57 protein-coding genes, 1 pseudogene and 1 riboswitch are annotated in these 54,812 nt (G+C 63.3%); of the genes and pseudogenes, 21 read left to right on the top strand and 37 right to left on the bottom strand.

What is annotated here, in order from left to right; translation table 11 throughout:
• Positions 1–410: 410 nt before the first annotated feature.
• Positions 411–1,286 carry an alpha/beta hydrolase gene (locus AB7I51_RS07735; RefSeq protein ID WP_428403694.1) on the bottom strand — a complete coding sequence of 292 codons (876 nt, stop codon included), beginning with the start codon at positions 1,284–1,286 and terminating at the stop codon, positions 411–413.
• 71 nt (positions 1,287–1,357) lie between these two features.
• Between AB7I51_RS07735 and AB7I51_RS07730 the strand changes: the two genes are divergently transcribed.
• The 3 genes from AB7I51_RS07730 (at position 1,358) to AB7I51_RS07720 (ending at position 5,217) form a co-directional block, all read left to right on the top strand.
• Positions 1,358–2,581, top strand: a complete 1,224-nt coding sequence (locus AB7I51_RS07730; protein ID WP_428403695.1) for a glycosyltransferase family 4 protein — start codon at positions 1,358–1,360, stop codon at positions 2,579–2,581.
• An 85-nt stretch (positions 2,582–2,666) separates the two neighbouring features.
• Positions 2,667–3,098 carry a DUF2147 domain-containing protein gene (locus AB7I51_RS07725; RefSeq protein WP_428403696.1) on the top strand — a complete coding sequence of 144 codons (432 nt, stop codon included), beginning with the start codon at positions 2,667–2,669 and terminating at the stop codon, positions 3,096–3,098.
• Between the two features lie 262 nt (positions 3,099–3,360).
• Positions 3,361–5,217, top strand: a complete 1,857-nt coding sequence (locus tag AB7I51_RS07720; protein ID WP_428403697.1) for a cation:proton antiporter — start codon at positions 3,361–3,363, stop codon at positions 5,215–5,217.
• A 4-nt stretch (positions 5,218–5,221) separates the two neighbouring features.
• Here the strand turns inward: AB7I51_RS07720 and AB7I51_RS07715 are convergent, their stop codons facing one another.
• The 3 genes from AB7I51_RS07715 to AB7I51_RS07705 form a co-directional block, all read right to left on the bottom strand.
• Positions 5,222–6,604, bottom strand: coding sequence for an SLC13 family permease (locus tag AB7I51_RS07715; RefSeq protein ID WP_428403698.1), 1,383 nt, complete (start codon positions 6,602–6,604; stop codon positions 5,222–5,224).
• 212 nt (positions 6,605–6,816) lie between these two features.
• Positions 6,817–7,572: a hypothetical protein gene (locus tag AB7I51_RS07710; protein ID WP_428403699.1), complete on the bottom strand. Its 756-nt coding sequence runs from the start codon at positions 7,570–7,572 to the stop codon at positions 6,817–6,819.
• A gap of 567 nt (positions 7,573–8,139) precedes the next feature.
• Positions 8,140–9,087 carry an IS1595 family transposase gene (locus tag AB7I51_RS07705; protein WP_428403700.1) on the bottom strand — a complete coding sequence of 316 codons (948 nt, stop codon included), beginning with the start codon at positions 9,085–9,087 and terminating at the stop codon, positions 8,140–8,142.
• A 118-nt stretch (positions 9,088–9,205) separates the two neighbouring features.
• Here AB7I51_RS07705 and AB7I51_RS07700 point away from each other — a divergent pair, with 118 nt between their 5' ends.
• Complete coding sequence (locus AB7I51_RS07700) at positions 9,206–9,850, top strand: S24 family peptidase (RefSeq protein WP_428403701.1); 645 nt, start codon at positions 9,206–9,208, stop codon at positions 9,848–9,850.
• A 286-nt stretch (positions 9,851–10,136) separates the two neighbouring features.
• Positions 10,137–11,210: a cytochrome-c peroxidase gene (locus AB7I51_RS07695; RefSeq protein WP_428403702.1), complete on the top strand. Its 1,074-nt coding sequence runs from the start codon at positions 10,137–10,139 to the stop codon at positions 11,208–11,210.
• Positions 11,211–11,338: 128 nt separating this feature from the next.
• Here AB7I51_RS07695 and AB7I51_RS07690 read toward each other — a convergent pair whose 3' ends face one another.
• From AB7I51_RS07690 to AB7I51_RS07655, 8 genes are all read right to left on the bottom strand, one after another.
• A complete protein-coding gene (locus tag AB7I51_RS07690) occupies positions 11,339–11,686 on the bottom strand; it encodes a hypothetical protein (RefSeq protein WP_428406173.1) in 348 nt (115 codons plus the stop codon).
• Positions 11,687–11,829: 143 nt separating this feature from the next.
• Positions 11,830–13,374: an aminomethyl-transferring glycine dehydrogenase subunit GcvPB gene (gcvPB, locus tag AB7I51_RS07685; RefSeq protein WP_428403704.1), complete on the bottom strand. Its 1,545-nt coding sequence runs from the start codon at positions 13,372–13,374 to the stop codon at positions 11,830–11,832.
• Positions 13,374–14,714: an aminomethyl-transferring glycine dehydrogenase subunit GcvPA gene (gcvPA, locus tag AB7I51_RS07680; RefSeq protein WP_428403705.1), complete on the bottom strand. Its 1,341-nt coding sequence runs from the start codon at positions 14,712–14,714 to the stop codon at positions 13,374–13,376. Before gcvPA ends, gcvPB begins: the two co-directional genes overlap by 1 nt.
• Before the next feature lie 18 nt (positions 14,715–14,732).
• Entirely contained in the window at positions 14,733–15,107 is a 375-nt protein-coding gene (gene gcvH / locus AB7I51_RS07675; RefSeq protein ID WP_428403706.1) for a glycine cleavage system protein GcvH, read from the bottom strand.
• On the bottom strand, positions 15,104–16,264 hold the full coding sequence (gene gcvT / locus AB7I51_RS07670; protein ID WP_428403707.1) for a glycine cleavage system aminomethyltransferase GcvT: 1,161 nt from the start codon (positions 16,262–16,264) through the stop codon (positions 15,104–15,106). The genes gcvH and gcvT overlap by 4 nt, the downstream gene beginning before the upstream one ends.
• Positions 16,265–16,420: 156 nt before the next feature.
• A riboswitch (glycine riboswitch) is annotated at positions 16,421–16,510 on the bottom strand.
• 101 nt (positions 16,511–16,611) lie between these two features.
• A complete protein-coding gene (gene hspQ, locus AB7I51_RS07665; protein ID WP_409981439.1) occupies positions 16,612–16,944 on the bottom strand; it encodes a heat shock protein HspQ in 333 nt (110 codons plus the stop codon).
• 88 nt (positions 16,945–17,032) lie between these two features.
• Positions 17,033–18,076 (bottom strand): HpcH/HpaI aldolase/citrate lyase family protein, encoded by a 1,044-nt coding sequence (locus AB7I51_RS07660; protein ID WP_428403708.1) that lies wholly within the window; start codon positions 18,074–18,076, stop codon positions 17,033–17,035.
• 89 nt (positions 18,077–18,165) lie between these two features.
• Positions 18,166–19,437 carry an Nramp family divalent metal transporter gene (locus AB7I51_RS07655; RefSeq protein WP_428403749.1) on the bottom strand — a complete coding sequence of 424 codons (1,272 nt, stop codon included), beginning with the start codon at positions 19,435–19,437 and terminating at the stop codon, positions 18,166–18,168.
• Between the two features lie 297 nt (positions 19,438–19,734).
• Here AB7I51_RS07655 and AB7I51_RS07650 point away from each other — a divergent pair, with 297 nt between their 5' ends.
• Positions 19,735–20,841 carry a cupin domain-containing protein gene (locus AB7I51_RS07650; RefSeq protein WP_428403709.1) on the top strand — a complete coding sequence of 369 codons (1,107 nt, stop codon included), beginning with the start codon at positions 19,735–19,737 and terminating at the stop codon, positions 20,839–20,841.
• A gap of 195 nt (positions 20,842–21,036) precedes the next feature.
• Here the strand turns inward: AB7I51_RS07650 and AB7I51_RS07645 are convergent, their stop codons facing one another.
• The 4 genes from AB7I51_RS07645 to pdxH all read right to left on the bottom strand — a co-directional run bounded on the left by AB7I51_RS07645 (position 21,037) and on the right by pdxH (position 23,864).
• The gene (locus AB7I51_RS07645; RefSeq protein ID WP_428403710.1) at positions 21,037–22,131 is read right to left on the bottom strand and encodes a histidine phosphatase family protein; all 1,095 of its coding nucleotides are present in this window, start codon (positions 22,129–22,131) and stop codon (positions 21,037–21,039) included.
• Between the two features lie 211 nt (positions 22,132–22,342).
• Positions 22,343–22,597: a hypothetical protein gene (locus tag AB7I51_RS07640; protein ID WP_428403711.1), complete on the bottom strand. Its 255-nt coding sequence runs from the start codon at positions 22,595–22,597 to the stop codon at positions 22,343–22,345.
• A gap of 74 nt (positions 22,598–22,671) precedes the next feature.
• Entirely contained in the window at positions 22,672–23,253 is a 582-nt protein-coding gene (locus AB7I51_RS07635; RefSeq protein WP_428403712.1) for a TIGR02301 family protein, read from the bottom strand.
• A complete protein-coding gene (gene pdxH / locus AB7I51_RS07630; RefSeq protein WP_428403713.1) occupies positions 23,250–23,864 on the bottom strand; it encodes a pyridoxamine 5'-phosphate oxidase in 615 nt (204 codons plus the stop codon). The genes AB7I51_RS07635 and pdxH overlap by 4 nt, the downstream gene beginning before the upstream one ends.
• Before the next feature lie 101 nt (positions 23,865–23,965).
• Here pdxH and AB7I51_RS07625 point away from each other — a divergent pair, with 101 nt between their 5' ends.
• Together AB7I51_RS07625 and AB7I51_RS07620 are read left to right on the top strand one after the other, a co-directional pair.
• Entirely contained in the window at positions 23,966–24,412 is a 447-nt protein-coding gene (locus AB7I51_RS07625; RefSeq protein ID WP_428403714.1) for an RT0821/Lpp0805 family surface protein, read from the top strand.
• A gap of 1 nt (position 24,413) precedes the next feature.
• Complete coding sequence (locus AB7I51_RS07620; protein WP_428403715.1) at positions 24,414–24,698, top strand: hypothetical protein; 285 nt, start codon at positions 24,414–24,416, stop codon at positions 24,696–24,698.
• On the opposite strand, the gene AB7I51_RS07615 is transcribed toward AB7I51_RS07620, so the two are convergent.
• The 6 genes from AB7I51_RS07615 to mutM form a co-directional block, all read right to left on the bottom strand.
• Positions 24,695–26,119, bottom strand: a complete 1,425-nt coding sequence (locus AB7I51_RS07615; protein WP_428403716.1) for an FAD-binding oxidoreductase — start codon at positions 26,117–26,119, stop codon at positions 24,695–24,697. The two genes, AB7I51_RS07620 and AB7I51_RS07615, sit on opposite strands and share 4 nt — an antisense overlap.
• A 338-nt stretch (positions 26,120–26,457) precedes the next feature.
• The gene (locus tag AB7I51_RS07610; protein ID WP_428403717.1) at positions 26,458–27,726 is read right to left on the bottom strand and encodes a class I SAM-dependent RNA methyltransferase; all 1,269 of its coding nucleotides are present in this window, start codon (positions 27,724–27,726) and stop codon (positions 26,458–26,460) included.
• Positions 27,723–28,451 (bottom strand): TlyA family RNA methyltransferase, encoded by a 729-nt coding sequence (locus AB7I51_RS07605; protein ID WP_428403718.1) that lies wholly within the window; start codon positions 28,449–28,451, stop codon positions 27,723–27,725. The genes AB7I51_RS07610 and AB7I51_RS07605 overlap by 4 nt, the downstream gene beginning before the upstream one ends.
• Positions 28,452–28,453: 2 nt before the next feature.
• Positions 28,454–29,266 (bottom strand): ABC transporter permease, encoded by an 813-nt coding sequence (locus tag AB7I51_RS07600; RefSeq protein ID WP_428403719.1) that lies wholly within the window; start codon positions 29,264–29,266, stop codon positions 28,454–28,456.
• Positions 29,263–30,021 carry an ABC transporter ATP-binding protein gene (locus AB7I51_RS07595; protein WP_428403720.1) on the bottom strand — a complete coding sequence of 253 codons (759 nt, stop codon included), beginning with the start codon at positions 30,019–30,021 and terminating at the stop codon, positions 29,263–29,265. Before AB7I51_RS07595 ends, AB7I51_RS07600 begins: the two co-directional genes overlap by 4 nt.
• 88 nt (positions 30,022–30,109) lie before the next feature.
• On the bottom strand, positions 30,110–30,979 hold the full coding sequence (gene mutM, locus AB7I51_RS07590) for a bifunctional DNA-formamidopyrimidine glycosylase/DNA-(apurinic or apyrimidinic site) lyase (RefSeq protein WP_428403721.1): 870 nt from the start codon (positions 30,977–30,979) through the stop codon (positions 30,110–30,112).
• A gap of 113 nt (positions 30,980–31,092) precedes the next feature.
• Here mutM and ubiE point away from each other — a divergent pair, with 113 nt between their 5' ends.
• Both ubiE and ubiB read left to right on the top strand, forming a co-directional pair.
• Positions 31,093–31,860, top strand: a complete 768-nt coding sequence (gene ubiE, locus AB7I51_RS07585; protein WP_428403722.1) for a bifunctional demethylmenaquinone methyltransferase/2-methoxy-6-polyprenyl-1,4-benzoquinol methylase UbiE — start codon at positions 31,093–31,095, stop codon at positions 31,858–31,860.
• Between the two features lie 22 nt (positions 31,861–31,882).
• Entirely contained in the window at positions 31,883–33,442 is a 1,560-nt protein-coding gene (ubiB, locus tag AB7I51_RS07580) for a 2-polyprenylphenol 6-hydroxylase (RefSeq protein WP_428403723.1), read from the top strand.
• A 30-nt stretch (positions 33,443–33,472) separates the two neighbouring features.
• On the opposite strand, the gene AB7I51_RS07575 is transcribed toward ubiB, so the two are convergent.
• The 9 genes from AB7I51_RS07575 to AB7I51_RS07535 form a co-directional block, all read right to left on the bottom strand.
• Positions 33,473–35,245, bottom strand: a complete 1,773-nt coding sequence (locus AB7I51_RS07575) for a hypothetical protein (RefSeq protein ID WP_428403724.1) — start codon at positions 35,243–35,245, stop codon at positions 33,473–33,475.
• Positions 35,246–35,536: 291 nt separating this feature from the next.
• Entirely contained in the window at positions 35,537–35,974 is a 438-nt protein-coding gene (locus AB7I51_RS07570; protein WP_428403725.1) for an FKBP-type peptidyl-prolyl cis-trans isomerase, read from the bottom strand.
• A 59-nt stretch (positions 35,975–36,033) separates the two neighbouring features.
• Positions 36,034–37,035, bottom strand: coding sequence for an adenosine kinase (locus tag AB7I51_RS07565; protein WP_428403726.1), 1,002 nt, complete (start codon positions 37,033–37,035; stop codon positions 36,034–36,036).
• Between the two features lie 203 nt (positions 37,036–37,238).
• Entirely contained in the window at positions 37,239–37,769 is a 531-nt protein-coding gene (locus tag AB7I51_RS07560) for a hypothetical protein (protein WP_428403727.1), read from the bottom strand.
• Between the two features lie 180 nt (positions 37,770–37,949).
• On the bottom strand, positions 37,950–39,374 hold the full coding sequence (locus tag AB7I51_RS07555; protein ID WP_428403728.1) for a glycosyltransferase family 4 protein: 1,425 nt from the start codon (positions 39,372–39,374) through the stop codon (positions 37,950–37,952).
• 10 nt (positions 39,375–39,384) lie between these two features.
• On the bottom strand, positions 39,385–40,377 hold the full coding sequence (locus AB7I51_RS07550) for an NAD-dependent epimerase/dehydratase family protein (RefSeq protein WP_428403729.1): 993 nt from the start codon (positions 40,375–40,377) through the stop codon (positions 39,385–39,387).
• A gap of 18 nt (positions 40,378–40,395) precedes the next feature.
• Positions 40,396–41,379 carry a GDP-mannose 4,6-dehydratase gene (gene gmd, locus AB7I51_RS07545; protein WP_428406172.1) on the bottom strand — a complete coding sequence of 328 codons (984 nt, stop codon included), beginning with the start codon at positions 41,377–41,379 and terminating at the stop codon, positions 40,396–40,398.
• Between the two features lie 207 nt (positions 41,380–41,586).
• Positions 41,587–41,931, bottom strand: coding sequence for a YidB family protein (locus AB7I51_RS07540; protein ID WP_428403731.1), 345 nt, complete (start codon positions 41,929–41,931; stop codon positions 41,587–41,589).
• A 106-nt stretch (positions 41,932–42,037) separates the two neighbouring features.
• A complete protein-coding gene (locus tag AB7I51_RS07535) occupies positions 42,038–42,976 on the bottom strand; it encodes a TIGR00730 family Rossman fold protein (RefSeq protein WP_428403732.1) in 939 nt (312 codons plus the stop codon).
• 116 nt (positions 42,977–43,092) lie between these two features.
• On the opposite strand from AB7I51_RS07535, the gene AB7I51_RS07530 reads away from it, so the two are divergent.
• The 6 genes from AB7I51_RS07530 to AB7I51_RS07505 all read left to right on the top strand — a co-directional run bounded on the left by AB7I51_RS07530 (position 43,093) and on the right by AB7I51_RS07505 (position 47,395).
• Positions 43,093–43,839, top strand: a complete 747-nt coding sequence (locus tag AB7I51_RS07530) for a YebC/PmpR family DNA-binding transcriptional regulator (RefSeq protein WP_428403733.1) — start codon at positions 43,093–43,095, stop codon at positions 43,837–43,839.
• A gap of 46 nt (positions 43,840–43,885) precedes the next feature.
• Positions 43,886–44,506: a TetR/AcrR family transcriptional regulator gene (locus AB7I51_RS07525; RefSeq protein WP_428403734.1), complete on the top strand. Its 621-nt coding sequence runs from the start codon at positions 43,886–43,888 to the stop codon at positions 44,504–44,506.
• An 88-nt stretch (positions 44,507–44,594) separates the two neighbouring features.
• Positions 44,595–45,401 carry a septum site-determining protein MinC gene (gene minC / locus AB7I51_RS07520; protein ID WP_428403735.1) on the top strand — a complete coding sequence of 269 codons (807 nt, stop codon included), beginning with the start codon at positions 44,595–44,597 and terminating at the stop codon, positions 45,399–45,401.
• A gap of 14 nt (positions 45,402–45,415) precedes the next feature.
• Positions 45,416–46,231, top strand: coding sequence for a septum site-determining protein MinD (minD, locus tag AB7I51_RS07515; RefSeq protein ID WP_428403736.1), 816 nt, complete (start codon positions 45,416–45,418; stop codon positions 46,229–46,231).
• Positions 46,228–46,548: a cell division topological specificity factor MinE gene (minE, locus tag AB7I51_RS07510; protein ID WP_428403737.1), complete on the top strand. Its 321-nt coding sequence runs from the start codon at positions 46,228–46,230 to the stop codon at positions 46,546–46,548. The genes minD and minE overlap by 4 nt, the downstream gene beginning before the upstream one ends.
• Before the next feature lie 436 nt (positions 46,549–46,984).
• Entirely contained in the window at positions 46,985–47,395 is a 411-nt protein-coding gene (locus AB7I51_RS07505; protein ID WP_428403738.1) for a DUF2852 domain-containing protein, read from the top strand.
• A gap of 169 nt (positions 47,396–47,564) precedes the next feature.
• Here the strand turns inward: AB7I51_RS07505 and AB7I51_RS07500 are convergent, their stop codons facing one another.
• Complete coding sequence (locus AB7I51_RS07500; RefSeq protein WP_428403739.1) at positions 47,565–48,050, bottom strand: SH3 domain-containing protein; 486 nt, start codon at positions 48,048–48,050, stop codon at positions 47,565–47,567.
• 560 nt (positions 48,051–48,610) lie between these two features.
• Between AB7I51_RS07500 and AB7I51_RS07495 the strand changes: the two genes are divergently transcribed.
• From AB7I51_RS07495 to AB7I51_RS07485, 3 genes are all read left to right on the top strand, one after another.
• Positions 48,611–49,060, top strand: a complete 450-nt coding sequence (locus AB7I51_RS07495; protein ID WP_428403740.1) for an SRPBCC family protein — start codon at positions 48,611–48,613, stop codon at positions 49,058–49,060.
• Between the two features lie 83 nt (positions 49,061–49,143).
• A complete protein-coding gene (locus AB7I51_RS07490) occupies positions 49,144–49,794 on the top strand; it encodes a hypothetical protein (protein ID WP_428403741.1) in 651 nt (216 codons plus the stop codon).
• Positions 49,795–49,990: 196 nt separating this feature from the next.
• Positions 49,991–50,935 (top strand): extensin family protein, encoded by a 945-nt coding sequence (locus AB7I51_RS07485; RefSeq protein WP_428403742.1) that lies wholly within the window; start codon positions 49,991–49,993, stop codon positions 50,933–50,935.
• Here AB7I51_RS07485 and AB7I51_RS07480 read toward each other — a convergent pair.
• Genes AB7I51_RS07480 through AB7I51_RS07465 form a run of 4 tightly spaced genes read right to left on the bottom strand, consistent with a single transcriptional unit; the run spans position 50,930 to position 52,244 of the window.
• Positions 50,930–51,142, bottom strand: a complete 213-nt coding sequence (locus tag AB7I51_RS07480; protein ID WP_428403743.1) for a type II toxin-antitoxin system HicA family toxin — start codon at positions 51,140–51,142, stop codon at positions 50,930–50,932. The two genes, AB7I51_RS07485 and AB7I51_RS07480, sit on opposite strands and share 6 nt — an antisense overlap.
• Positions 51,139–51,345 carry a type II toxin-antitoxin system HicB family antitoxin gene (locus tag AB7I51_RS07475; RefSeq protein ID WP_428403744.1) on the bottom strand — a complete coding sequence of 69 codons (207 nt, stop codon included), beginning with the start codon at positions 51,343–51,345 and terminating at the stop codon, positions 51,139–51,141. Before AB7I51_RS07475 ends, AB7I51_RS07480 begins: the two co-directional genes overlap by 4 nt.
• 7 nt (positions 51,346–51,352) lie before the next feature.
• Positions 51,353–51,760 (bottom strand): DUF6460 domain-containing protein, encoded by a 408-nt coding sequence (locus tag AB7I51_RS07470; RefSeq protein ID WP_428403745.1) that lies wholly within the window; start codon positions 51,758–51,760, stop codon positions 51,353–51,355.
• A 37-nt stretch (positions 51,761–51,797) separates the two neighbouring features.
• Positions 51,798–52,244: a hypothetical protein gene (locus tag AB7I51_RS07465; protein WP_428403746.1), complete on the bottom strand. Its 447-nt coding sequence runs from the start codon at positions 52,242–52,244 to the stop codon at positions 51,798–51,800.
• Positions 52,245–52,418: 174 nt separating this feature from the next.
• Here AB7I51_RS07465 and AB7I51_RS07460 point away from each other — a divergent pair, with 174 nt between their 5' ends.
• Positions 52,419–52,844: an Hsp20 family protein gene (locus AB7I51_RS07460; RefSeq protein ID WP_428403747.1), complete on the top strand. Its 426-nt coding sequence runs from the start codon at positions 52,419–52,421 to the stop codon at positions 52,842–52,844.
• Positions 52,845–52,977: 133 nt separating this feature from the next.
• Complete coding sequence (locus AB7I51_RS07455; protein WP_428403748.1) at positions 52,978–54,267, top strand: hemolysin family protein; 1,290 nt, start codon at positions 52,978–52,980, stop codon at positions 54,265–54,267.
• A 429-nt stretch (positions 54,268–54,696) separates the two neighbouring features.
• On the opposite strand, the pseudogene AB7I51_RS07450 reads toward AB7I51_RS07455, so the two are convergent.
• Positions 54,697–54,812, bottom strand: a pseudogene (locus AB7I51_RS07450) (IS5/IS1182 family transposase); the annotation flags it as partial.

The following is a 54,812-nucleotide window of genomic DNA, read 5'->3' as shown; positions in this document are numbered from 1 at the left end:
CCGCGAAAAGCATCAGGGCCAGCAGCCAAGAACGGCTGCGCACAAAGGCCGGACATATGGCTGCAACCGACCGAGTCGCTGACACGTCAAAAAGCTCTTGCCAAAGGGGCGTCCACATATGGTCGGGATTAAGCAGGACTTCCGACGTCATAGTGCCAGCCTCGAAATCGTGCACCGCGACACGTTGAACCGCCGCGCGATGTTGACCTGCGTCGCCTTGCGCTTGGCGAGGTCTCGCAAGACTTCGTCGCGCCGGTGCGGCGTGAGGGCAGGGGGTCGTCCCATGTGAACGCCGCGCACCTTGGCGCGTGCGGCTTTCGCCGGTGTGGCGCGTATCAAGTCGCGCTCGAATTCGGCGATTCCGCCCAAGAAAGTTAGCAGCAAGCGCCCCTGCGCGGTAGCCGCGCCCTTCAATCGAAAAGAGTGGGCGGCGGCTCGCCTGGCGGGGGCGCGCTCATGGTCTCGACGGCGGCGGCGAGCTGGGCGAGGTCTTCGGGGCGGGACAGGCGGTGGTCGCCGTCGGCGATGAAGGTCAGCGTGACCGGATCGGCGCTAAGATGTTCGACGATGGTCAGCGCATGGCGCCAGGGCACGGCCTCGTCGCGCATGCCCTGCAGAATATGCACGCGGGCATGAGCGCGGATGAGGCCTCCGAGCATCAGATGATGGCGCCCCTCTTCGATCAGCCGCCGCGTGACCGGCCCGTGATCCGGCTCCTTGGCCGGCAACACGCCCTTTTCCATCAGTTCGCGGCGCGTCGCCTCGTCGAAACGCTCCCACATCAGCGCCTCGGTGAAATCGACCGCCGGCGCAAGCAGAATGAGCCCGGCGAGCCGTGCGCTCTCGCCCTTTTCGGCAAGCCGGCGCGCCAGAAGCGGCGCGATCCAGCCGCCCATCGAACTGCCCAGCACGATCTGCGGGCCCTGCGTCGAGCGCTCGAAAACGGCCTCGCTCTGCGCGAGCCAGTCGCCGATCGAGCCGTCTTCGAAACGCCCCTCCGAGCGGCCATGGCCCGAATAGTCGAAGCGTAGATAGGCGCGCCCACGCGCGCGCGCCCAGTCGTCGAGAAAGCTCGCCTTGGTCCCGTCCATATCTGAGGCGAAACCGCCAAGCCAGACGAGGCCGGGGGCGTTCGCGCCTTCCGCCGTCGCGGGGCGCACCCGCCGGGCGATGCGCCAAGCGCCGCCGGCGGGATTTTGAATGTCGAGAAAATCGAGAACGTCCGGCACGCGCGTCCGATGGAAGTCTAAGGAGCCGTCATCATTGAAAATAGCGGTTTCGCTCATAGTTGGTAAAGAATCTCGCAACAGAATGCGGGGGCCGGATGATTCTGTCCGGGGCCCGCATTAGCCTAGCAATGTCGCAACAGCTTGCTCAGATCGTCTCCGCCGAGCAGCGACTGGCCGGACGGACGATCCTGCAGATCGTGCCCGACCTCCAGTCGGGCGGGGCGGAGCGCGCCACGGTGGATGTCGCCGAGGCCTTGAGCAGGGTCGGCGCGCGCTGTCTCGTCGCCTCGCGCGGCGGCCGCATGGTCAGCGAATTGCAATCGAAGGGCGGCGTCTGGGCGCCGTTTCCGGCGGCGACCAAAAACCCCTTCGCGATGGCGCTGAATTCCGTGCAGCTGGCGCGGATCATCCGCGACGAGGGCGTCGACATCGTCCATGCGCGCTCGCGCGCGCCCGCCTGGGTCGCCTATTACGCCGCCCGGCAGACCGGCGCGAAGCTCATCACAACCTATCACAGCGCCTATCGCGGAACGTCGGCGATCAAGCTGCGCTACAACGCGATCATGGCGGCCGGCGACGCGGTGATCGCGATTTCGGAATATGCCGCGCAGCGCATTCGGGCATTGCATCCCGAATGCGCGGACCGCGTCGTCGTCGTGCCGCGCGGCGCGGATCTGCGCGCCTTTTCGCCCGCCGCCGTCGACCAGCGCCGCGTCGAGCGCCTGCGGGCGGAATGGGGCGTGGCGCCCTATGACCGCGTCGTCCTGCTGCCTGCGCGGCTTTCGGCGCGCAAGGGCCATGCGGTTTTGCTCGAGGCGGCCAAGCGCCTCATCAAGGAGGGCTTCGCCGACCTGCGCGTCGTCTTCGTCGGCGATCCGCACAGCGAGTCCTTTCGCAAAAACATCGAGACGCAGATCGAGCGCGCCGGGCTTCGCGGCGTCGTTCGCCATGTCGGCTATTGCGAGGACATGCCCGCCGCCTATCTCGCCGCCGCGGTCATCGTCGCGCCGGCGACCGAGCCCGAGGCGTTCGGGCGGATCGCCGTCGAGGCGCAGGCGATGGGCGCGCCGGCGATCGTCTCCGACATCGGCGCCGCGCCGGAAATCATCCTGGCGCCGCCGCAGACCCCGCGCCAACTCGCCACCGGCTGGCGGACGCCGTCCGGCGATCCGGCCGCTCTGGCGGAAGCCATCGCCGAGGCGCTGACCATGAAGGCCTCGGCGCGCGACGAACTGGCGCTGCGGGCCCGCAAAAATGTTCTGGAGCGCTTCTCGGTGGAGGAGATGCAGCGCGCGACTTTGCAGGTCTACGAACGTCTGCTCGGGCTCTCTCCGGCCGATCAGCCGAGTTGACACGCCTTCGCGGTCCACCAGACCAAGATTCGACAATAAGCGGCGCGAGCCTCTAACATCGTCGTCTCGGCAATGGAGCGATCGAATGAAGACTGTTCGCGTCTTCGATCTTTCCTGGCGGAAAAGCTTCGCCGTCGTTTTTCTTGCGGTCGCGCTTGCGCCGCCCGCGCAGGCCGGCGGCGAACCTTATGGGGTCTGGCTGCGTCCCGAAGGCGGTCAGCAATTCAGCTTCTACGACTGCGGCGGCCTGCTCTGCGCCAAGCTGATTTCGGTTCGAAACGCCGAGGAGCAGCACGCGGTCGGCACGGTGATCCTGCGCGGCGCATCAAAAAGCGGCCCCAGGGAATGGCGCGGCAAGCTCTACAATACAAAAGACGGCAACATCTATGACGGCGTCATCGCGCTGAAATCCGCCAATGAATTGACCCTTAAGGGATGTCTCTGGCGCGTGCTCTGCAAGAGCGAGACGTGGCGGCGGGCGGGAGCGAAAGCGCAGAGCTCGGGCGCCGAGGAATAGCCGACTTTGCAATCTTCAAGCATGTCATGAATCGACAAGCCTTATCAAAATGTCTGACGCCGGCGCCGCTCGCTTCGCCCTCCAGCAGTCGAATCAGATAGAGTTCCGCCGTCAATCGGATTGATTTTGCGAGCGGCGCCGGGGTTGCGCCTGTAGGCGACGCCCCAGGGGCGCCCTACGGCGCGACTCTTGCTGTCTTCGTCGCCAATCGCCGCGAGACCCATTTATCATCCCGGCGCAAACGCGTGGGCGACGAGGCGGCATGAGCGGCGGCACCATCCATCTGGAAACCTATCGCGAGGCGCTGGTCTTTCTCGCCACCGCGGGCGTCGTCGTCCCTCTGTTCCATCGCATGAAGATTTCGCCGGTGCTCGGCTTTCTCTTCGCCGGCGCGGCGCTGGGGCCGTTCGGCCTTGGCCGCTTCGCGCAGGACCACGACTGGGCGCGCTATTTCACCATCACGAATGGCGAGGGCGTCTCGGTGCTCGCCGAATTCGGGCTCGTCTTCCTGCTGTTCATGATCGGCCTGGAGCTCTCCTGGGAGCGTCTGGCGCGGATGCGGCGGCTCGTCTTCGGACTGGGGCTCGCGCAGGTGGTGATCTGCGCCGGCGTGCTCGCGGCGGTGGGCTTCTATTATTTCCACGTCGAACTTGGCCCTTCGCTGTTAATGGGCCTGGCGCTCGCCATGTCGTCGACGGCGGTGGTCCTGCCGGTGCTCGCCGAGGCGCGGCGCTTGAACAAGACCTCGGGGCGCGTCGCCTTCTCGGTGCTGCTGCTGCAGGATCTCGCGGTGGCGCCGGCGCTGTTTCTGGTTTCGGCGCTCGCCGAAGCCAAGAACGGCGGCTTCACCGCCGAGGAGGCGGCGTGGGCGTTCGGACGCGCCTTCATCGCCATGGGCGCGCTGATCTTCACCGGACGGCTGCTGCTGCGGCCGCTGTTTCGCATGGTCGCGGCGGTGCAGCTGACCGAACTCTTCATGGCCGCCTGCCTGCTCGTCGTCATCGGGGAGGCGGCGCTTTCGGCGGCTGCCGGATTCTCGATGGGCCTTGGCGCCTTTATCGCTGGCCTGCTGCTCGCCGAGACCGAGTTCCGCCGCGAGGTCGAAGTGACTATCGAACCGTTCAAGGGCCTGCTGCTCGGCCTTTTCTTCGTTTCGGTCGGCGCCGGGCTCGACATTGGCGCGGTCGCCGCCGACCCCCTGCCGATCTTCGTTTACGCGGCGGGGCTGATCGCGGTTAAGGGGGCGATCATCTTCGCTCTGGCGCGATTCTTTAGCGTCGACTGGCGCCCTGCCGTGGAGGCGTCGCTTCTGCTCGCGCCGGGCGGCGAATTCGCCTTCGCGCTGCTCACCTCGGCGATGGCGGTCGGCGTGCTGCCCGGCCACAATGGCGCCGACGCGATGATCGTCGTCACGATCAGCATTTTCGCCATTCCCTGGCTCGGGCGGCTCGGCGCGGCGCTCTCGCCGCCGGCGACGGAAGCCGAGGACGAAGCGCTTTACGCGGATCTTACGCCCTCGGCCGAAATCGCTGAGAACCGCGTCGTCATCGTCGGCTTCGGCCGGATCGGCAGTCTCGTCGGCGACATGCTGAAGCGCCACGACATTCCCTTCGTCGCGATCGAAAGCCTCGTGTCGATCGTCACCGAGGCGCGCGAGGACGGCGTCGAAATCTACTGGGGCAACGCCACAAGGCGCGAATTTCTGATGCGCTGCGGGCTGGAGCAGGCGCGCGCGCTCGTCGTGACGATCGAAAACGCCCATGCGACCGGCGAGATCGTTCGTCTCGCGCATGAGATTCGCGGCGATCTGACGATCGTCGCGCGCGCCCGCGACGCTGGTCACGCCACCGAACTCTATAAGCTCGGCGCGAGCGACGCCATTCCCGAAACAGTCGAAGCGAGCCTGCAGCTCGCCGAAACCGTGCTCGTCGATATCGGCGTGCCGATGGGCTATGTCATCGCCTCGATCCACGAAAAGCGCGACGAATTCCGCAAGCTGCTGCAGCCGACCAATGAGAAGGCGCGCGTGCGGCAGGCGGAGCGCAACCGCAAGATCAGAAGAGAACACGCGCGCCAACGCATTTCGGGCCGCGCCGCGGAGGAAAGCGAGGAGGCATAGCGCCTCACAACCTCCACAGCCCCAGCGCGATCGTCGCGAGCGTCAGCGGCGCGCCGACCTTGAAATAGGTCCAGAACCCGATCGTCACGCCGAGCGATCGCGCGCGCTCGACGACGATCAGATTGGCGATCGAGCCGACGAGGGTGAAATTGCCGGCGAGCGTCGAGGCCATGGCGACGATCAGCCAGGCGCGCTTGGGATCGCTCAGCGGCGCGACGAAGGGCTTCAGCGCCAGAACCGCTGGGACATTGCTGACGATATTGGACAGCACGGCGGAAAGAAGCGCGAGTGTCGACGCCTGATCGAGGCGAAGGGCTCCAAATCCGGCGATCTCTCCCGGCGTCAGCACGACCTTGTCGAAGGCACCGACAACCACGAAAAGTCCCGCGAACATCAGCAGCAGCGGCCAGTCGATCTCGCTGTAAATTTTCTTCGAGCCGATGCGTCTCGTGAGCAGCAGCAACCCGCCGGCGACGATCGCGACTTTCGCCGGCGGAACCCCGGCGAAAAAGCAGGCGATCATCGCCGCCGTGACCAGCAGCGCCTTCGAGGCGATCGCCGCATGATAGGGCCGCGGCGCCGGCGCGATCGGCGCCAGTTTTTCGTGCGAGAGGAATTCGCGCGGAAAGGCGAGCGCCACCAGCACAATCGTCAGCGCGACGCCGCCAAGCGCGATCGGCCACAGCGCTTGGGCGAAATCGCCATAAGAGATTCCAGAGGCTCCGGCGATGATCATATTTTGCGGATTGCCGGTGATCGTCGCGACGCTGCCGACATTGGAGGCGAGCGGGATCGCAAGCGCATAGGGCGTCGGATCGCGCTTCAAGCGCTGCGCCAGATCGACGACGAGCGGCGGCATGACCAGACAGATCGCGTCATTGACCAGGAAGGCGGAGAAGAATCCGGTCGCCGTTGCAACCGCTGCAAGGAGAAGGATCGGACGCCGCGCGGCATCCGCCAGCCAATCGGCGGCGCGGCGGAAGAATCCCGAAAGGCGCAGATTGGCGACGACGATCATCATGCCGAGCAGCAAAGTGATCGCGTCGAAATCGATGGCTCGATAGGCCTCGTCGAGACTCAGCGCGCCGACGCCGATCATCAGACTCGCGCCGAGCAGAGCGCCGCCAGCGCGGTCGAGCCGGTAATAGGGCAGCTTGCCGATCGCCAGCACGAGATAGGTCGCCGCGAAAATCGCTATGACGGCCGCCGTCTGGGGCGTCGGCGCCGGCCGGCGGCGCAAGAGCGCGAGGGCCTCGCCGACCCCGAGGAACGTGGCGGCGGCCAGTGTCGCGCCGCCAGCCGCGATGATGGTCGCGAGAATCCCGAGCCAGAAGCGGCGGAAGGCGTGGCGCGCGCGATTCGACGCGGGCTCGGTCGATGGGGACATGAAGCTCGGCGGTTGGAGCGGCAGGAAAGATCGCGCGGGAAGAGGAAGTTATGGCGCTCGGCCCCGCCCGCGCCAGCCCCGCCCGCCGATTTCCTATTGTGCGGCATGGTTAATAGATATATTCCTAGCGATAGGAAATTCTTCACAATTATATACGTGACAAAGCGGAATGATGTGGTAGTATGATACCGCGTGACAGGCCGGATGATGGATTAGGAGCTAAGGATTCTGGCGGTCTCCGCTTCGAGACCGTCGATGACGCTCGCAACTATGCTCGAAACGTCGCGAAGAGCGCCAATAACCGGTATTCGCGCCATCTCCGTGGATTGAGCGAACGCTATATCGACGGAGACCTGCAACTGCAGGTCTCTACACTCTTGGATGGACGCATATGTAAGTTCGTTTTTCTCGGCGTCCCACTCGCTGAGAGTGACCATTGTTCCTATGTAGCCGTTGCTTATCCCGAGCCCGTCTATAATCCCCCCGACGGGCGCGAGAGTCCTATGAATTTTTGCATTCCTGATCTCGTTGAGACCCCAGAGAAGGCGGTTGCCGCCTTCCTTATATGGTTTGAAATCAAGAATATAATCTCTGATACATGGGGGGACGTCGATGGCTCGATTGGGCTTGGAGAATTCGTTTTCGGCTTCGTCCCTCGTCTTCCCGACGGGGAATTTTGTGAATCTGACATCAGCTTGCTTGATGACTCTAGAGGCGTCATAGACAGAATGGTCGAGCGCGGAGCGAAGACAATTGATGGCGTCGAACGCTATGCAGGGCAGTTCTGGCGGAATTTCTTTAGTGAATCGCAACTTAAGGAGTTGTTCTCTGGTGTGAGGGTTCATCTCGGAGGCGCGGAGGTAAGGCTTTCTGTCCAGAAACTGTGAGTGTGCCTTATGAGAGAATTCCCGGATATGAGCTTGTGCTCTAGCGTGGAGGGCTTTTGGGCTGGAGAAGGGGGAGTCCATGGGCGCGGCCTCTGACAACAAAAACAGTCATAATACTGACGCCGTAGCCGGGATGAATGCGACGCTAAAGCGGCTGCACAAAATGCCGCCGAAGCCTCATAAGGGGAAACGGGAGGCCGAAGCCTCCCGCCCGTCAGAACCAAAGACTAAGAATCGCGTAAAGAGCCCATAGGCTCGCGGCGACGTTTAGCTTGATCCCAACCACGATCTGGATTTTTGACCGCATCGGGTCTGCCTCCAGGTCGCGGCGCGCCGCCGACCTAAAAGGTTTGCGGTGTTGGCCGTCATCGAACGGATAAGCCGCCGTTCATGACTACATCGGCCCACTATCCGCGTTCATGACCGCTTCAAGTGGCCCACGAGGCATCCCCATGTCCCGATCAAGGTAGCGTTCCTTAATGGGCGCGCCGAGCGTCGGATGGGGCCGTGGCTGCGAGTTGTCGTCCTCCGAGTGACCGGCAATGCCATGCCGGGGCTTTGGACGGGTCGCAACGAAATGGTGGGCCGATTCTCTACTTTTTGTCGAGTCGCGCCTTGCGCCACCTGTGGAAGCGGCGCGCGGCCTGCTTAAGCGTTCGTGGCTTCGTCAGGTCTGCGGTAATAGAGTCGACGCCCCTTGATACCCGCAAGCGCCTTGTCGGCGCGCATGGCATCGTCAAAGCCAAGTTTGACGCGGTGATTGTAGCGGTGATCGAATTCGACCAGATAGCGGTGTAAGTGCTTCTCTGAGCAAAGCTGGTAGACGCCGCGCATCCCGCGTTTGAAGATCGAAAAGAAGCCTTCAATCGTGTTCGTATGCACGTCGCCGCGAACATATTCGTCGGCGCTGTGAGTTACGGTTTCGTGGCTGGCAAACTCCTTGCCGACCGCCATATACAAATTGCTCTCGTCCGTATGGAGCTTTGAGGCGCGGCTGGCGTTGGTGACGAGAATTTCGCGGACCTTTTCCTTGGTCGCGGTCTCGACATGGAAAGAGCGGACGCGCCCGCCGCGCTCCACAAGAGCGACGATAGAGCGCTTGGAGCTATGGGAAGGCTTGCCGCGCTTCGTGCGCTTGGTGACGGTCTCTTTTTTGCCGTGGTAGGTTTCGTCGGCCTCGACGATTTTGCCCTCGCCGCCGAGCGGGCCAGAAGTGGCCACATCGTCTTTCATCGCTTCGCGGATGCGGTGAAACATAAACCAAGCGGTCTTATAGGTGACGCCGAGCGTGCGGTGTAACTGGTGGGCGCTGTAGCCTTTCTTGGAGGCGTTCAAGAGGTAGGTGGCCAGCAACCACTTATTGAGCGGGATTTTGGAACGCTCAAAGGCGGAGCCGACGGTCACAGTGAACTGCTCCCGGCATTCCATGCACTGATAAAGGCCAGGGCGGTGAGACTTGCCCTTAAGCGCGGTGATGCGCTCGCCGTCGGCATTGCCGCAATGAGGGCAGATGGGACCATTCGGCCAAACCTGTGTCTCAAGGTGCTGGCGAGCGGCTTCCGCGTCGGTGAAGATTGGGGCGGTTAAGTCAACCATTGACTTTAGTCCTATAATAGGAACACACTAACAAGCTTGGGATTCCCCCAACTATATGAACTTGGCCGCGCTTTGTCACGTATATAATTGGGAAGTTCTTCCGATTCGCGGCGCGCCAATGTCCGATATCCTCACCCATGCCCAGATCTGGGCGGCGATCGACGCGCTCGGCGAGCGTTATGGGCTGACGCCCTCGGGCCTCGCTCGCAAGGCCGGCCTCGATCCGACGACCTTCAACCGCTCCAAGCGCGAGACGGCGAGCGGACGCCAGCGCTGGCCCTCGACCGAATCGATCGCCAAGGTGCTGGCGGCGACCGGCGCCGGGCTCGACGAATTCATGGCGCTGGTGACCGCGAACAGCGCCGCCGGCCGGCTGCGCCACACACGGCCGCTGATTGGATTGGCGCAAGCCGGCGTCGGCGGCTTTTTCGACGACGCGGGCTTCGCCACCGGCGCCGGCTGGGACGAGATCGACGTGCTCGCCGGGGCCGACGAACATTCCTACGCGCTGGAAATATCCGGCGACTCGATGGCGCCGCTCTATCGCGACGGCGATGTGGTGATCGTCTCGCCCGCCGCGCCGGTGCGGCGCGGTGACCGGGTCGTCGTCAAGACAACTTCGGGCGAGATCATGGCCAAGGAGCTGAAGCGCGAGACGGCGCGCACCATCGAACTGCGCTCGGTCAATCCCGCCTATCCCGACCGGGCGATTCCCCGCGACGAGATCAACTGGATGGCCCGCATCCTCTGGGCGAGCCAGTGATAGGAATTCCGGCCGATCTGATCGGCTGTCATTCCCCACGCGCGCAACGCGCGCGATCGGGAATCCAGCGCAAAACCAGCATTTCCGTATCGGCTCTGGATTCCCGGCCAGGCCTTCGGCCCGCCGGGAATGACATGGCTCCAAGCGAACGGATCATCCGGAATCGATATGACATGTGACGCTTCGCCGCCGCCGGCCGCCGCTGGCCGCCTCACGCCCCGCGCTGATATAGCTATGTTATAAGGCTCGACCTTTTACGCCAGCTTCCATCCAGGTGAACGCCGCCATGCGTCTTTCTTTGATCGCCTCTCTTGTCGCGCTTCTTTTCGGCGGGTCGGCGCTCGCCGATGTCCCCTTAAGGGATCGCGCGAAGGCGCTGTTCGAGCCGATTCCTTCCGCCCCGCCGGCGATTCCCGGCGAGACCGCGACGCCGCAAAAACTCGCGCTCGGCAAGATGCTCTATTTCGAGCCGCGGCTGTCCGAGGCGCGCGACGTGAGCTGCGCCGACTGCCACAATCTCAGCATGGGCGGCGTCGACGGCGGCAAGCTCTCTGGCGGCCACAACGCCCAGCTCGCCGGCCGCGAAGTGCTCACCGTGCTGAACGCGATTTTCAACAAGTCGCAATATTGGGACGGACGCGCCGCCAATCTTGCCGACCAGGTGGTCAATTCGGTGATGGCCAATCCCAAGGCGATGCTGAAAACGCGCGGCGGCCCGATGCCGATCAATCCGACCGAACATGCGGCGGCGAAACAGCGCGCGGTCGAGCAATTCAAGGCGATCCCCGACTATGTCGCGGCCTTCAAACAGGCCTTTCCAGATTCGAGCGATCCCGTCGCCTATGACAATATCGGCCGCGCCATCGCGCTCTTCGAAGCGACGCTGATCACGCCCGACGCGCCCTTCGACCGCTGGCTCAAGGGAGACGATCAGGCGCTCACCGACGCGCAGAAGGAAGGCGTGAGGCTCTTCATCGATAAGGGCTGCGCGACCTGCCACAATGGCGTCAATGTCGGCGGCGCCATGTATGCGCGTTTCGGCGTCGTCAAACAGCCGGCGCCGGAATTTCTGCCGCCGGACGACTGGGGCCGCTACGCGGTCACCAAGGCGATCGCCGACAAATACGCTTTCAAAGTTCCCTCGCTGCGCAATGTCGAACTGACCGCGCCCTATTTCCACACTGGCGCGACCTTCGATCTGAAGAAGGCCGTCGCGGTGATGGGCGAGAGCCAGCTCGGCGTCCAACTGAGCGCCGACGAGACCGACAAGATTGTCGCGTTCCTCGATTCGCTGACCGGGCGCCAGCCCGAAGTGGTCCTGCCGATTCTGCCGCCGCGCACCGCGCCGCTCGCGCCTTGAGCCGCCGCTGGAATTGATCGTGCGGCGTTTAGGCGAAGTCGCCTAAACGCAGATGACGCGATCGATCTTAAAAAGCTTGGAGCGCGCTTCACGCGAAAGCCGGATTCGACGTTTTCGCGAGCTGCGCTCTATGTTTGGAATGTCGTGGCGCGCGAGTCGCGCCGGCTTTCCATGCGCCTTTTAATCTGGCGGATGCCGGCAAGCTGACCCCGAAACGCATCGATCGCGTCGCGCTCCTCTTGGTCGCGTGGCTCGAAATTTTTCAGCAGGATTTCGAGCGCGTCGCCGATGCGGCCCAATTGGCGGCCGTAGCTGCCGACTTCTTCGAGAATTTCCTGCTCTACCTCAGGGCGAGGGGTTTGCCCGAAATTGACATTGATGATCCCAAACGACGCGCCTTGCTGAAAAAAGGTCAAAGGATTGATCGGCTGGAAAAGTCGCTCAGGCGCCAGTGAAATTTGAAACGGTTTCGACATGATCTGCTTTCCTTCCAACTCGTTGTGAATAGCTAGAGCGCGCTCTGAGCGAAAACCGGCTCGCGCTTTTCGCGGCGCGCCCTAGTTCCTTGAATTGACTCAATTTCTATGCCGAACCGGCGTCCGCTTTGGCGGAAAATACTCTAAGCGGCCTTCTCATTTTTCTCCCAACGCAGCACCGGCTTTCTCGCCGCCAGCGTTTCATCGACGCGGCGGCGCGGCGCGAGCCGCGGGGCCTGGGTGAAACGCGTCAGATCTCCGGCCTTGGCGCTTTGCGCAAGATCGCGCAGCGTCGCGATGAAGAGATCGAGAGAGGCCTTGGATTCCGATTCCGTCGGCTCGATGAGCATGGCGCCATGCGCGACGAGCGGGAAATAGATCGTCATCGGATGATAGCCTTCGTCGATCATCGCCTTGGCGAAATCGAGCGTCGTCACGCCGGTTCCGCGCAGCCAGGCGTCGTCGAACAGCACTTCATGCATGCAGATTCGATCGCCGAACGGCTGAGTCATCAAATCGCGCAGCGACGCGCGGACATAATTCGCCGCGAGCACGGCGTCTTTCGAGGCCTGCGCCAGCCCGTCGGCGCCATGCGCCAGCATATAGGCGAGCGCCCGCACGAACATGCCCATCTGCCCGTGGAAGGCGGTGAGGCGGCCGAAGCTCTGCGTCCCCTCAGCGTCTTCGACAAGCTCCAGCGCGTCGCCCTTGCGGCGAATGAAGGGGACGGGCGCGAAAGGCGCGAGACGTTCCGATAGAACCACAGGGCCGGCGCCCGGTCCGCCGCCGCCATGCGGCGTCGAGAAGGTCTTGTGCAGATTGATATGCATGGCGTCGACGCCGAAGTCGCCCGGCCGCGCGACGCCGGCGACGGCGTTGAAATTCGCGCCGTCGCAATAGAAATAGCCGCCGGCCTCATGGACCGCCTCGGCGATCTCGACGATCTCGCGTTCGAACAGGCCACAAGTGTTGGGGTTGGTCAGCATGATCGCGGCGACATCGGCGCCGAGCGCCTCCTTGACCGCCTCGGCGCGCACGGTGCCATCCGGCGCCGCCGGCACGACGCGAACCGAAAAGCCGAGCAACGCCGCCGTCGCGGGATTGGTGCCATGTGCGGATTGCGGAATGAGCACGACATTGCGCGTCGCGCTTTCGCCCTTCGCCGCGATGGCCGTCTTGATCGCCATCATCCCGCAGAGTTCGCCATGCGCGCCGGCCTTCGGCGACAGCGCCACCGCCTGCATATTGGTCAGCGTCATCAGCCAGTCGGCGAGAGTCTGCATCAGCTCCAGCGCGCCCTGCGCGGTCGATTGCGGCTGAAGCGGATGAAGATCGGCGAAGCCCTCATAGCGCGCGATCTTTTCGTTGCTGCGCGGATTATGCTTCATCGTGCAGGAGCCGAGCGGATAGAGACCGGCGTCGATCGAATAATTCTTGCGCGACAGTCGCACATAATGGCGCATCGTCTCCGGTTCGGTAAGGCCCGGCAAACCGATGGGCGTCTTGCGCTCGAGCGCGCCGAGTCGCGTCGCGACCGGCGCCGGCGCATCGATGTCGACGCCGGTCGCGTCAAGGCGGCCGATGTCGAAGAGCAGCGGCTCTTCCTGATCGAGCCCGCGATTGCTGGTGAAGGTCGCGGGAATTCTGTCGTCGTCGAGCGGTTCGACAATCGCGGGTCTGTCGAGCATCAGAGCGACTCCTTCAGCGCCGCGACGAAGGCGTCGCGATCTTCATTTGTATTGACTTCGGTGCTGGCGACGATGAGGAGATCGTCGAGGCCGGCGCGCGGCAAAAGCCGCGAGACGGGAACGCCGGCGAGGACGCCCCGCGCCGCCATTTTCTCGACGAGCGCGGCGGCGTCGCCCTCGACGCGCAGCGTAAATTCATTGAAGAAATTCTCGTTGAGAACCTCGACCTTCGGAACGTTGCCTAGCATTTCCGCCAGCAGGACGGCGTTGGCATGGTTGACCTGCGCGAGCCGCGTCAGCCCTGCTTCGCCGAGCAAGGTCAGATGAATGTTGAAGGCGAGCGCGCAGAGGCCGGAATTGGTGCAGATGTTCGACGTCGCCTTGTCGCGGCGGATATGCTGCTCGCGCGTCGACAGCGTCAGCACATAGGCGCGCCTGCCGTCGGCGTCGACGCTTTCGCCGGCGAGACGGCCGGGCATCTGCCGCAAAAATTCGTGCCGCGTGGCGAAGAGGCCGACATAGGGTCCGCCGAAATTCAGCGCATTGCCGATCGACTGGCCTTCGCCGACGACGATGTCGGCGCCCATCTCGCCTGGCGATTTGAGAAGGCCGAGCGACATGGCTTCGGTGAAGACGGCGACGAGCAGCGCGCCATTCTTATGGCAGGCTTCCGCAACCTTCGTCAGATCGCGCAGATTGCCGAAAACATCGGGCGTCTGCACGACGACGCAGGAAAATGTGTCGTCGATCTGCGCGATGAGATTTTCGACGGCGCGAATGTCAGGCGCCATCGTCTCGACCTCATCTTCGGCAAGGCGCGAGATGGTGCGCACCACTTCGGCGTAATGTGGATGCAACCCGCCAGAAAGAAGCGCCTTGCGCCGCCTGGTCAAGCGATGCGCCATCAGCACGGCCTCGGCGGTCGCGGTGGAGCCGTCATACATTGAGGCGTTGGCGACTTCCATGCCGGTCAAGAGAGCGACCTGGGTCTGGAATTCGAACAGATATTGCAGCGTGCCCTGAGAAATTTCGGGCTGATAGGGCGTGTAGCTGGTCAGGAATTCCGAGCGCTGAATGAGATGATCGACGCTTGCGGGAATGTGATGCTTATAGGCGCCGGCGCCGACGAAGAAAGGCGCGCGCGACGCGGGCAGATTGCGCGCGGCGAGGCGAGCGAAGAAGCGCTCGACGTTGAGTTCCGACTTGCCATTCGGCAGTGGGAGCGGCGTTTTCAGCAGCGTCTGAGGCGGCGCGTCGGCGTAAAGCTCTTCGATGGACGGGACGCCGATCGCCGCGAGCATCGCGTTTCTGTCGGGTTCTGACAATGGATGATAGCGCATCGCTAATTTTCCTTGCGCTCAAAGCGTCTTCAGAAAGCTCGAATAGGCGGGCTCATCCATCAGCGAAGCGCATTCGCCGGGATCGCTGATCCGCAGCTTGACCAGCCAGCCGCGTCCGAGCGGATCATCATTGACGAGCGCCGGGGTTTCGCCGAGCTCCGGATTCACTTCAACGACTTCGCCGCTCAACGGCGAATAGACTTCGCTCGCCGCCTTCACGCTTTCGATGACGGCAACCTCCTTGCCCTTCGCGACCTTCTTGCCGACATCTGGCAATTCGATGAAAACGATGTCGCCAAGTTGCGCCTGCGCGTAATCCGATATGCCCAGCGTCGCGACATCGCCGTCGAGCGCGACATATTCATGGTCCTTGGAGTAGCGGAGATCGCTCATCTCGCGTCCTTTCCAGCCGGCGGTTTGAAATAGCGATGCGTAACGAAAGGCAGCGCCGCCACATCGACCGCGATGCGCTTGTCGCGCAGCGTCGCTGATAGCGTCTCGCCGACTTTCGCGTATTTGATGGCGACATAGCCCATCGCGATCGGGCGCTGCAGCGTCGGCGAAAAGCCGCCCGACGTGACATGTCCGACGACATTCTCAGATGCATAAAGCTCTGCGCCCTCGCGCAACGGCGCCTTCGATTGCGGAAGAAGTCCCATTCGCAGGCGCGAAGGACCCTGCTCGAATGCTTGGCGAATGCGCGCGTCGCCGGGGAATCCGCCCTCGGCGCGCCGGCGTTTGCCGATCGACCAGCCGAGACCCGCTTCGACCGTGTCGGTGGTTTCGTCGAGATCGTGACCGTAGAGCGGCAGGCCGGCCTCCAGGCGCAGAGCGTCGCGCGCGCCGAGACCCGCCGGCGCAACCTCTTCATGCGCGAGCAGAAGATGCGCGAGGTCCTCGGCGTGTTCGGCGCGCACCGACAGTTCGAAGCCGTCTTCGCCAGTATAGCCGCTGCGCGACACGAAGAGCGGCGCGCCGCCAAAATCGAAGGCGCGCCAGCCCATGAAAGCAAGGTCCTCGGCGCCGGGGAGGAGTGCGCCGAGGACCGCGGCCGCGCGCGGCCCCTGAAGGGCGAGCAGCGCGCGGTCTAAGGGATTGAAGTCGAACTGCCGAAGCGCGTCGCCGATGAGCGCGAAGTCATGCTGCTTGCGCGCGGCGTTGACGACGAGAAGCAGCCGCTCCTCGACGCCCGGCAGTCGCGTGATCATGAGATCGTCGAGAATGCCGCCATTCTCGTTGAGGAGCTGCGTGTAGCGCGTGCGCTCCCGCGCAAGCGAGATCAAATCCGCCGGCGTCAAAGATTCGAGCGCTCGCGCCGCGCCGGCGCCGCCAAGAATCGCCTGCCCCATATGCGAAACGTCGAACAGGCTGGCGGCGCGCCGCGTATGAAGCGTTTCCGCGACGATGCCGGCCTCGTATTGCAGCGGCATGTCGTAGCCGGCAAAGGGCGCCATGCGCGCGCCAAGCCGCCGATGCAACGCATCGAGCGGAAGCTTGATCAGCGCTGGCGCAGGGGTCGCGACGTCGATCTCGGTCACGGTCACGGTCACGGTCAACTCCGGCAGAACATGGCTCGCGCAGCAAAGCTTTAACTTTGCAGCGCGCCCCCTCTGTCCGGTGACCTGAGAGATTTCCCTGCGCAAAAGCCGCAGGTTACGCCCTTCGGTGGGCGAAACGCTCGCGCGCCTCGCCGCTTTCCAGAGTTATGCTTCGTCGCGGTCCTTTAGCCTGAGCGTTTCCGGGGCGGTTTCGCCTTCGGCGCCGGCGCAAGCGCCGGTCTCTCCCGCGAAGAAGTTTGACCTCTTTTCAAGATGTGGGCGATTCGCGCGATCGTCAATCCTGCCGGCTGCGTCTTTTTTTTGCAGCGCGCTAAAGCCGGCTATTGGATCGCAATGATTCAGTGGCGTTTCGGCGCCCGCATGCGATAGACGCCGTCGTCGTCGCGCTCGAAGGTTTCATCGACCTGCGGGTGACGGACCGGCCGGTTGCTGTCGTCGGGCAGAAGATTCTGCTCCGACACATAGGCGACATATTCGGTTTCGGCATTTTCGGCGAAGAGATGGTAAAAGGGCTGGTCCTTGCGCGGACGCAATTCTTCGGGAATCGACAGCCACCATTCCTCGGTGTTGGCGAAGACCGGGTCGACGTCATAGATCACGCCGCGAAACGGATAACGGCGATGCTTGACCACCTGCCCGATGGCGAATTTGGCGACGTTCTCGCGCGGCATTCGAAAGCGCCCTTACAAGGCTGTTTACTTGCTTTTTACTAACGCAGAGGGCGACCGATCGTCAATTGCGTCGCGCCGCCGGCCGCATTTACAACCCATAGATCCTGGCGAAGTCGGCGTCTTTCGCGGCGACCTGTGTGGCAAGGTCGACGACGACCTTGCATTGCTTCCAGGTGGCGTCGTCCTGCATGCGGCCGTCGATCATCACTGCGCCGGTGCCGTCCGGCATGGCTTCGAGCACCCGCTTGGCGAAGGCGACTTCCTGCGGATCGGGCGAGAAGACCTTTTTGGCGATGGCGATCTGCGACGGATGCAGCGACCAGGCGCCGGCGCAGCCGAGCAAAAACGCGTTGCGGAACTGCGCCTCGCAGGCCGGCGAGTCGGAGAAATCGCCAAAGGGGCCGTAGAACGCCTTGATGCCGGCGGAGGCGCAGGCGTCGACCATCTTGGCGATGGTGTAATGCCAAAGGTCCTGCTGGTAGGAGGCGCGCAACCCCTGTCCCGGCTCGGCGTCGGCGATCACCTTATAGTCGGGATGGCCGCCGCCGACGCGCGTTGTCTTCATCGCCCGGGAGGCGGCGAGATCGGCCGGACCCAGCGAAATGCCATGCATGCGCGGCGACGCTGAAGCGATGGCGTCGACATTTTTGACGCCTTCCGCCGTTTCCAGAATCGCGTGAATAAGGATCGGCTTTTTCACGCCATGGCGGGCTTCGAGCTGCGCCAAAAGCTGGTCGAGATAGGCGATGTCCCAGGGACCTTCGACCTTGGGCAGCATGACGACGTCGAGCTTATCGCCAACGGCGCCGACGATGTCGATCATGTCGTCGAGCGCCCAGGGGCTGTTGAGCGCATTCATGCGCGTCCACAGGCCGGTCGAGCCGAAGTCGGTCGCCTTGGCCATCTCGATGAAGCCGGCGCGAGCCGCCTGCTTGGCGTCGGCTGGGATCGCGTCTTCGAGATTGCCGAGAACAACGTCGACCTGTTTGACGAGTTCGGGGACCTTGGCGCGCAATTTTTCCAGATGCGGCGGCACGAAATGAATCATCCGCTCGACCTTGACGGGCGGCTCCCGCAGAGGCGCCGGGGCGCCGATGGCGAGCGGACGGTAGAATTGATTAGGCAGTTTCATTTCTGTCGCAACTCCGGCGAAAAGCTGCGTCGAGCTAAACCACTTGCGTCGCCTTGGCAATGGCGCGCGCTGTCACGGGCGCGCGCCGCTCAACCAGCCACCGCGTCGCAGAGCAGCTTGATGTTGAGCGCGATGATCGCCGTCGCGATGACCGCCGCGACGGCGGTGGTCCGCCTCGGCGCGACGAGTTCGCCCATGACGCTGCGCTGCGCCGTGAAGGCGACGAGCGGCACCACGGCGAAGGGCAAAGTCACGCTCAGCGCCACCTGGCTCAAGACGAGCAGCTGCGCTGTCGCCGATTCGCCGGCGTAAAGCGTCACCCCGATCGCCGGCGCGATGGCGATGCTGCGGGTGATGAGGCGCCGCAACGCCGGCTTCATCCGCAGCCGCACGAACCCCTCCATCACGATCTGGCCGGTGAGGGTGGCCGTCACCGTGGAATTCAACCCGCAGGCGATCAGCGCTACGGCGAAAAGCGTCGCCGCGACCGGCTGTCCAAGCAGCGGCGCGATCAGCCTGTAGGCTTCGCCAAGCTCGGCGACTTCTGTGTGGCCGGTCGCGTGGAAAACGGCGGCCGCTAGAACCAGTATCGCGCCATTGATGAGCAAAGCGAGAAACAGCGCCAGCGTGCTGTCGATCACCGCGAAGCGGATCGCCTCGCGCTTCTTTTCGATGGGCTCGGCGACGGCGCGGGTCTGCACGACGAAGGAATGCAGAAAGAGATTGTGCGGCATCACCGTCGCGCCGAGAATGCCCAGTCCGATGTAGAGCATTTCGGGATCGGTGAAAAAACGGCGCGTGGGGATCAGACCCGCCGCGACCTGCGCCATGTCTGGGCGCGCCATGATGAGCTGGGCGGTAAACGACATTGTGATCAGCGCCAGCATCGCCACGACGAAAAGCTCGATTTTGCGAAAGCCGACGCGTTCCAGCGCAAGCACCAGAAAAGTGTCGAGCACGGTGACGAGAATGCCGACCGCGAGCGGCAGGCCGAACAGCAATTGCAGGCCGATCGCCGTGCCGATCACTTCCGCGAGGTCGGTGGCGAAAATGCCGACTTCAGCCAGGAGCCAAAGACTTACCGCCGCCGGGAAGGAATAATGCTTCCGACAGGCCTGCGCGAGGTCGAGCTCCGCGCCGACCCCGAGCCGCGCCGCAAGCGACTGCAGCACGATCGCCATCAGGCTGGAGAGCACCGCGACGAACAGCAGCGCCGTGCCGAATTTCGACCCGCCGGCGAGCGCCGTCGCCCAATTGCCTGGGTCCATGTAGCCGGTGGCGACGAGATAGCCCGGACCAAGAAAGACGAAGAGTCGCCGAAGAAATTTGCCGCCCTCGGGCACATGCACCGATCGGCGCATATCGCCTCGTTGCGGAATCGGCGCATGGGCGGTCGTCGCTGGCGTCACAATTTTCTCCACAGCCGCGCCGGCGATCGCCGGACGTGGGATTTCCTCCGCGAGGAGTTTTCGCCTTAAGGCTGTCCTTTGTCACCCATGTAAATCTTGGGCGCTATATTTCAGCGGTGGGCGAAGCACTTGGCGCACGCCGAACTTGTCTAGCGCGGCGAATCTTTTCAAGCCGGGTCGTCGCCGCGCAAAATCGATCATATGCTAACGCGATCAATCGATTCGCGCCGAAAACAGCGGGGTTTGTAAATGTTCCAACTCACGATCCCGATCAGCTCTGAAGGCGGACATCCGAGCTTTCACAACAACGTGCCCGACCCCGTGACATCGGGCGCCGAGTTGCCGACGTTCAAGTTCGAACTCGAAAAATCGCAAGGGCGCGTCGACGGCGCGAGCTATGGCAAGGAGGCGACCGTCGCCCAGCTGCCGATCTCCAAGGATATCGCCGGCGTGTCGATGCGCATGGAGCAGGGCGTCATGCGCGAACTGCATTGGCACGCGACGGCGGCGGAATGGGGATTCGTCACCGAGGGTCGAGTGCGCACCACCGTCATTGATCCGGCGGGCTGCTCCGAGACCAATGACTTCGAAGCGGGCGACCTTTGGTATTTCCCGCGCGGCCATGGCCATGTGATCGAGACGCTAGGCAAGGACCTCTGCCACTTCATTCTCGTCTTCGACAATGGCTATTTCTCCGAATTCGGCACCTTCAGCATCAGCGACTGGATCGGCCATGCGCCCAAGGAGCTGCTGGCGAAGAATTTCGGCGTGCCGGCGTCGACCTTCGACAGTTTCCCCAAGGAAGAGGTCTATTTCGCGAGGGGAAATATCCCGCCCGAAACCCCGGCGCCGCCGCTGCAGGGATGGAAGCCGCCGCCGCTCACCCACAAATACAGCCTGCTGTCGCAAAGGCCGTTTGAGACGTTCCCGGGCGGAATCGAATGGCGCGTCGATGGCGCGCAATTCCCGATTTCGACGACGATGACCGGCGTCGTTCTGGAAATGGAGCCGGGCGCGCTTCGCGAATTGCATTGGCATCCGAATGCTTCCGAATGGCAATATGTGCTGAGCGGCCAGCTTTGCGTCACGCTCTTTGGATCAAAGGGACGTTGGCGTCAGGAGACGTTCTCGAAAGGCGACGTCGGCTATATTCCGCAGGGCATGGGTCATTCGCTGGAAAATGTCGGGACCGACACGGTGCGCGTGCTCATCGTCTTCAACAATGCCCATTATCAGACGATCGATCTCTCGCAATGGATCGCCGGCAATCCGACCGACATTCTCGCGACGAATTTCGGCCAGGACCCGTCGGTGTTCGAGAAATTCCCGCGCCGGGACGTGTTCATGACGAAGTGAGTAATATGAAATCCGTTCGAATAGCTCGGCTGTCATTCCCGACGCGCGAAACGCGATCGGGAATTTAGAGCCACAGCCATGATCGTTGTTGTGACTCTGGATTCCCGGTCAGGCCTTCGGCCTGCCGGGAATGACGCTCTCCGAGCGAGCGAATGAGCCGGATGCCCAATAATGGGCGCGCGCCGGCAAGCTTCTTTATTTGCTGATCTTACGCAGTAGCGCCTCGAGCCCCTCGGGGAAGATCAGATCGTGGGAGACCGCGATCTCGTCAGCGTTCCACCAGCGCCAGCCGAGCACATGGATTTTTTCTTCCTCGGTCAGGTCGCGCGGCTTGGGCGCGAAGCGCGCGGTGCGGATGAGATAGTAGCGCTCGATCGCCTGATGCCAGTCGTCGCCGATCTCCATCGGAAATTCCCGCGTCGCGACGACCTCGCCTGGATCGATGACGGTCAGGCCCGTTTCTTCATAGACCTCCCGACGCAATGTCGATTCGAAGCTTTCGCCTTCCTTGACCGCGCCGCCCGGCGTCGCCCAGAAGTGATGATGCCCGAGCGCGAGAAAATGCGGCGTCAGTCCGCCGGCGTAGCGGATCAGCAGCACGTCATTTTCGTGATCGACGATCAGCGCGCGGGCGGCTTCGCGACGCGGCAACGCGCGGCCGTCCCACGGCGCGGCGATTTCGGCGCGACCCTCCGGCGACGCCCAATCGACGAGCGACCATTTTCCGTCCTCATAGGCGATCCAATTCGGCGTCGCGTTGAGCACCGGATGTTCGCGCTTCGCGTCGAGCGCCTTGCCGACGGCAAGGCGCCAGGCGATGTCGAGAACGCCGGCATGGGCGACGACGAGGACGGTCTGGCCGGCGCTTTCCTTGGCAATCTGGGTCAAAGCCTTGCGCACCCGCTCGGCGAAATGTTCGAGGCTCTCGCCTTGCGGCGCGGCGAAGTCCGGCTTGCGCGTGAGATAATTCATATAGATGTCGGCGTGCGCCGCCTGCACTTCGGCGTGCGTGTGTCCCTGCCAAACGCCGTCGTCTTTTTCGCGCAAGGCCGGAGTCTTGGCGACTTCGATGCCGCGCACGCCGGCGATCGGCTTCGCCGTGGCGAGCGCGCGACGCAAATCGCTCGAATAGACCCGGTCGAAATGCACGCCGCCAAGTTCCTTCGCCAAGGCCGCCGCCTGCGCGCGTCCGCGGGCGTTCAGCGCGATGTCGAATTGGCCCTGAAAGCGCCTTTCGATATTCCAGTTGGTCTCGCCGTGGCGCGCGAGACACAGAAGCGTGCGGGGCATGTCGTTTCGGATTTAAGGCGTGGAAGCCGCCATGCAAACCCGCCCGGCGTCCAGGCGTGCGGCGTCGGGCGTTCTATAGCTTTGGCGTGCAAAAGTCAGTCCGATTTCACGGAACGGCGGCGAATGACCGCAGGCGCCCAAAAGCGCGCTGCATATTTGAGATACGTCAACCGATCCGCCTTTGGGCGATTCTGCCTAAACGCAGCGCGATTTAATGTCTCAGGCCGGTGGTGAATTCGCCGCTCCGCAGCCGCGCCGGCAGGGTTTCGGCGAAGGCGGCGATTGCCTCCTCGCCATAGGTCGCGACCAATTCGCGCAATGCCGCGGACAAAGCGGCGTGCGCGAAGGAATCGCTTTCGATCCCCGCGAGGATCGCCTCTGCGAAAGCCTCGGTGACATAGGCGAGAGCGGCTCGCTGCTGCTCACCGCCCAAGTCGTTCAACGAGGCGATGTTCAATGGGTTCATGGCGTCACTTTAAAGAAGCCGCTCGCGCCGCGCGAGGCGACGCTCGCCGGAAGGTTAATTTCGCTAATGAACCCTCAGGGATTTCCATAACGATAGGTAATGTCGCGGGTCAGCTGCGAAGCTTCCGCCAGATAGCGGGAAATCGCGGTTTTCGCGTTGGGCGTGCAGGCGCGATAGGTCAGTTCGTAGCCGCGAAATCCGCGGTTGAAGGAGGCCATCAACTTCTGGCGGCGCGATCCGCTCGGCGCGTCGGCGTCGAGCAGCGCAGCCATTTTTACGCGCCATTCGTCGCCGTCGCCGGCGCCGCAGAGGTCCCGCAAAAAAGACAGCGCGCCGAGGACTTCGGAGAGCCTTGTGATCTGCGGCTCATAGGGCGGCGGCGGGCGCTCGGGCCCGCTCGGCGCCGACCCTTGCGTCGCGGTCGCTCCCGACGCGCCTGGAGCTTGCGGCTTCGCCTGCCCCTGCCCTGCGGCGTCCCGCTTGCGCGGCGGCGGACGCTCGGTCCGCCGCGGTTCCGGCGCCCGATGGTGGCGCGGACTGTCGAAGCCGCCGAACAGAAAATCGAAGGGGTCTTGAGCGACCGCCTCGCTCGCCAGGAGCGTCGAGGCGACCGCTGCGGCGAGCGTCGCCGCCGTGCGCTTTGAATGCGCCGTCATGGGTAGAGCCGCTCCTTTCGCCAAGATTCGTCGGGCACCGGCCGGTAAAAGCGGACGCGGTCGTGAAGCCTGAACGGCCGATCGGACCAGAATTCCATCGCGATCGGCGCAATTCGGAAACCCCGCCAATAGGGCGGCCGGGGAATCGCGCCGAACGCATATTTGGCGGCGAAGGCGGCCACCGATTTTTCGAGCGCGAAGCGGCTCTCCAGCGGCCGTGACTGCTGGCTCGCCCAAGCGCCGATGCGGGAGTCGCGGGGCCGGCTGGCGAAATAGTCGTCCGCCTCGGCGTCGCTGACAGGGACGACGGGTCCGCGCAGCCGCACCTGACGGCGAAGCGACTTCCAGTGAAAAAGCCCCGCCGCCTGCCTATTTTCCTCGAGCTGGCGCCCCTTGGCGCTCTCGGCGTTGGTGTAGAATACGAAGCCGTCGGGCGTCCATTCCTTCAGCAGCACCATGCGCGCGTCGGGCAGGCCGCCGGCGTCCGCCGTCGCCAGGACCATCGCCTCGGGATCGTTCGGCTCCTTGCTTTTCGCTTCCTCGAACCATTGCGCGAACAATGCGAAAGGCTCGGCGGCGTCGACAAAGTCACCGGGCGTTAACGCGTTCAAGCGAGAATCCTTTCTCAAGCCGAGCCAATGTTCGGCGCTTCGAAGGTGGCCTTTTGCAAATCCTGCGCGTCAGACATACCGCCGCTTGCGCCATTGCTCAAATGTCGCGCGGCGCATGGCTTATCGCCCTGTCGGCGACAGCCGGCGGGCTCGCCGGCTGTTCGATCGCCGTGCCGATGGTCTCGAAGCCTTCCATGTGGAATTCGGATCGCGTCGCATCCGACGTCACCAGCACTATACCGAAGTCCGCGCCGAAATTGTCGCACGCGCTGGAGGGGGAAGATCTTCGCCGCGCCACCGCCGCCATGAGCACCGCGCTCGATCCGCAGGGAAGCGGGGCGAGTGTCAATTGGGACAATCCGCAGACCGGCGCCAAGGGCTCCTTCACGCCGATTGGCCAGCCCTATCCGCTGGAAGGCAGGATCTGCCGCGCCTTCCAGGCCGACATTGCGGTGAAGGAAACGCAGGAAAGCCTGCAGGGCGCCGCCTGTCGCGAAAAAACTGACGAATGGGCGCTCACCGAGGTGAAGCCATTCAGGAAAGGGTGACATGTCTGCGCCCTTCGGCAGAAGGCTGATTGTCACGACCATCGCCGCGATCCTTGCGATTCCGGCGTTTTTTCTCTTTGCGCGCGCCGTCGCCGCGTGGAAGCAGGGCTACGGCTGGGCGGAAATGGATTGGGACGACAAGGGTTATACGTCGATCGCGGATTTCCTGCGCGCCGCCGACGTCGGCAAGCGGCCGATCGACGTCAACGGCCAGTCCTGCGTCGAATATTTCCTCTACCGGGAAGGCATGACGGTGAAAATCGTCTGCCCGCGAGGGCGAAGCTAAAGCAAAACGCCTGGGTTGAGGATGCGGTTCGGATCGAGCGCCGATTTGATCGCGCGCATGGCGTCGAGCGCGGCGGGGTCCTTGGTTTCGCGCAATAGATCGCGCTTCAGCCGTCCGATGCCATGTTCGGCGGAGATCGAGCCGCCAAGTTCGCGCACCACGCCATGCACGATGGCGTTGACCTCTGTCCATTGCGCAATGAATTCCGCCTTGTCGGCGCCGACGGGTTGCGAAATGTTATAGTGGATGTTGCCGTCGCCCATATGGCCGAAGGGAACCGGCCGCGCCTCAGGGAAAGCCTCGCGCAGCCGTCGCCCAGCTTCTTCAATGAAATGCGGAATTTCGTTCACCGGCACGGCGACATCATGCTTGATCGAGCCGCCCTCCCGCTTTTGCGCTTCCGACATGCTTTCGCGCAGCTTCCACAGCGCGCCCGCCTGATCGAGCGATTGGGCGAGCGTCGCATCCTGCGCCAGTCCAGCGTCGAGCGCGGCGGCGAGAATTTGCGCGGCGACGCGCTCGGCTTCGCCCTCCGAGAAGGCCGCAAGCTCGACAAGCGCATACCAGTCATGCGGCTGCGCCAGAGGATCGCGCGTTCCGGGAATATGGCGCAGGACCAGCGCCATTCCCGGTCGCGACATGATCTCGAAGGCGTGGAGCATCGGTCCTGCGCGGCCCTTGACGAAGTTCAAGAGTTGCAACGCCTGGGCGGGATCGTGCAGTCCAAGAAACGCGACGGCGCGCGCGCGCGGACGAGGAAAGAGCTTGAGCGTCGCGGCGGTGACGACGCCGAGCGTGCCTTCCGAGCCGATGAAGAGCCGCGTCAGATCGTAACCAGTATTGTCCTTGCGCAGCGCGCCGAGGGTCGAGAGCAGCCTTCCGTCGGCGAGCGCGACCTCGACCCCTAGCGCGAGGTCGCGCATCGACCCATAAGCGATGACATGAACGCCGCCGGCGTTGGTCGAAAGATTGCCGCCGATGGTGCAGCTGCCTTCCGACGCCAGCGACAGCGGGAAATAGCGGTCGGCGCCCTGCGCAGCGTCTTGCGCCTGCGCCAGCGTCACGCCGGCCTCGACGGTCATCGCGTCGGCGATGGGGTCGACGGCGCGGATCCGGTTGAGCCTTTCGAGCGAAAGCACGACCGAAGCGCCGCTTGCGTCGGGGGTCTGGCCGCCGACAAGCCCGGTATTGCCGCCTTGGGGGGTGACGGGCGTGCCGGCTTCATTGCATAGCGCAAGAATATCGCCGACTTCGCGCGCGGTTCGCGGCTTGAGCACGCAGAGCGCGCGGCCATGATAAAGGTCACGGGGCTCGGCCAGATAGGGCGACATCGCCGCCGGATCGGTTACGACGGCCGTCTCGCCGACAATGGCCGCGAGACGAGAGATCAGAAAAGGCGCTTCAGACCGATTGGCTGTCACAGTCAGTAGGATGCGCCCTTTTTGTCGCGCTGTCCTTAGCGATAAGGACGGCGGCTATTATCTTTGCAGCGCGCGTAAACATAGGCGCGCATGGCGACAGGCGCGCTCGCGAGGACGACACTGCACAATGTTGCGGCGATAAGCGCATTCATCATGACGTTCTCCTTCCAGATCACGGAAATCATTCAACTTCCGGCTACGCTGGACTACCTCGCAAATCCTATGCCCGATTCGGTGGACCGGCAATACCGCAGAGCAAGACTGCTGCGTCCGAATGTCGCTTCTTGACCCTCCTGTGACATTCTCGGCACAGCAGCGTGACGGCGGCGCCGACAAATTCATCCCAATAGCCGCCGTTTTGGCGATTTGCGCCTGCTCTCCTTCTCGAAAACCGCGACGATCTCGACATGCGCCGCATAGCGGAACTGGTCGAGAGGCGCGATTTCACGAATGACGAACCCGCCTTTGAGCAAAATTGCGGCGTCGCGGGCGAAACTTTGTGCATGGCAGGAGACAGCGACGACGATCGGGATTCCCGATCGCGCGATTTCGGCCGCTTGAGCGGCGGCGCCGGCGCGCGGCGGATCGAAGACGATGGCGTCGAAACCATTGAGTTCGCTGGCGCTTAACGGGCGGGTAAAGAGATCGCGCTCGATTCCCTCAAGCGTGCGCAGGCCCTGCGCCGCCTGGGCGGCGGCGCGCATGGCGGCGATCGCGGCCCCGTCCGAATCATAGGCTTTGACCTTGGCCCGCCGTGCGAGGCGAAGCGCGAAGGCGCCGACGCCGCTGAAAAGATCGGCGACGAATCGCGCCTTAGCGGTCGCCTTTAGGACTCGCGCCGCGATTTCATCCTCGCCGCGCTGCGTCGCCTGCAGGAAGGCGCCGGCGGGAAGCGTCAGCGTCGCCTCGCCAATGTTGATTTGCGGCGCGCGACGCAGCGCGACGAGCCTGCCGTGATTTGTCAGCCGCGCGAGATCATGCGCGTCGGCCGCGGTTATCAAGGCGCTCGTTTCCTCATCGATGAGCGGACGGGCGCCGCGCAGCTCGATGTCGAGACCGCCAAGCGTCGCCGTGACGGCGATGTCGAGCGGCTTGCCGCGCGGCGCAAGAACTGCGGCGATGGCGCGCGCTGCGGTCAACGCGCCGTCGAGCTCGGGCGCGAGCAAGGGGCAGGAGTCGATTTCGACGATCCGATGCGAGCGCGCCGCCATGAAACCGACGCTCGCCTGTCCGGAGTCGAATCGCGCGTGAAAGGTCACGCGGCGCCGGCCGGCGCCATGCGCGTCGACGAGCGGCGCCACGTCGCATGTAAGTCCCGCGTTCGACAGGGCGCTTTGGACAAGGCTTCGCTTCCACTCGGCATAAGCGTCGGCGCGAAGCGTCTGCACGGCGCAGCCGCCGCAATCCATAAAGTGGGGACAGACCGGCGCGATCCGCTGCGGCGAAGCTTCGACGATGTCGACGAGTTGGGCGTGGTCGCTGTCGACCTGCGCGGTCACGATTTCGCCGGGCAGCGCATAGGGAATGAAGACGCGCTTCTCATGCAGCAGCGCGACGCCCTCGCCGCGAGAGCCGAGACGCTCAATGACGAGACGCTCGGCGCTCATGATCGCGCGGCATGAACAAGAAACTCACGATTGCCGTCGCCGCCTTCGATCGGCGAGGGAATGACGCCGCGAACCTGCCAGCCGAGCGCTTCGATTTCTTTCTCGATGCTTGCGCAGACCTGCGCGTGAATTTTTTCGTCGCGCACCACGCCCTTCTTCACCGCAGCGTGGCCCGCCTCGAACTGTGGCTTGATCAGCGCGACAAGATCGGCGCGCGGCGCAGCGAGCGAAAGAACCAGCGGCAATAGCGCCGTGAGCGAAATGAAGCTCGCGTCGATCACGATCAAACTCGGCGCGTCGGTAAGTTGCTCGATCGTCAGCGTGCGCGCGTCCTGGCCTTCGAGTGAGGTCACGCGCGAATCGGCTCGCAGTCTTTCGTGCAATTGTCCGTGACCCACATCGACGGCGACGACATGGCGCGCGCCCTGCGTCAGCAGAACATCGGTGAAGCCGCCGGTCGAAGCGCCGACGTCAAGACAGAATCGTCCCTTCGGATCGACGCCGAAATGTGTGAGCGCATGCGCGAGCTTCACGCCGCCGCGCGAGACCCATGGATAGGGCGGGCGGGCAACGATATTGGCGTCTGAGGCGATCGGCTCGGATGGCTTCTTCACGATGCGGCCGTCGACGCTGACGAGGCCGGCTTCGATCGCCTCGCGCGCCTTGGCGCGGCTCTCGAAAAGCCCGCGCGCGTGGAGCGCCGTATCGGCGCGGCTCGCGCCCATCGTCATTCTCCCGTCTGCAACAGCGTGCCGGCGCGCCGCGCGCTTTGCAGCAGCCGGCCAAACCCGGCCGACGCCGCCGCGAACAGAACCACGTCGATCGTCAAGCCCTGCGCCAGCAAGTCCCAATGGATCACATGATCGATCAATATGCCGCGAAGACCTTCGAACACATAGGTCGGCGGCAGCATCCAAGAGAACGGCTGCAACCATGTCGGCAGCGTGGTCACCGGATAATAGACGGCGGCGAGCGGCTGCACGAGGAACATCAGCGACCAGACGAGACTTTCGGCGCCCAGTCCAAAGCGCAGCAGAATGCCGGAGACGAAGAGCCCGATGCTCCAGGCGAAGAACATCAGCACGATGAAGAAGGCCGCGAAAGCGATCCCGAGCGTCCAGAGATTGAAGCCGAAGAACAGGATCGCAAAGATCGTGACGGGAAGCACGCCGACGGTCAGTCGAATGAGGCTCATCGCGACGAGCGCGCTGACAAATTCCGCCGGCCGCAGCGGGCTCATCAAAATATTGGGCAGATTGCGCGACCACATTTCCTCGATGAAGGAAAAGCAGAAGCCCTGCTGCCCGCGCAGCAGAATGTCCCACAAAAGAATCGCGCCGATGAGCGTGCCGGCGGCCTGCGCCGCGCCGCCCGGCGCCGCGAGCGCGCCGGCGCGCATCAGATAGGTCTGCAAAAATCCCCAAGTGAGGAGCTGAACGGTCGGCCAATAGACCAAATCGAGCACGCGCGTGCGCGAGGCGCGCAGAAGATAGGCGTAACGCAGCACCATCGCGCCGACGCGTTTGAAGGAGAAATTCATGCCGCGTCTCCCTCGACGCGGCCGCGGGCGACGTCGAGAAAAACTTCTTCGAGCGTGTCGCGGCCATAGCGCGCCAGGAGATTTGCCGGCGAATCGTCGTCGACCAGCGTTCCGTCCTTGAGCATCAGCACGCGATCGCAGAGACGCTCGACCTCGTTCATATTGTGCGAGGCGAGCAGGATCGCGCAATTATGAGACTTCCGATGCGCCTCCAATCGCGCCCGCACCCAATCTGCCGTGTCCGGGTCAAGCGAGGCGGTCGGCTCGTCGAGCAACAAAAGCTGGGGGTCGTTGATCAGCGACTTGGCGATGGCGACGCGCGTCTTCTGGCCGGCGGACAAGCGTCCGGTCTGCCGGTCGAGAAAATCGCCGAGCGCGAGATCCTCGGCGAGCCGCTCGATCTTCGCATCGAGATCCTCGATGTCATAGAGCATGCCGAAGACGCGCAGATTTTGCCGCACGGTGAGGCGATGCGGCAAGTCGACATAGGGGCTTTCGAAATTCATGCGGCCGAGCGCGCCATAGCGATCGCGCGACATGTCGCAGCCAAAGACATGGATCGAGCCTTCGGTCGGCTCGATCAGTCCCATCACCATGCCGATGGTGGTGGTCTTGCCTGCGCCATTGCCGCCGAGCAAACCGGTGACCGAGCCCGCCTCAAGCGAGAAATCGAGCGGCCCCACGACTCTGCGATTGTCGTAATTTTTCGAAAGGCCGGCGACGGCAAGCGTCGGCGCGGCGGGAGTGGCTGACATGCGCGCACATTATCGTCGCGCTCCGGCGACGCAAGCGCATCTCATATATTAATATTTCAATGATGCCTTTTTGAACAAAGGCCCTTCTCTACTTCTGACACGCCGGACAATGGAATGTCGAGCGCCCGGACTGGACGACGCGCGTAATCGTTCCCTTGCAACCCGGCGTCGGGCAGGCCGCGCCTTCGCGGTCATAGACGCGAAAACTGTGCTGGAAATAGCCGAGCGAGCCATCGGTCTGGCGATGGTCGCGCAAGGACGAGCCGCCCGCCTTGAGCGCGTCGTTTAAGACATCCTTGATCGCCTGCGGCAGCCGCGCCAGCGCCGCCTTAGGCCTGCCGCCCGGTGTGACGAGGGAGCCGGCGGCGCGCAGCGGCGAGATGCGCGCGCGATACGCCGCTTCGCAGACATAGATATTGCCGAGCCCGGCGATCAGACGCTGGTCGAGGAGAAGCGCCTTGACCGGCGCCGCGCGTCCGCGAAAGGCGCCGGCAAGGAAGGCGGCGTCGAGCGCGTCGCTCAAAGGCTCGACGCCGAGACCGGAAAGGCGCTGGTCAGCGCCGATCTCATCTGTCGCGACGAGCAGCATGCAGCCAAAACGGCGCGGATCGTTGTAGATGACGCGCTTTCCATGATCGAGATGGAAAACGACATGGTCATGCGCAGCAATCTTGCCGCTGGAGGGGCGCCGGTCGCCCGGCGTTTCGTCATCGATGCGAAAGGACCCGCTCATGCCAAAATGCATGATCAGCGAATTCGCATCGTCGAGATCGGCGATGAGATATTTGGCGCGGCGGCGAAGGTCGAGCACCCGCCGGCCCTGAAGTCGCGCGGCGAAGCGCTCGGGAAAGGGAAGGCGCAGATCATGGCGGCGCAGCTCGACGTGCGCGATCGTCGCGCCGACGAGCGCCGGGGCTAGTCCCCGCCGCACGGTTTCGACCTCGGGCAGTTCGGGCATAATTCGGGTTCATCCCGTTACGAAGTGCCGGCGCGCCGGGGCGGCGCGGGCGTAGCCACCGGGCCGGCGACAGGCTATACCGTCCCCTTCCTTCCTCGTCACCCGAGCGCCTGATGATTGATCGAAGTTCCGAGCGAGAGGGCTCGACCCATTTCGGCTATTCCGAAGTCCCCTTGAGCGAGAAACAGGGCCTCGTCGACGACGTCTTTCACAAGGTCGCGCGGCGCTACGACATCATGAACGATCTGATGTCGGGGGGCATGCACCGGCTGTGGAAGGACACGCTCGCCGCCAAGGTCAATGCGCGCGGGCGCCGGGACTTTCGTCACCTGGACGTCGCCGGCGGCACCGGCGACATTGCCTTTCGCATCGCCGCCGCGGCCGCGCATGACGCCGAAATTGTCGTGCTCGACATCAATGGCGAAATGCTCGAAGTCGGCAAGGACCGAGCGAAGGAGCGCGGCCTTTCCGGCGTCGAATTCGTGCAGGCGAACGCCGAATCGCTGCCCTTTCCCGATGCGCATTTCGACAGCTACACGATCGCCTTCGGCATCCGCAACGTGCCGCGCATCGAGGTTGCGCTCAGCGAAGCCCATCGCGTTCTGAAACCCGGCGGCCGTTTCCTCTGCCTTGAGTTTTCGCATGTCGCCGTTCCGGGACTCGACAAGCTTTATGAAGCCTATTCGTTCAATGTCATTCCGACGATCGGCAAATTCGTCGCCGGAGACTCCGAGCCCTACCGCTATCTCGTCGAATCGATCCGCAAATTTCCGAGCGCGGAGGAATTCGAACGGATGATCCGCAAGGCGGGCTTTCGCCGCACCGGCTATGAGCGGCTGACCGGCGGCGTGGTGGCGATCCACTCCGGCTGGAAGAGCTGATCCTTAAAGAGCGGCGGCATTCGTGATACTTGGCGTCAGTCATTTCTATCGTCTGGCGCGCGCCGGCTACATCATGGCGCGCGAAGGCGTCTTTGCGCTGCTCGATCCCGCGCTTCTGCCGCCGGCGGCGGCGCCGCTGGTGCGTTTCGCCAATCTCTTCGCCGGCGGCAAGCGCGACGGCGCCGGCAAGGCGCTGGTGCGCGCCCTGGCGCAGATCGGCCCATCTTACGTGAAGCTCGGCCAGTTTCTGGCGACCCGTCCGGACATTGTCGGCGGCGAGATCGCCGACGCACTGACCGCGCTGCAGGACCGGATGGAGCCCTTCGGCCGCGACAAGGCCGTCGCCATCATTGAAAAGGCGCTGGGCAGAAACATCGACGAACTCTTCGTCTCTTTCGGCGAGCCGGTCGCAGCGGCCTCCGTCGCCCAGGTGCATGTGGCCGAGGCGCGCTACAAGGAGGGCGTGCGCAAGGTTGCGGTGAAAGTGCTGCGGCCGGGAATCGAAAGCCAGTTCGCCGTCGATTTGCGCGACATGTATCGGATCGCGCGTCTCGCCGAGCGCTATTCCTCGGAGGCGCGGCGCCTGCGCATGATCGAAGTGGTTGATACGCTGGCCCGCACGGTGCGGCTTGAAACCGACTTTCGTCTCGAAGCCGCGGCGGCCTCGGAATTCGCCGACAATGTCGCTGGGGATCCGGAAATTCACGTGCCGCGCGTCGACTGGAGCCGCACCGACCGTGAAGTCCTGACGCTCGAATGGATCGACGGCATTCCGCTGTCGGATATGGAGCGGGTCGCGGCCGAGGGGCATGACCTGAAGGCGATCGGCCGCAATGTGCTGCAGTCCTTCCTGCGCCACGCGATGCGCGATGGCTTTTTTCACGCCGACATGCATCAGGGCAATTTGTTCGTCGACAAGAAGGGAAGGCTCGTCGCCATCGACTTTGGCATCATGGGGCGTCTGGGCCTCAAGGAGCGCCGGTTCCTCGCCGAAATCCTCTATGGATTCATCATTCGCGATTATAAGCGCGTCGCCGAGGTTCATTTCGAGGCGGGCTATGTTCCCGCGACTCATTCGGTCGAGGAATTTTCCCAAGCGCTGCGCGCGATCGGCGAGCCGATGCATACGATCAACGCCGCCGATATTTCGATGGCGCGTCTCTTGACGCTGCTGTTCGAAGTGACGGCGCTCTTCGACATGCGCACCCGCACTGAGCTGGTGCTCTTGCAAAAGACGATGGTCGTCGCTGAGGGCGTCGCCCGCGCCTTCGATCCGACGCTCGATATCTGGAAGACCTGCGATCCCGTCGTGCGATCGTGGATCGAGGAAAATCTCGGGGTCAAGGCGAAGGTCGAGGACGCGAGCAGGAGCGTCGTGGAATTGGCGAAGCTCGCGACCCATCTGCCGCAGACCCTGGCGGAGGCGGAACTGGCGATCCATCGCGTGTCAAAGATGGCGGAGGAAGGCGTCGAATTGTCGGACCGTTCGCTCGACGCGCTTTCGGAAATGAGACGCCGGTCCGACCGCTGGTTCCTGCTCGCCGTGATCGCTCTGGCACTGCTGGCGGTGTGGATTTTTTAGCGAGCGCGGCGCGCCGCCCCGCGCTCCCCCCTACGGGATCGGCGTGATGCGCAGGGCGGTTCGCGGTCGCGGAATTTTGCCGTCGCGGACCCTGGGTTCGCGGCGCCACTCCTCCCCGAGCTTCGCGAGTTGCGCGCCGCGCTTCAGCATTTCCTCGAGTTCCGCGGGCGTCTGTCTATATTCGGCGGCGAGATCGGGATAGCGGTCGAGAAAATCGCGAAACGGCTCGGCGCCTTTCACCCCGTCATAGGACTGCGCCACTTCGTCGAGCGTCTGCTCCATGCGCGCCATGGCGACGAGAAAGCGTCGCCAGCGATGCGCGTCGAGATCGAATTCTTCGAGACGCTCGCCGGCTTGCCGGCCGAGATCGGCAAGGCGGCTAATCGTCGGCGCGTCCATCGCGATATTGAGGCCGCCTTCTTCTCCTTTAAGGCCGATATGCGCGATGCGCTCGCGATAGCCGGGCAATACGCTTTGCAGATTGTCCTGCCAATCCTTCGCCGAATCGACGAGCCGCAGAAGGAAGGGGACGAGACCTTCAAAGCCGATGACCGGACGATTGATCCCTTCGCGCGCTTTTTTGTGCAGCCAGACGCGGTCATTGGGTCCGCCGCTGCTGCGCCGCTCGTCGTAAGCGTCGAGCGATATGGCGAAGGTTGGATGATTGGGCAGAAGACTGTCGAAGAAATGGATCGGGAAATTGCTGGAAAGACCGCCGTCGCTAAAGAGGCAGCGTCGCAGCCGCTGCTGGTCGCTTTTCTCCCGGTAGAGAAAGTCCCGCCGCCAGAGCGGCACGGCGCTGATCAGGCCGGGAAAGCTCAGGCTCATGCGCGCCGCGACGAGAACCGGCAATTCATCCCTGTCGGGAAAATGGAAGAACTCGCCCTTTTCTCCCTGCGTCGGCGCGTAAGGCCGGCAGACACGCGTGAGATAGTCGATCACGGGCGCCGGAAAGAGCTTTCGCCATTCGCCGAGCTCGAAGACGAATCCATATGTTTCGCCGTCGCGCGCACCCGACTCGCTGTCGAAGGGCAGCGTATAGGGGCGCATTTCCATCAGGCTCGTCGTCATCATCATCAGCCCGATGTGATCGCGGCCTTCGGCGGGTTTTTCGAGATCGCCGAAAGTGAGCGGCGCGGCCCTTCCCTTTCGGCCCGCCGTCTCTTCGATGAGGCGGGCGAGCCAGTCTGTGAAGCCCTCGCCCTCGCCGCCGGGCTGCGTCAGGCCAGGGCAAAGACCGTAATCGTCGGCGGGAAGCTCCTTCGTGAGCGCAAAAAAAATCCGCCCGATGAGCGCAACGACGACGCCGACGATGCCGATGACGACGCCGACGAGGAGCGCGGCGAGCGGCCCGCAGCCGCCCGCCGACATGAGGATCAACGCGGCGATTCCTGGAACGGCGCCGATCGCGGCGGCGCCGGAATAGCCTTTTATGGCGGCGCCAATGACGCCCGCGATCTTCCCGAAGGTCGATTTCGCTTCGAGCAGCGCGACGAAAATCTCGAAGAGCGGCCGCAAGGCAGGCGTCGGCTGAAACAGGCGCCGCAGATTGGGGCCGATTTCGCTCGGAACCTCTTCGAGCCGCGCGAAGCCGCCGGTCTCGCTGAAGCGGCCATATTCCGCAGCCGCCGCGGCCGCCGCCGCCATCGCCCCGGCCGAGGTTCCGCCGATATTGGCGAATCGATATTGTTTGGCGAGCGTGACGATCGCCAGCGGATAGACGACGCCGCTGGTGATCCCGCCCTTCATGACGATGTCGCAGACTTTATCGGGATGGGTGAAAGCGCTTTCCCTGGAATTCATATGAGAATCCTCTTTCAAATAAGGAGATAAGGAATTCTACGCGTATGAATAATTGAAAACGCGCGCACCATAAAAAGGATGCCATGGATTGAGTCGAAAACTTCGGCGTCATTCCCGACGCGCGCTTTGCGCGCGATCGGGAATCCAGAGCAAAACCAGCATTCTTGAATTGGCTCTGGAATCCCGGTCAGGCCTTCGGCCTGCCGGGAATGGCAAATCCCGCGTACAGATCGACCGGAGTCGGAGTTAGGAAGGGTGCGCGATTTCTTGTTCGAACTGTTGGGCGCGCGCCTATTTCACCCCGACCAGTTCCACGTCGAAGATCAGCCAGGCGTGCGGCGGGATAACGCCGCCGGCGCCGCGCGCGCCATAGCCGAGCTCCGGCGGAATCACCAGCGTGCGCTTGCCGCCGACCTTCATGCCTTCGACGCCTTCGTCCCAGCCCTTGATCACCTGGCCCTGGCCAAGCGGAAATTCGAACGGTTGGCCGCGATCATGCGAGGAATCGAATTTCTTGCCCTTCTCGCCATTGTTGTAGAGCCAGCCGGTGTAATGCACCGCCGCGGTCTGGCCGACCTTCGCGGTCGCGCCCTTCCCGACCTTGGTGTCCTTGTATTGAAGGCCGGTCAGGCTTTTGGTCATTTCCGCTTCGGCGCGGACGTCAACTGTGATCGCGAGGCTCGCGATCGCGGCGAAGGCGGCCAGAACTGTTCTTGATACAAGGCGCATCTTTCGTTCCTCCAGCTTTAAACCGCCGCCATGTTCCTCAAGGCGAGGACAGGCGAACCCTATCCCAGAACCTCATTGTCGCGGGCGAGTTGCAGCAAATCCTTCTGCGGCCGCGCGCCGACATGCGAAATGATCTCCGCCGCGGCGAGCGCGCCGAGCATGGCGCTGCGTTCATGCGGCAAGTCCTGCGCATAACCGGCAAGAAAGCCAGCGGCGAAGAGATCGCCGGCGCCGGTCGTGTCGACGACCTCCTCGACCGGGAAGGCCGGCGTCGCGACGGCGCTCGCGCCATTGGCGACCACGCAGCCCTTTTCCGACCGGGTGACGATGCCGAGAATTCCGTGTTCGGCGCGCAGCGCCGCGAGCGCCGTGTCGAAATCGCCAGTTTCATAGAGCGCATGCAATTCGCTCTCATTGGCGAAAACAATGTCGACGACCCGGTCGCGAATGAGCGAGAGAAATTCGCCGCGATAGCGATCGACGCAGAAACTGTCGGACAGCGTAAGCGCCACTTTGCGTCCGTTGGCGCGCGAGATTTTCGCTGCTTTCAGGAAAGCTTCCTTGGCGCCCGGCGGGTCCCACAGATAGCCCTCCATATAAAGAACTTTCGCGCGCGCGACCGCCTCCTCGTCGATATCGGCCGGCGCGAGCGCCTGACAGGCGCCGAGAAAAGTGTTCATCGTGCGCTGGCCGTCCGGCGTCACGAAGATCAGGCAACGCGCCGTCGCGGCGCCGCCGGCCGCGAAGGGCGTGTCGAAGGCGACGCCCGCCTTGCGGATGTCATGCGCGAATTCGCGCCCAGCGTCGTCTTCTTTCACTTTCCCGACGAATCCGGCGGCGCGCCCGAGGCTGGCGAGGCCGGCCATGGTGTTTGCGGCTGAGCCGCCAGATATGACCGTCGTCGGGCCCATCGCCGCATAGAGCTCAGCGGCGCGCGCTTCGTCGACAAGCGTCATCGAGCCTTTGCGCAGTCCCGCCTGAAGCAGATCGTCGTCCTCGGCGCGGGCGATCGTGTCGACGATGGCGTTGCCGATGCCCAGCACGTCAAATGATGAGGTCATGAGAGGCGATCGTCCGATGAAGATAGATGATTGGACGCCTTCGCGCCGCAGGCGTGGTGTTTAGCACTGCGGCGCTGGCCAGTCGATCAGGCGCGATGCGCGGCGGCCGGAACGCCTAGAGCGCGCTCTAAGCTTTTGGAATCGATCACGTTATCCGCATTTGAGCGATTCCGCCCCAATGCGGATAACCCGATCTAGGGCGGCTATTTGCAGATCGGCGGCAGGATCACTTCAACGACGAGGACGATCAGCGCCGCGGTCACGAAGGCCGGCACCGGGCGCAGCGACACATGGCGGAACAGGAAGGCGTACATGAACGCCATCCAGATCAGGATCGGGAAGAGCAAAAAACGCAGCAGCTTTTCCGTCGGCAGCGGCGGCGGCAGGGCGATGCCGAAGACGAGATGCAGGATCGTATAGGCGAGCGCCGCAATGGCGCCCATGATCGCAAGCGCCAACGCCGTGCGCTGAAACTTTGCGTCCTCCTTGAGAACGCGCAGCAGGCCGTAAGTCGCGCCATACAGAAAGCCAGCGCTCAATATTCCATAGATCAGGCTTCCGAGCAGCGAATGATTGAACGCCTGCGCGATCGCCTGAAGCACGCCATAGGCGCCGAAAGCGCCCAGCATTAATTCACGAGAATCGGGCAGGGACAGTTGCGACGCTTCAAGATTGATCATCTTGAGCACGGTCTGCGGCGTCTGCTCGTTGAGATACGGAATATTGATCGGCATGGAGAGCGTTTCCCTTATGGCTGGGAAGGCGAAAGCCCTGCCCGCATTGAAGCGAAAAGCCGTGCGACCCAGCGCGCCGGGAAGGCGCTGGCCGGGCCGCACGACCAATTGGCGCCTCTCTAGCACGCTTTGGCGGAGTGCGAAAATGGCGATCCTGATGTTGCGACGCGAAGCCGCCGCTTACGGCAGGCGACGGCTCCACTCTTCGCGGGCGATCACGTCGACGACGCGACGCGACGCCTCGCGCCAGGCGACGCGCAGGACCTTCTCGGGGTCCCCCGCGCGCCGGCCGTCGAGAAAATCGGCGATCGTCTCCGCCAGCGCCTTTGCGTCATTGACGCGAAAATAGAGCGCCCCCGACCCGCCGACCTCGCGAAAGACCGGAATATCGCTGCAGATCGCTGGACGGCCGCGCCGCGCCGCCTCGACGATCGGAAGGCCGAAGCCTTCCGCATAGGACGGGAAGATCAACGCGGCCGCATGATCATAGAGATAGGAAAGCGCATCGTCGTCGACGTCGTCGAACCAGAACAGCCGACGACCGAATTCGGCATGCGTGAGAATCTCGTTGACCGTCGCTTCCTCAAACCAGCCGCGCCGCCCGACGACGATCAGCCGAATGTCGCGTCCATTCGCCCAAAGTTCTTCGAAGGCGCGGATCGCGACGCGCTGGCCCTTGCGCGGCTCGATCGTGCCCACGGCGAGAAAGACCGGGGCGTCGCCCGTAACCGCCGCTCTTATCTTCTCATTCGGCGCGGCGTCGGCGCGCAGCGCTAGATCGGAGCCGCAGTGGAACCAGCCGATCTTGAGCCCGGCACGGTGCGGAAGACCTTGCGCGGCGACATAGTCGGCGAGTTCGTCGGCCACGGTTTGCGAAATCGCCAAAAAACTGTCGCTTTCGAGGAGCGCCTTGCGCAGCCAGGCGCGATAGCGCGGCACCGTCACTTCATGGCAGGCGTGCGGATAAAGCTCGGGAATGAGATCGAAGATGCAGGTGACGACCGCGCCGCCCTCGTCGCGAATCTTTTCAAAAATCGGCGCAAGCTCGTCGAACGCGTTCCAGCTGTCGGAAAGCATCAGAAATCGGTCGCCGGCTTCGATGGCGATTTCCGAGTCGGGCCCGGCGTCGCCGCCGACAAGCTCGGCGATGAAACCGTTGGCGGTCAGCAGGCGCCCGCCGGCGCAGCGAACGGCGATGGCAGGGATGTCGAAGCTTTCGTCGCCATAAAGGCCGCGCGTCACTTCCTTGACGACCCGCTGAATGCCGGTGCCCGCATCGCGCTTGATGGTTCCGGTCACGTCGACCAGCAGCCGGCGCGCCGGCAGCGGCGCGCGCCGCGCAGCGGAAGCGGGCGCCGCAGGCGCCAATGGAGTCGCCTGGGACGGCGGCGGGCGAAACCGCGCGGCGATAGCATTCGCGCTGTCGGCGATGAAAGCTTCGATCGGCCGAAGAAAGCGGTAGATGTGGCCGGAAACCGAATAGATCAGCCGATAGCGCTCATGAGTCAGATGCAGGAGTTCGGCGCGCAAATAATCGAGCTGGAATTCAAGCAGGCGAATGCGCTCGCGATCCTCATCGCGCTCTCGATTCTGCCGCTCGCTCATGATCCCTTGCTCATGACGACGCCAGAGCGGCTTGCGCCTCAGCGGCGCGGGCGTCGATGAGAAGCGCCCGCAGCATGTCGTCTATGTCGTGGCGCGGACGCCAGCCGGTCGCCTCGGCAAGCTTCGTCGCGTCGCAGGCGACGCTGGCGAGGTCGCTGCCGCCGGGCCGCAGCAGCGCCGGATCGACCTCGACGTCAACGTTCGCCTTGGACTGTCCGCGCAGGCGATCGAGCAGCGCCTCCAGGCGATGCGCCGTCCCGGACGCGATGTTGAAGATCGAGACGGGCGCCGGCAGGTCGGGCGCTTTTTCGATCAGCCGCAGATAGGCGTCGATCACGTCGCGCACGTCGAGAAAATCGCGCGCCTTCGACAGATCGCCGACTTTGATCAGCGGCGCGACGCGGCCCGACTCGATCGCGGCGATCTGCGCGGCGAAGGAGGCGAGCGCAAAATTGCGATTGCGCTGGCCGGGTCCGGAATGATTGACCGGTCGCGCCACGATCAGCCGTCCTTGCGGCGCGAGCAGATCCGCAAGCGCGCTCTCCGCGGCGACCTTCGAGCGGCTATAGACATCGACCGGGCGCAGCGGCGCGTCTTCGCTCAACATGCCGTCGCGAAAGCTCGCACCATAGGCCGCCGCCGTCGAGGCGAAGAGAAACGTGGCCGTGGGACAGTGATGGGCGACCGCCGCGCCAAGCGCGAAGGAGCCGCAAAAATTCACCCGCCAGCTCAATTCGGCAGCATGCAGCGCTTGGCCGATCGACGCTTGACCCGCGAGATGGACGATGAGATCGGGGCGCAGGCGCGCTATGAGCGCGTCGATCGCGGCTTCGTCGACGAGATCGGCGACGGCCGCCGCGAAACCCTCATGGCCGCCAGATTCTCCGGGACGCAACAACATCGCCCGGGCAGCCTGCGGATAGGCCTTCGCCAGAGCGCCGCAAAGGTGGCTGCCGACGAACCCGGCGCCGCCCGTCACCAAAATGCGCTCGAAGGCGGCCATCGCGCCCTTCGCCTCAGGTTAGGCCGACTCGCGCCGCAGCCGATCGAGATCGGCGTCAACCATCTCGCAGATCATCTCACGAAGATCGATCTCCGGCTTCCAGCCGAGAACCCGCTGCGCCTTGCTGGAATCGCCGAGCAGGACGTCGACCTCGGCCGGACGATAGAACTCGGGGTCGATGACGACGAATTTTTCCATGTCGAGGCCCGCGTGGTCAAAAGCGATTCGGCACATGTCCCGCACCGTGGTGGTGACGCCGGTCGCGACAACATAGTCGTCCGGCGTCTCCTGCTGCAGCATCAGCCACATGGCGCGCACGTAATCCTTTGCGTGCCCCCAATCCCGCTTGGCGTCGATATTGCCCAGACGCAATTCCTTGGCAAGGCCGAGCTTAATCGATGCGACGCCGCTCGTCACCTTGCGGGTGACAAATTCGACGCCGCGCAGCGGGCTTTCGTGATTGAACAGAATGCCGGAAGAAGCGTGGAGGCCGAAACTCTCGCGGTAATTCACCGTGATCCAATGGCCGTAAAGCTTCGCCACGGCGTAAGGGCTGCGCGGATAGAAGGGGGTTTTCTCGCTTTGCATCGGCTCCTGAATGAGCCCGTACATTTCTGAGGATGACGCCTGATAGAAGCGCGCTTTCGAAGCCCCGAGCCGCATCGCTTCCAGCATGTTGGTCACGCCCACGCCGGTGACGTTGGCGGTGAGCACCGGCTGGCGCCAGGAGGAAGCGACGTAGGATTGCGCCGCGAGATTGTAGATTTCATCCGGCTGGACGGCCTGAACGGTGCGCAACAGGCTTGAGAGATCGGCGAGATCGGCGTCGTGCAAATTTACTTTGCCGCTGATGCCGAGCCAGCGCAGCCGATGGTCCTCGACGCCCCGATGCGACGAGCGCCGCACCACGCCATGCACCTCATAACCCTTGTCGAGCAAAAATTGTGAAAGATAGGCCCCGTCCTGTCCTGTAACGCCGGTCACCAGCGCGCGCTTGGTCATCAATGATCCTGTTCAAAATGCCCGGCGGGCCGTAACGAGGCGAGGCTTTCACGCCGGCGCAGCTTCAGACGATGATCGCCCAAGCCACGGGCGCTGCAAGCGGGCGTGCGACGCCATTACAAAATCAGGGCGCCTTAAGCAAGAGTGTGGACGGAAAGGCCGGCGGCAGGAGGCCGCCGGCGGCCGACAAAGGCTCCTGAGGGCGGTTTAGGCCTCTTTGTCAGGCGGCGGCAATTTGCCTTCCGGCGTCGCCTTGTCGATTGCTTCCGGCAAATATTGGGCGAGAATCGCCTTCGCCTTTTCGAGGTCGATTCCGGCGTTCTTGGCGATTTCCTTCAACTTGTCGGCGTTGATCGCCTTGCCGATGTCGATCTCGCTGATCTTTTCATTTGGGCCAAGGCCGATCCATGAGTGGACCTGCTTGCCAAGTCCGGAATTCTCGAAATTCTTGACGACGCCGTCGAGGCCGCCCTGCTTCTCCACATATTCCTTAACGAGGCTCAGGGCTTCAGCGCCGATCACGCCGCCAGCGATCGCTTTAAGCCAACTCATGCTCATCTCCCTTTAAAAATGTCGTGCGCATCGCGCCGCGCTAGGTCAGATAAGGCGGGGCGCGGGCTTTACAATGTCGGGCGGTCGCCGGCTTGGGCTAACTTATTTATTCAAATAGCAAATCGTCGTTTTGCCGGCCCCAGCGGCGGATTTCCCGCCAGATGTCTGAAGCCGTTTCGGCATAGTGGAAAAGATGACGGTCTTGTGGCTCGATCACGCCCTCTTCGAGCAGAAAATCGATGTCGAAGGCGCGCCGCCAATAGCTTTCGCCGACGAGAATGATCGGGATCGGCTTGACCTTGCCGGTCTGCACGAGGGTGAGCGTCTCGAATAATTCGTCGAAGGTGCCGAAGCCCCCAGGAAAGGCGACGAGCGCCCGCGCCCGCAGCATGAAATGCATCTTGCGCAGCGCGAAATAGCGGAAACGCAGGCAAAGCGACGGCGTGACATAGGTATTTGGGAGTTGCTCGTGGGGTAGGGTGATATTGAGCCCCACTGTCGCGGCGCCGGCTTCGAAAGCGCCGCGGTTCGCCGCCTCCATGATGCCCGGACCGCCGCCGGTGACGATGGCGAGACGCGGCAGGTCGCCGCTCTCGCGCGCGGCGCCGACGAGCGCGCCAAATTCGCGCGCGATTTCATAATAGCGCGAATTTTCGCGGATTCGCTTGGCGACCGAAAGCCGTCGTGCAAGCGTCGCGTCGTCGGGATTGGCGCTTGCGAGCGCCTGCGCTTCGGCGAGCCGGCGTTCAGCCAGAGCGGGTTCGACGATGCGGGTCGAGCCGAAGACGACGATCGTGGCGGCGACGCCGTGCCGGCGCAGCAAGGATTCGGCCTTCAGATATTCGAGATTGAGGCGCGGTCCGCGCGCCTCGGCCGAGGCGAGAAAATCAATGTCCTCGTCCGCCTTGCGATAGGAGGGGCTGGAGAGGATCGCCTGAAGGCGCTTGGCGGCGGCAAGATCGGGAACGTCGGGGGCCGGCGATCGGGACTGCGCTCCCTCGCCAGACTCGGGGCGAGAATTTCGTTCGTCGTCGCTTGGGGTCAATCGTCGCTCCTTGCGTCCGCTCCTTGGCGCGTTTCTTTATTTCCGTTTCGCCGCGGCGTATATGACCCGCCGGACGCCAAAGGGCGTAGATTTGTCAAGGAGCAAGGCGACAGCGCATGGCCGGGCATAGTCAATTTAAAAATATCATGCACAAAAAGGGCAAGCAGGACGCGATCCGCTCCAAGCTCTTTTCCAAGCTGGCCCGCGAAATTACCGTCGCCGCCAAGATGGGCCTGCCCGACCCCAATATGAACGCGCGCCTGCGCGCCGCCGTTCTCGCCGCCCGGGCGGAGAACATGCCGAAGGACAATATCGAGCGCGCGATCAAGAAGGCCTCGGGCGCCGACGCCGAAACCTACGACGAAGTCCGCTATGAGGGCTACGCGCCCGGCGGCGTCGCGGTGATCATCGAAGCCCTGACCGACAATCGCAACCGCACCGCCGGAGAAGTCCGCTCCTATTTCACCAAGGCGGGCGGCGCGCTCGCCGAGACCGGAGCTGTGTCCTTCATGTTCGACCGCGTCGGCCTCGTCGAATTCGACAAGAAAGCGGCGACGGAGGACGCGATGATGGAGGCGGCGATCGACGCCGGCGCCGACGACGTCGCGAGTACCGACGAGACTCACGAAGTGATCACCTCGGTCGAGTCGCTGCGCGACGTCGCCAAGGCGCTCGAAGAGAAATTCGGCGAGCCGCGCAAGGCGAACCTCGTCTGGCGTCCGCAGAACACGATCAAGGTCGACGATGAGTCGGGCGAGAAAATCTTGAAGCTTGTCGGCTTGCTCGAGGATAATGACGACGTCCAGAACGTCTATGCCAATTTCGAGGTCTCGGACGCGCTCGTCGCCAAGCTCGCGGGCTAGCATTGCGGCAGGAGCGGCGACGCCGGTCCCCGCGCGGCGGTGAGAGATGCACAACAAGCGGGGCTATCACCACGGGTCACTGAAGCAGGCGCTGATCGACGCCGCTCTGGAGATTCTCGCCGAGGGCGGACCGGCGGCGCTGACGCTCACCGAGGCCGCGCGCCGGGCCGGCGTTTCGCCGGCAGCCCCCTACCGTCACTTTACCGGACGCGACGCGCTGATCAGCGAACTGGCGCGCCGCGGCTTCGAAACCTTCGGCGCACGTATTGAGGCCGCCTGGGACGAAGGTCGGCCTGACGCCAAAAGCGCGCTACGCGCGATGTGCGCCGCCTATCTCAAATTTGCGCAGGACGAGCCCGGACTTTACGCCGCGATGTTCGGGCAGGCGCAGACGCTCGCCGATCCGGGTGCGGGCGGCGCCGCCGATCACGCCCTCGAAATCCTTTGGCGCGCCGTCGTCGCCTGGCTGCAACAGGCTGGCGCGCCGGCCCAAGGCGCGCGTTACGCGGCGCTGCAAATCTGGTCGCTCGCGCATGGCGTGGCGATGCTGACCATCTCGGGCCATTTCGATCCGGTCGAGAGCGCCGATCCTGCGCTCGTGCTCGAAAGCGCGGCTCAGGGAGTGATGGAAAGCGCGGCGGCGCGCGCCAAATCGGCGCCGGCCTAATCCGTGAATAAACCGCAGGCATCGCCGAATTACGCCTGAGCCTTAATCATTCGTTAACGTTAACGCCCTCAAATGAAGCAAATCATACTTGCGTGAGGCTGTCGTGCCGCAGGCGTCGTCAAAACATATTCGCTTCAGGGGTCGATCCTTCCCCGTTCTGACGCTCGAACCGGACGAGCCGCTCGAAGGCTGGTTCGAGCAATTGGACGCTTTGCTGGGACAGTCTCCCGCCTTCTTCGCCAAGAAGTCGATCGTCATTGACCTCGGCAAGATGGCGATCGAGCAGGCGCAACTTGGCGACCTCCTCGCAAATCTCAGCCGACGCGGCATACGCGTGATGGGCCTTTCCGGCGTTGATCCTTCATGGGCGTCGGACGAGCTGCCGCCGATTCTGGCCGGCGGTCGCGCCACGCCTCAACCGCCGGCGGAAGCCGGCGCAACGCCTGCGAGAGATGCAAGTTCGGGAACGCTGACCTCAAGCGAAGAAGCAGCCTTTAAGGACATCGCGAAGTCTCTCGGCTCGGACGGCGCGGCCGGAGTCGCATCGGCGACGCCGGCGACGCCCGCCGCGCCGCTGATCCTGGTCGAGCCGGTGCGCTCCGGCCAGTCGATCTATTACCCGGAGGGCGACGTGACCGTCATCGGCTCGGTCGCTTCGGGCGCTGAAATCATGGCGGGCGGCTCCGTGCACATCTACGGAACGCTGCGCGGCCGCGCCATGGCCGGCGCCTATGGCGAGAAGCGCGCGCGAATCTTCTGTCGCAGGCTTGAAGCCGAATTGCTCTCGGTTTGCGGCGTCTATCTCACCGCCGAAGAAATCTCGGCGAATATGCAGAGCCAATCCATTCAGGCCTGGCTCGAAAACGAGACGGTCAAAATCGCAAAGCTCGATTGAAAGAGGACGAGACAATGTCCAAAACTTTGGTGGTCACCTCCGGCAAGGGAGGCGTCGGCAAGACGACTTCGACCGCGGCGCTTGGCGCCGCTCTGGCGCAGCAGGGCCATAAGGTCGCAGTCGTCGATTTCGACGTCGGCCTGCGCAATCTCGACCTCATCATGGGCGCCGAGCGGCGTGTGGTCTACGACCTCATCAATGTCGCGCAGGGCGACGCCAAGCTCCATCAGGCGCTCATCCGCGACAAGCGGCTCGACAACCTCTATCTGCTGCCCGCTTCGCAAACGCGCGACAAGGACGCGCTGACGGAAGAGGGCGTGCAGAAAGTCATCGGCGAATTGCGCGAGAAATTCGATTGGATCGTCTGCGACAGTCCGGCGGGAATCGAGCGCGGCGCGACGCTGGCCATGCGCTTCGCCGATGTCGCGGTCGTCATCGCCAACCCCGAAGTCTCCTCGGTGCGCGACTCCGACCGCATCATCGGCCTGCTCGACGCCAAGACCGAGCGCGCAGAAAAAGGCGAGAAAGTCGACAAATTTCTGCTGCTCACCCGTTACGACCCAGGGCGCGCCGCGCGCGGCGAGATGCTGAGCGTCGAGGACGTGCTGGAAATTCTCTCCATCCCGCTCATCGGCATCGTGCCCGAGAGCGAAGAGGTGCTGCGGGCTTCGAACGTCGGCGCGCCGATCATCCTCCACAATGCGATGAGCGCCGCCGCATGCGCTTATTCGGAAGCGGCGAAACGGCTATGTGGCGAACGGACGCCGGTAACCATTCCCTCCGAGAAGAAGGGTTTGTTCGTTCGGCTCTTTGGTCGGAGGGCGGCATGAATATTTTCGGACTGTTCGGGCGCCGCAGCGCCACCGCGCCCGTTGCGCGCGAGCGCCTGCAGATTCTTCTCGCGCATGAACGCAAATCTGCGCGCGCATCCAATCTCATCTCCGTCCTGCACAAGGAAGTCCTCGCCGCGATCTCCAAGCACATCACGGTCGACCCCGACAAGGTGATGGTGAAGATGCACCGCAAGGAGGACATGTCGCTGCTCGAAATCGACATCGAGATCGAGTCTGACGCGACGCTCGAACCGGATGCGGGCTTCGCGGACGACGACGCCTTGGAAGACGATCTGAGCGGCAAGGCGGCCTGACCGGCCGCCGCCTCTTCAATCAACGACCAAACCTCTATCACTGGCGCTCTGCGCTGAGCGGGAGAAGAGCGCATAATATCGTCGCCCGCTTATCGTCGCCTCACATAAATATGGATGAATAGTTAGACCCATATTATTGGCTGCTTTTAATATGGAATGATTTCTGGTTCCTTATTTGCGTCTGACCGATTTATGAACGCCGATCCGCTCCTGGTTTCGCCTCAGGAAATTAAGGGCAAGCTTCCAGTCGTGGCCGAAACGCGCTCTCGCGATTGCCCTTGCACTTGCGCTAATGTTAATGCATATTACATTGCTGTCGGCCCCGCTTTGCGGCGGGCGGCCGTTGACAGAACTGGAGCCCATCATGAGCTGCCATCGTTATTCTCGCATGTCGTCATCCGGAGCGAGCGGATCGCCCTGGGGCCAATGCGGGCGCATGTCCTGGAGGCCCTACGAGATCGCGGCGATGATCCTCGGCTTCTTCATCTTCTGGCCGCTCGGCCTCGCGATTCTGTTCTGGAAACTTTGGCAGAAGAGCTACGGCTATGAAGGCGATTTCTTCGCCTTCGCTCAGGAGCAGGGCGCGCGAGTGAAGGAAGCCGTGAGCGGCGTCGCGCGCGAGAGTTCGGCCAGCTGGGGCGGCCCGTCCTTCATGCGCTCGACCGGTAATGTCGCCTTCGACGAATGGCGCGAAGGCGAACTGGCCCGGCTCGAGGAAGAGCGCCGCAAGCTTGCAGAAGCCGAGCGCGACTTCGCAGAGCACATCGACCAGCTGCGTCGCGCCCGCGACCGCGAGGAGTTCGAATCCTTCATGCGCGGCCGCAAGAACGGCGGCAAGGACGCGTAGCGGCGTCCAAGGCGCGGGCGTATCGCGGACGCCAATAAGCAGCAGGCGCAAATCGGCAGGCCCGATTTGCGCCTTTTTCCATATGTCGAAGCCCGTCTGCGCGACTGGCGTCATTCGCCGTGACGGCGAGCGAGGCGTCCCCAATTGGGATAGCCTCGCGAGCCCGTTCTCACCGCGGAATGACCGACCCTTTCCGCGTCAGCAGACCTCCTCTGACGTATCCGGTCTTGCCATTGTAGGTGACGTGGCACCAGCCGCTGCCGATTCCTCGCGGGCAGCCGAGAACGTCGACCGTTTCGCCGCCCGGAATGGTCTCGATGACCGATGAAAACATGCTCGCCCGCTTTTTCAGACTGGCGGCGTTGGTCGTCACGACCGGCTCAATGACGACCTCCGATCGGGACGCGCCTAGCACCGGCGCGTTCACCCATCCGGTCTTCGAACCATAGCGGACCTGGCACCAGCTGTGACGCCAACCCTCATTGCAGCTCAACACCTGCACATCGGCGCCGGCCGGTATCTTGCCGATTTTTTCCCACGACATCCCCGGTCCGGAACGTAACGTCGCTGGACTTTGGGCGGGGGTCGCGTGAGCGACGTCGAGGACAAGAAAGGCGACAATACCGACTGTCGCTGCAGCGAACATCTTTTGCATGACGAATTCTCCCACATTTGCGACAACATATTCTGTGTTCCTGCGTTGCGCCGCAGATCAGGCGAGCGGAAAGAGGCTTTTACTGCTCCATTTCGACGTTCTCTCAGAGGCGTTCCAACCTATTGATCATCGTTCAGTCGAGAAGAAAACGAACCACTGCGCTTGACTGTTCTTAATTGGGATAGACCTAAGGCTTTTCGAGACGGATTACATAAATTTTATCCTTGGGCTTTGGCCGCCGCCCCAGTCTCCGCGTCCGTCGGCCAAGGGTACGTTTCAACGTTCGTTCGTCGCGCCGCCCCAAGGCGGAAGCGCGTCTTGCGCGAAAATGGAAAGTCTTGCGCCCGACTGGGCTTCTCGCCAAAAGGCTCCGCGCGCCACAGCAGGTTTTTCGTCGGTGGCGTAGGAATCCTTCGCTTGGCGATTGCGCACAGCATCGGAAGTCCGAGCGCTTCCTTGCGCGACGAGGCGTCGAGCGCAACGCAGCGAAGCATTGAATTTGTCATGGAGAACGCTGAAATTGCGCGCCTCAAATCTGATCGGCGGAGGCTCGGTCGCACATGGCTTTACGGCGGATTGAAACCGAAATTGACATAGAGGCTCCGGCGGAGCGCGTCTGGGCCATTCTAACCGACTTTAACCATATGCCTTCCTGGAACCCTTTCATTAGATCGGTTTCCGGCGAGGCGACGTGCGGCGCGCAGCTTTCGATTCTCGTGTCTCCGCCCGGAAAGCGCGCGATGCGTTTCACGCCAACCGTCCTTTCAGTTCGACCCAACAGGGAATTGCGTTGGCTGGGCAGTCTCTTCGTCAAGGGGCTCTTCGACGGCGAACATTATTTCTTGCTGGAGCCGCGCAACGAGAGTGCGACGCGCTTCGTTCAAGGCGAGAATTTTTCGGGGCTCCTCGTTGGCCCCCTGAGCGGCGCCCTGCCTGCGACGCGCAGAGGATTCGAAGCCATGAATGTTGCGCTCAAACAATTGGCCGAGGCGCAAGACAGACTTCAGTGACGGGTTGCAACTTATCGGCTATAGATAGCGAAGACGTTTCGTCCCTTAGTCTTTGCCCGAGCATCGCGCCAAGGCGTGTTCGCTTGACGCAGGACGTTTTTGCTGCGGCCTGTATTTCCAGCAACCTTCCTCGCGTCAACCAAAGGTCAAAAGCGTCAATGCGCCAACCCACACGTCCATTCATAACGGCATATAAAAATCGGTCGTCCAAATCTCGGGCGTCCGATTCATGGAAGATCAAGGAGGATGAGAGCGCAAATGCGGCTCCCTCTCTTAATGAGCTCAGCGCCTTGCCGGCCGTTGAGATCGAACCCGACGCCGCCTATTTGGCCGCATTGAAAGCGGCGGATGCAGTATTCGGACGCGAGGCGGATAAGCATCCTGCAGTTCCTCCTCAACCAAATCGCATTCCGACGGGGCGCGTGCTCCCGAACTTGCTCCAAGAAAGCGTCGTAAACGCTCCTCCTGCGAGCGCCGCTTCTAAGAAGCCGCGCCGTGCGCGCCAGCCGGCGAAAGTTAAAGCGCCGGTTCAGACACCGCCCAAAAGGCCGAAGCGACAAGCAAAAGCGGTCGCGCCGACTCCCTCCGCTCAGCCAGCGAGAGTAAGCGAACCGGAGATCGTTCTCGTAACATCCCGTAGGGCAGGACGCGCCATTCGGGAAAAATGGGTGTTGAAGACGACGCTCAAGGCTGGCGAAAGATGGAAGCGGCGGCTGGGTAAATTCGCGCGTTGATTGCGATTCGCCACGACGCTGGCCGGCAGAGCAAGTCGTCTTGCGTCTTGCCCGCCCTTCCTCGGCGGCGTCTTCGCGACGTCGGCCGAGATTTTCTAAAAACCGGCTGTCGCGCCTGAGCTACGCCCCCCGAATTTCTCGCCGTTAACTACGCTTCTCGACTCCGCTTTAACGGCAGGGCGGCAATTCTCGCGGCATGGTCCGCCGCGCCCTTCAACCGCTGCTATTGCTGGCGCTCGCCGCGGCGTCGCTGTCCGGCTGCTCGATCGGCCAGAAGCCACAACGGCCGGCTTGGCGCACCCAGGCCGAAAACGCCTGCCTCGCCGAACGACGCGTCAGCCCTTCTGAATACATCGCCCTCGCGCCAGAGGTCGACGGACCCGGCATCTGCGGCCTGACCAGGCCGTTCAAGGTGACGGCGCTTCAGGGCGGCGCCGTCGCCTTCAATGCGACTGCGACCCTCGATTGCTCGATGGTCGCGGAACTCGACGCCTGGCTCGCCGACACCGTTCAGCCCGCCGCCGAGGCGCGCTTCGGTCAGCAAATCGTCCAGATCAATTCGATGGGCTCTTACGCCTGCCGCGGCATGAACAATCAGCGCTGGTCGCGGCTCTCGGAACATTCTTTCGGCAACGCGCTCGATATCGGCGGCTTCGTGCTCGCCGACGGCCGCGAGATCACGCTTGTCCGCGACTGGGGGCGCGGCGACGCGCAGACCAGCGCCTTTCTGATGGACGTGCATCGCGGCTCATGCGGCCATTTCTCGACGGTGCTCTCGCCGGGCTCCAACGCCTTCCACTACAATCATATCCACGTCGATCTGGCGATGCATGGCCGCTCTGGGCGCAGCATCTGCAAACCCGAGCCGCAAGAGACTCTGCCGCCGCCCGATTTCTCGCCGCTGATCGCGCAGCAGCGCGCGCCGGCGCCCGGTGCCGAGGAAGAGACCGACAATGACACGACCGGCAAGCCGCCGCTCGCCGCTTTCGAGGGGCCTGGAGCCGGCGCACGCGACGGGCTTGGACCGCTCGCCGGACCCGAGGCCTATGCGCCGCCGCTGCCGCCGCGCCGCGACGGGATCGGCCAGCTTCTCCACGATCCGGATCGGACCTCGAGCATCGGTCGGCGCGGAAGACTATAGATCGTCAGGTTTCAATCCCGTTCGCTTGGCGATTCTCGCCAACATTCGCGGCCCGATTTCTTCGCCGTCGTGGAAAGCGAAGATGAAATCAGGAAACCCGACTTTCCCATAGGTCCGGGGAGAGCCGGTTGACCGCTTTTCGGCCCAGCCTTTTCTTTCCAACGCCGCACGAAGGCGCTTCGCCCTTACGCTCGGCCATGGCGTCATGCGGCCGCGAAAGTGATTTCGATGGGCCCTATCGGGCTCTCGCCATATTCAATGCGGTCGGCGATTACCCGCAAGGCGAGCGCTTCAGCCTGAGCGATCGCCTCGTCGCGGGTCGGCGCATATTTGAGCGCGCCTGGAATTTCCACGATTTCCGCGATCCAGCGGCCGTCCTCTTCCTGTTCGGTCTCGACAGTCAGTTTCATCGCCGCCTCACCGCTTAGAGCCGGTCATATTCACCAGCCGCAGAATGAGCCACGCCGGCACAACGAAAACCGCGCCGGCGAGGACATAGCTGATAAGTTCCCTCACCGCACCAAAGCCCAATTGATAGATGCGGTCGAAGAAGGCCTGGACGCCGCGAAAAATATCGATCGGCCGAAGCTCAAGCCACATCAGCAAAGCGCCGACGACGAGCGAAATGACCAACAATCGCACGAAAGTGCTGACCGGCGAGCCGCCGAGGAAATTTTCAAGCGTATTGTTCGACGCCATCTCTTGGGTTTCCTGTGATGATGTGCCGGAGCCGGGCGCAATCAGATCGCGCCGGTCCTCCGGCGGCTTCGGCGGACGCGGCTTGTCGAGATGCGGCCAATTGGCGAAGGGTCCCTGATCAGTCACGCCGGGCGCATCCTCATGACCCTCATCATCCAGGGCTTCACGTCGCGCCTCCGGGCGACGTCTCTTCGCGGAAGAGGCGCATTATGCGGCGCAGAAAGCGCTCGGTAAAGGAGAGCGCGCGTTCGAATTCCTCTTCGCTGGGCGTCGCGTTCGGCCTTGCCCCTGGGGGCGCCGGCGCCGCGTCGGCGCGCGCTTTGAGCGCGGCGTTCTCCTTGCGCAGCCGGTCGATCTCGGCTTCGAGAGCGGCGCGCTCTTCGGCGCCAAGCCGACAGGCGGCGACGCCGTCCTTCACCGAACAATAGGACAGGGCGCCGGTTTCCTTGTTCAGGCGGACATAGCCGCCCTCTGCCGGGGTAAGCGCGAAGCGGTCGCCTTCCGGGGCCACGATCGGCGGCTGCGTCTCGGCGGCGGCCAAGGGTCCAAAACTCCCGGCAAGGATGATGGCAAGGATGATGGCGAGAAAAAAATGCCGCGCCTCAATCATGGGTCGCCGCTCGTTCGAGGAAACTGGCTCGCAGATGGGCGTTCCCGCTCTCCGCGTCAACCTGGGCCTTATGGCTCGCGCTTGAACGCCGCCACATGCTCCGCCATATAGCTGTAGCCGGACGGAGCGCTCTTGGGGCTCTGGCCGAAGAGGCGCCAACAGGGCTTCAGAAAGATGTCGCGTCCGCCGCTCAATTCGCCGTTCCTGCTCGGCTTCGATGAGATCGAACGAGCTCTCGACCGCGTCGCCCGCACCGCCTCCGACGGCTATCCGCCCTATAATATCGAGCGCCTTCCGCGCTGCGACGACGCGCCGGAGCGGCTACGGATCACGCTCGCCGTCGCCGGCTTCACCCGCGACCAGCTCGACGTGTCGCTCGAAGAGAGCCAGCTCGTCATTCGGGGGCGTCAGACCGAAGAGCGCGAGCGGCATTTTCTGCATCGCGGCATCGCCGCGCGGCAGTTCCAGCGCGCCTTTCTTCTCGCCGAAGGCATGCAGGTGCTAGGCGCCGATCTCGTCAACGGGCTGCTGTCGATCGATCTGGCGCGGCCCGAGCCGGAGCGGGTGATCAAGAAGATCGACATCGCGGCGCGCGATTGATCGCGCCTCCTCATTTTCCAGTTGACCGAGCCGGTCGTCTTCGCCGAAGCCGATGGAGCGACAAGGCGCGGCGCAGCTCTGGTCGCTAAAGCCAATCGCTTGAGCGCCTCCGCAGAAAGCCCTATCAGGAGCCATGTTCGAGCTTGGCGTTGCGCTTGTATTGATCGTCATCAACGGGATTTTCTCGTTGTCCGAGCTCGCGATCGTTTCGTCGCGCAAGATTCGGTTGAAGACCCTGGCCGCGGAAGGTCGCCGCGGCGCCGCGGCGGCCCTGGCGCTCGCCGAAAATCCGGGGCGTTTCCTCTCCACGGTGCAGATCGGGATCACGCTTGTCGGCGTTCTTGCCGGCGCTTTTTCCGGCGCGGCGCTCGGTCAGCGGCTCGCCCAGGAACTGCGCGCACATGGTTTGTCGGGCACTACCGCGGATTGGGTCGGCTATGGCGGCGTCATCGGCTTCATCACTTATCTGTCGGTGGTGATCGGCGAATTGCTGCCAAAGAGCATTGCGCTGCGCCATGCGGAAGCCATCGCCTGCAAGATGGCGGCGCCGATGGCGTTTCTTTCGACACTCGGCGCGCCGGTCGTTTGGCTGCTCGACGCATCGACGAAGCTCGTGCTGCTGCTGATCGGCCAGGCGAAAGAACCTCAGGCCGCCGTCACCGACGAGGAAATCAAGACGCTTGTCGCCGAGGCACATTCGGCGGGCTCGATCGAGGCCGACGAGCAGCAGATGATCGCCGGCGTGCTGCGCCTTGGCGACCGCGCCGCGCGCGCCCTGATGACGCCGCGCGCCGAGGTCGATTGGCTCGATCTCAGCGAGCCGGAAAACCTCTTGCGCGAAAAGCTCGTCGAGACGACGCATGCGCGCCTGCCGGTCAGCCGCGGCGACATGGACGACATGATCGGCGTGTTGCTCATTCGCGAATTGCTGGGGCCGGCGCTGCGGGGCGAGCCGCTCAATATCGAAGCCCATGTGCGGCCGGCGCCGGTCGTGCCCGATTCGATCGACGCGCTCGACGCGCTCAACGTCCTGCGCGAAGCCGAGACGCCGATGGCGCTGGTTCACGACGAATACGGCCATTTCGAAGGCGTGGTGACGCCGGCCGACATTCTCGACGCGATCGCCGGCGCCTTCAGGTCGAACGAGGGCGATGAGGAGCCCGAGGCGATCCAGCGCGACGACGGCAGCTGGCTGCTCGCCGGCTGGATGCCGGTCGACGAAATGGCCGAGCTGCTGCGCGTGACGCTGCCCGAGAACAGAAGTTACGAGACTGTCGCCGGACTCGTGCTCGACGGGCTGATCCGCTTCCCGACGCTCGGCGAAACCGTCGACAAGCTCGGCTGGCGCTTCGAAGTCGTCGACCTCGACGGCCGCCGCGTCGACAAGGTGCTCGCGTCGAAGCTGCCTGCGGAGAGTCAGTAGCGCCGCGCGCTGCGGCGATTGCGGGCTTCCGCCGCCCCGCGAAGCGTTGAGGCGCCGATCAGCGGTTGCGGGTCGATTAGGGTTTGTTGCAAAACTTAAAGCTTCTGTACCGCCACGACGAATGATCGAGGGACGCAGACGGCTGCAAGTGATAGCTTGAGGAAGAGCGGGCCATTCTGGAGAGGCATCTGGCAGAGGCCGAACGCGCGTAGCGCCTGTCGAGCAGCATATTTCCGACTCTGCGCTGGATGAGTGGAGCCTCTCATTGAGGATGCTCAGACTGTTCTACCGCAGATACATATCCCTTAATCGAAGAGACTTTGCAGGCTGGTTGAGATGGAGTCTCCCACGGACTTTTGCTCGGGCGAGGAGTTGGATACTGCGCGGCAGCACTAAATTGAGCGCATATTTTCTCTTGGCTAGAGGGTGTTATGCACCTTGCATGATGTTTGCGGCGCGTTTGAGCATGAGGCAGACGAAGGCGACTACGTGGAATCCTGCCAAGGTCTCGGCATAACGCTCATAGTCTTTTACTAGCCTTCGGC

Source organism: Methylocystis sp., assembly GCF_050246715.1.
In the GTDB taxonomy this organism is placed as follows: Bacteria; Pseudomonadota; Alphaproteobacteria; order Rhizobiales; family Beijerinckiaceae; genus Methylocystis.
Note: the sequence above shows the minus strand (reverse complement) of the source record. Positions and strands in the feature narration are given on the sequence as shown.

Bases quoted from the DNA above. Each gene is read 5' to 3' on its own strand.
- hspQ (WP_409981439.1), bottom strand. From the start codon at position 16,944: ATGCCGCGCGAGAACGTCGCCAAATTCGCCATCGGGCAGGTGGTCAAG.
- AB7I51_RS07690 (WP_428406173.1), bottom strand. From the start codon at position 11,686: ATGTCGAAACCGTTTCAAATTTCACTGGCGCCTGAGCGACTTTTCCAG.
- AB7I51_RS07575 (WP_428403724.1), bottom strand. From the start codon at position 35,245: ATGAATTCCAGGGAAAGCGCTTTCACCCATCCCGATAAAGTCTGCGAC.
- AB7I51_RS07715 (WP_428403698.1), bottom strand. From the start codon at position 6,604: ATGTCCCCATCGACCGAGCCCGCGTCGAATCGCGCGCGCCACGCCTTC.
- AB7I51_RS07700 (WP_428403701.1), top strand. From the start codon at position 9,206: ATGTCCGATATCCTCACCCATGCCCAGATCTGGGCGGCGATCGACGCG.
- AB7I51_RS07555 (WP_428403728.1), bottom strand. From the start codon at position 39,374: ATGAGCGAGCGGCAGAATCGAGAGCGCGATGAGGATCGCGAGCGCATT.
- AB7I51_RS07735 (WP_428403694.1), bottom strand. From the start codon at position 1,286: ATGAGCGAAACCGCTATTTTCAATGATGACGGCTCCTTAGACTTCCAT.
- AB7I51_RS07725 (WP_428403696.1), top strand. From the start codon at position 2,667: ATGAAGACTGTTCGCGTCTTCGATCTTTCCTGGCGGAAAAGCTTCGCC.
- AB7I51_RS07645 (WP_428403710.1), bottom strand. From the start codon at position 22,131: ATGCCCCGCACGCTTCTGTGTCTCGCGCGCCACGGCGAGACCAACTGG.
- AB7I51_RS07465 (WP_428403746.1), bottom strand. From the start codon at position 52,244: ATGATTGAGGCGCGGCATTTTTTTCTCGCCATCATCCTTGCCATCATC.
- mutM (WP_428403721.1), bottom strand. From the start codon at position 30,979: ATGCCCGAACTGCCCGAGGTCGAAACCGTGCGGCGGGGACTAGCCCCG.
- gcvPA (WP_428403705.1), bottom strand. From the start codon at position 14,714: ATGCGCTATCATCCATTGTCAGAACCCGACAGAAACGCGATGCTCGCG.
- gcvPB (WP_428403704.1), bottom strand. From the start codon at position 13,374: ATGCTCGACAGACCCGCGATTGTCGAACCGCTCGACGACGACAGAATT.
- AB7I51_RS07550 (WP_428403729.1), bottom strand. From the start codon at position 40,377: ATGGCCGCCTTCGAGCGCATTTTGGTGACGGGCGGCGCCGGGTTCGTC.
- AB7I51_RS07635 (WP_428403712.1), bottom strand. From the start codon at position 23,253: ATGACGGCGCATTCAAAGCGCACGGCGGCGACGCTCGCCGCAGCGGTC.
- AB7I51_RS07570 (WP_428403725.1), bottom strand. From the start codon at position 35,974: ATGCGCCTTGTATCAAGAACAGTTCTGGCCGCCTTCGCCGCGATCGCG.
- AB7I51_RS07505 (WP_428403738.1), top strand. From the start codon at position 46,985: ATGTCCTGGAGGCCCTACGAGATCGCGGCGATGATCCTCGGCTTCTTC.
- AB7I51_RS07540 (WP_428403731.1), bottom strand. From the start codon at position 41,931: ATGAGTTGGCTTAAAGCGATCGCTGGCGGCGTGATCGGCGCTGAAGCC.
- AB7I51_RS07660 (WP_428403708.1), bottom strand. From the start codon at position 18,076: ATGAAACTGCCTAATCAATTCTACCGTCCGCTCGCCATCGGCGCCCCG.
- AB7I51_RS07480 (WP_428403743.1), bottom strand. From the start codon at position 51,142: ATGACGCCATGGCCGAGCGTAAGGGCGAAGCGCCTTCGTGCGGCGTTG.
- AB7I51_RS07455 (WP_428403748.1), top strand. From the start codon at position 52,978: ATGTTCGAGCTTGGCGTTGCGCTTGTATTGATCGTCATCAACGGGATT.
- AB7I51_RS07485 (WP_428403742.1), top strand. From the start codon at position 49,991: ATGGTCCGCCGCGCCCTTCAACCGCTGCTATTGCTGGCGCTCGCCGCG.
- gmd (WP_428406172.1), bottom strand. From the start codon at position 41,379: ATGACCAAGCGCGCGCTGGTGACCGGCGTTACAGGACAGGACGGGGCC.
- AB7I51_RS07730 (WP_428403695.1), top strand. From the start codon at position 1,358: ATGTCGCAACAGCTTGCTCAGATCGTCTCCGCCGAGCAGCGACTGGCC.
- AB7I51_RS07625 (WP_428403714.1), top strand. From the start codon at position 23,966: ATGTCGCGCGGCGCATGGCTTATCGCCCTGTCGGCGACAGCCGGCGGG.
- AB7I51_RS07500 (WP_428403739.1), bottom strand. From the start codon at position 48,050: ATGCAAAAGATGTTCGCTGCAGCGACAGTCGGTATTGTCGCCTTTCTT.
- AB7I51_RS07650 (WP_428403709.1), top strand. From the start codon at position 19,735: ATGTTCCAACTCACGATCCCGATCAGCTCTGAAGGCGGACATCCGAGC.
- AB7I51_RS07655 (WP_428403749.1), bottom strand. From the start codon at position 19,437: ATGCGCCGATCGGTGCATGTGCCCGAGGGCGGCAAATTTCTTCGGCGA.
- AB7I51_RS07640 (WP_428403711.1), bottom strand. From the start codon at position 22,597: ATGAACCCATTGAACATCGCCTCGTTGAACGACTTGGGCGGTGAGCAG.
- AB7I51_RS07605 (WP_428403718.1), bottom strand. From the start codon at position 28,451: ATGGGCGCGAGCCGCGCCGATACGGCGCTCCACGCGCGCGGGCTTTTC.
- AB7I51_RS07620 (WP_428403715.1), top strand. From the start codon at position 24,414: ATGTCTGCGCCCTTCGGCAGAAGGCTGATTGTCACGACCATCGCCGCG.
- AB7I51_RS07705 (WP_428403700.1), bottom strand. From the start codon at position 9,087: ATGGTTGACTTAACCGCCCCAATCTTCACCGACGCGGAAGCCGCTCGC.
- AB7I51_RS07495 (WP_428403740.1), top strand. From the start codon at position 48,611: ATGGCTTTACGGCGGATTGAAACCGAAATTGACATAGAGGCTCCGGCG.
- AB7I51_RS07475 (WP_428403744.1), bottom strand. From the start codon at position 51,345: ATGAAACTGACTGTCGAGACCGAACAGGAAGAGGACGGCCGCTGGATC.
- AB7I51_RS07600 (WP_428403719.1), bottom strand. From the start codon at position 29,266: ATGAATTTCTCCTTCAAACGCGTCGGCGCGATGGTGCTGCGTTACGCC.
- AB7I51_RS07710 (WP_428403699.1), bottom strand. From the start codon at position 7,572: ATGGACTCCCCCTTCTCCAGCCCAAAAGCCCTCCACGCTAGAGCACAA.
- AB7I51_RS07610 (WP_428403717.1), bottom strand. From the start codon at position 27,726: ATGAGCGCCGAGCGTCTCGTCATTGAGCGTCTCGGCTCTCGCGGCGAG.
- AB7I51_RS07565 (WP_428403726.1), bottom strand. From the start codon at position 37,035: ATGACCTCATCATTTGACGTGCTGGGCATCGGCAACGCCATCGTCGAC.
- gcvH (WP_428403706.1), bottom strand. From the start codon at position 15,107: ATGAGCGATCTCCGCTACTCCAAGGACCATGAATATGTCGCGCTCGAC.
- AB7I51_RS07595 (WP_428403720.1), bottom strand. From the start codon at position 30,021: ATGTCAGCCACTCCCGCCGCGCCGACGCTTGCCGTCGCCGGCCTTTCG.
- AB7I51_RS07525 (WP_428403734.1), top strand. From the start codon at position 43,886: ATGCACAACAAGCGGGGCTATCACCACGGGTCACTGAAGCAGGCGCTG.
- minD (WP_428403736.1), top strand. From the start codon at position 45,416: ATGTCCAAAACTTTGGTGGTCACCTCCGGCAAGGGAGGCGTCGGCAAG.
- AB7I51_RS07530 (WP_428403733.1), top strand. From the start codon at position 43,093: ATGGCCGGGCATAGTCAATTTAAAAATATCATGCACAAAAAGGGCAAG.
- AB7I51_RS07720 (WP_428403697.1), top strand. From the start codon at position 3,361: ATGAGCGGCGGCACCATCCATCTGGAAACCTATCGCGAGGCGCTGGTC.
- AB7I51_RS07695 (WP_428403702.1), top strand. From the start codon at position 10,137: ATGCGTCTTTCTTTGATCGCCTCTCTTGTCGCGCTTCTTTTCGGCGGG.
- AB7I51_RS07460 (WP_428403747.1), top strand. From the start codon at position 52,419: ATGTCGCGTCCGCCGCTCAATTCGCCGTTCCTGCTCGGCTTCGATGAG.
- minE (WP_428403737.1), top strand. From the start codon at position 46,228: ATGAATATTTTCGGACTGTTCGGGCGCCGCAGCGCCACCGCGCCCGTT.
- ubiE (WP_428403722.1), top strand. From the start codon at position 31,093: ATGATTGATCGAAGTTCCGAGCGAGAGGGCTCGACCCATTTCGGCTAT.
- AB7I51_RS07560 (WP_428403727.1), bottom strand. From the start codon at position 37,769: ATGCCGATCAATATTCCGTATCTCAACGAGCAGACGCCGCAGACCGTG.